The organism is Streptomyces sp. NPDC006476 (genome assembly GCF_040612015.1).
In the GTDB taxonomy this organism is placed as follows: Bacteria; Actinomycetota; Actinomycetes; order Streptomycetales; family Streptomycetaceae; genus Streptomyces; species Streptomyces griseorubiginosus_B.
Genome location: NZ_JBEXPK010000033.1, coordinates 56,035 through 106,702, shown reverse-complemented (window position 1 = coordinate 106,702; position 50,668 = coordinate 56,035). Strand labels below are relative to the sequence as shown.

The window sequence follows — 50,668 nt, the reverse complement described above, 5'->3', positions numbered from 1 at the left end:
GAACCGGCCGGGAACGGGGTATCAACATATCTGGCGTTGATTTTTGGCACGCTGTTGAGTTCTCAAGGAACGGACGCTTCCTTCGTACTCACCCTCTCGGGCTTTCCTCCGGGCGCTTCCCTTCGGTGTTTCAAACTCTATCAGTGTTTTTCCGTCCCCCTGACCACTCTCCTGCGGGCATGCAGAAGGCGACCCCGGGATAGGATCTGACGAGTTTGGTTCCTGCTGATCAAGCGCGCTCGCTCGCGTCGCTCGGCCTCAAGCAGGAGTACGACTGTACACGGGGCCTCGAAGGGCGTGCAAATCGATAGGGTTGGTGGTCTAGACCTCTACCCGGTACCTTCATGCGGAACCGTCACTTCGTCTGACATACGCTGCTGCACAGCGTGCCGTCAGGGACGGACAGTGACGGCCCCTGTATGCAACTCCACTCCGGGAGGCTTCCCATGACCACCGTGACGTCCCCGCTGGCCGGACGCGCCATCGGACTGGCGGCAGTGCCTGATCCGGTCTTCTCCGGGGCCATGGTCGGCCCGGGCACCGCCATCGACCCTGTCCGTGAGCCCTCCGAGGCCGTCGCCCCCGTGGACGGGGTCATCGTCTCCCTCCACCCGCATGCCTTCGTCGTGGTCGACGAGCAGGGGCACGGCATCCTCACCCACCTCGGCATCGACACCGTGCAGCTCAACGGCGAGGGTTTCGAGCTGCTCGTGAACAAGGGAGACACCGTGACCCGCGGTCAGGGTGTCGTGCGCTGGAACCCGGCCGCCGTCGAGGCCGCCGGCAAGTCAGCGGTGTGCCCGGTCGTGGCGCTGGAAGCCACCGAGGAAGCTCTCTCCGATCTTCGTGACAGCGGCGAAGTGAAGGCCGGCGACAGTCTCTTCCTCTGGAAGTGACGTCAGTGCCGTCGTATGACGGCGAGTAGGACAACCACCGCGGCGGCGGGACCCGCCGCACTATCGGAGACGGGTGAGATGGAGACAACGCTGCGAGGCGTCGGCGTGAGCCACGGTGTGGCGATCGGCGAGGTTCGGCACATGGGAACGGCGGTGCTGGAGCCGCCTGCCAAGCAGATCCCGGCGGAGGACGCGGAGCGGGAGCAGGGGCGGGCCCGCCAGGCGGTGGAGGCTGTGGCGGCCGATCTGATCGCGCGCGGCAATCTGGCAGGCGGCGAGGCCCAGGCGGTGCTCGAGGCCCAGGCCATGATGGCGCAGGACCCCGAGCTGATGGCGGACGTCGAGCGGCGCATCGCCGTCGGCAGCACGGCGGAGCGGGCGGTGTACGACGCGTTCGCCGCCTACCGTGCCCTGCTGGCCGGTGCCGGTGAGTACCTTGCCGGTCGCGTGGCCGACCTGGATGACGTGCGGAATCGTATCGTCGCCCGGCTGCTGGGAGTGCCGATGCCCGGCGTCCCGGACAGCGACGAGCCGTACGTCCTGATCGCGCGTGATCTCGCGCCCGCGGACACCGCGCTGCTGGATCCCGCCCTGGTCCTCGGTTTCGTCACCGAGGAGGGCGGGCCGACCAGTCACAGCGCGATCCTCGCGCGGGCGCTCGGTGTGCCGGCCGTGGTGGCGCTGCCAGGGGCTGGTGAGCTCGCCGAGGGGACGTTGGTCGCCGTCGACGGCAGCACCGGTGAGATCTTCGTGAACCCGAGCGAGGAGAAGAAGGCGCAGTTGGAGGCCGCGGCCGCCGAGCGGAAGGCCGCGCTGGCCGCCGCCACCGGGCCGGGTGCCACCTCCGACGGTCACAAGGTGCCACTGCTGGCCAACGTCGGTGGTCCGGCGGACGTGCCGGCCGCCGTCGAGGCGGGCGCCGAGGGTGTCGGTCTGTTCCGTACGGAGTTCCTCTTCCTGGACGACAGCAAGAACGCCCCGTCGGAGGAGAAGCAGGTCGAGGCCTACCGGCAGGTTCTCCAGGCGTTCCCCGAGGGCCGTGTCGTCGTACGTGTCCTGGACGCGGGGGCGGACAAGCCGCTGGACTTCCTCACACCGGCCGATGAGCCGAACCCCGCGCTGGGCGTACGGGGTCTGCGGACGCTGCTCGACCACCCGGAGGTGCTGCGTACGCAGCTGACCGCGCTGGCGAAGGCCTCCGAGGGTCTGCCGGTCTACCTCGAGGTCATGGCTCCGATGGTGGCGGACCGTGCCGATGCCAAGGCTTTCGCGGACGCGTGCCGTGAGGCGGGGCTGCGGGCGAAGTTCGGGGCGATGGTCGAGATCCCGTCGGCCGCGCTGCGGGCCCGGTCGATCCTGCAGGAGGTGGAGTTCCTGTCGCTGGGGACCAATGACCTCGCTCAGTACACGTTCGCCGCGGACCGTCAGGTGGGTGCGGTGTCCCGGCTGCAGGACCCGTGGCAGCCCGCGCTGCTCGACCTTGTGGCACTGTCGGCGGAGGCGGCCAAGGCCGAGGGCAAGAGCTGCGGAGTGTGTGGTGAGGCCGCGTCCGATCCACTGCTCGCGTGTGTGCTGACCGGTCTGGGTGTCACCTCTCTTTCCATGGGTGCGGCGTCGATTCCGTATGTGCGGGCGGCGCTGGCGAAGTACACGCTGGCCCAGTGCGAGCGTGCCGCCGCGGCCGCCCGGGCCACGGAGAGCGCCGAGGAGGCGCGCAACGCGGCTCAGGCGGTGCTGTCCGGCGAGTAGCCGGGCCGGGTCGGTCGCCGACTGTCGTCGAGGGGCGCTTCACCTGTGGGTGGGGCGCCCCTCGCGTGTCAGTGGCGGTGGCCCGGTGTCTGTCCTTCCTCTCCGAGGTCGGGCGGTACGCAGTAGTCGACGTCGGATTCCGGGGAGATGATGTCGCCGGAATCCATGTCGGTGCAGTAGGCGTCGAACACCTCGCCGGCGGTGAGGGGGCGCAGACCGTCTCCGCGCAGGCGCCAGCCGTAGACGCGGTCGGTGGTGCCGGGGCCGCTGGTGCGGATGACGAGTCCGCCGGGGCTCTGGGTGGCGAGGCCGAGGGCGAGGACGGTGGTGAACTCGAGCGCTTCGGCCTCGTCGAGTTGGAGGGCGCCGTGCTCGTCCTCGTCCGCGTGGAGAACGGAGACGAGTGTTTCGGCCGTTGCCGAGACGCTGCACACGAGGTGTCGGTTGCGTCCTCCGGCGGTGTCGAGGATGCGAACGAGCAGGCGCGACGCTCGTGTGAACGCGGCTCGGCCGATGTCCTCGCCGCAGGAGGCGCAGGCTCCCAGTCGGGCGAGGAGCGTCGAGGCGTACTCCCAGGTGGCCTGGCGTACGGCTTCGTCGACGAGGGCGGGGACGAGGTCGGACAGGGGTTGACCCTCGTAGGGAAGGACGGGGCCGGTGCTCGCCAGTTCGGCGGTGAACCGGGCGCGGCTGGACGGGATGTCGGGGTCGAGGTCCGCCTCCGCGCAGAACTCGGCGTATTCCTGCGGGTCGAACAGGGCCACCGTGGTGTGGCTGCCTTGGGCGGCGCGGACCTTGAGGAGCGCCTCGACCTGCTGGAGATAGGTCTGGTGGTCGTCGAAGGTGAAGCTGCGGTACCGCCGCATGGTGCGGAAGTCGTGCTCGTCGGTCAGCAGGCCGATGGTGCCCGCGATTTCGCGGCGCAGAACGCGTCGCATGGTCTGGTGGTCGGTGTGCGCCATCTTTCCCCCTGTGCACGGTCGATCAATGCTCACTCACAGTAACGGGCGGCACTGACAACGGGGTCCGGGCAAGGCGATCGCGGACCAGGCGATGCTGGATGACGCAGGTCAGCGCGATGAGAGCGCCGAAGGCGGTCCAGCCGACCGGGCCGGTGGCGATGGCCGCGGTGACTGCGAGTGGCCCGACGCTGCGCTGGGCGGACTGGGCCAGGCCGTGGACACCGAGGAAGGCGCCCTGGGCGGCGCCGGGGGCGAGGGCGACGGACAGTTCCCAGGAGACGGTGGCGTGCAGCATCTCAGCGAGAGTGAAGGCGGCTGCGGCGGCGATCAGCAGGAGGGTGGCGGCGACGGCTCCCCCGCCGGCGGAGAGGGCCATGGCGATGCCGCCCGTGGCGAACGCTGCGGACAGCGGGAGCAGCAGCCTGCGGGCGGCTGGGGTCGTGGTGCCGAACCGGGCCAGGGGAACTTGCAGGACCACCACCATCACGTTGTTGAGGACCAGCAGCAGGGGCGCGAGGCCGTGCGGTGCGTCGGTCGCGTGGGCGATCCACAGGGGGAGCCCGACCTTGAAGACCGCGTCGTCGAGGAAGAGGACGGTTTCGGTGGCGACGTAGGCAAGGTAGGTGCGGTCGCGCCAGGGGGTGGCCGGCCTGGTCGAGGGTGCGGCGTGCTGCGAGGTGGTGACGACGCGGGAGGCGGACGGGGGTTCGCCGCAGCGCAGGGTGAGGAGCGCGGAGGCGAGGAAGGACAGCGCGTCTCCGGTCAGGAGCCACTGGTAGGCGGTGGTGGTGGCGAGGGCGGCCGCCGCGGCGAGGCCGCCCAGGGCCCAGCCGGCGTTGGCGACGGTGCGGTGGATGGCCTGGTAGCGGACGCGGTCGCGTCCTGCGACGCGGGTGGCGTAGAGCCTGGTGAGGACGCTCGCCGCACGGTCTCCGAGGCTGCCGACGGCCGAGAGGGCGAGGAGGAGGGCGTAGTCGCCGGTCGCGAGCAGTCCCAAAGAGGCGACGGCTCGTAGGAGTTGGACGGCGAGCAGGACGCGGGTGAGGGGAAATCGGTCGGCGATGCGTCCGGCCAGGGGCGCTCCGGCGATGCCGATGGCTCCGGCGGTCGCGACGAGTGTGCCGACCTGGGCGATGGAGAGGTGGGAGACGTAGGTGAAGTACAGGACCGAGACGGAAGCCCACAGGCCGCTGCCGACGCGGTCGACGAGGGCGATGGCGAGCAGTCTGCGGCCGTCCGGCCCTCCGGGTATCCGGTCCGTCCAAGCGGCTGCACGACGCATCGGATGCACTGCTCCCCCTTGCCTTCAGTTATGTACTGATACATAATTTCCAACGTGGCAACACAATATGGGATCACTGGCACGACAGCCAAGGGAATTGCGGCCTCCGTCGAACGGGCCGTCGCGGAGGGTGCGTTGGGCCCCGAGGCGGCCCTGCCTCCGGTGCGTCGGCTGGCGGAGGACCTCGGCGTGAGCCCGGGTACGGTCGCGACCGCCTACAAGGAGCTGCGCGGCCGCGGGATCGTCGTCACACGAGGTCGTGGCGGGACGGTCGTGGCGCCGGCTCCCTCGGTGGCGTCTCGGCGACCGCCCAGGGTCCCGGAGGGGCTGCGTGATCTGTCCGGCGGCCACCCGGATCCCGCGTTGCTGCCCGCTCTCGTACCGCCGTCGCGTCTCTCCCCCGGCGTCCGCGCCCACCGCTCGACGCCGAGGCTGCCGCGACTGGAGAAGGCCGTACGGGACTGGATCGGACCCGACGGGGTGCCCGTGGAGCACGTGACCTTCGCGCACGGAGCGCTGGATCTGATCGGCCGGTTGCTGTCCGTGGAGCTGCGGCCGGGGGACGCCGTGGCCATGGAGGACCCCGGATACCATCATCTGCTGGACCTGGTCACGGCTCTGGGACTGCGCATCGTGCCGGTGGCCGTGGACCAGGAGGGGATACGCCCCGAGGCGCTGCGCGGGGCGCTGCGTGCTGGGGTGCGGGCCCTGGTGTGCAGTCCGCGGGCACAGAATCCGTACGGCGGCTGCTTCTCCGAGGCGCGCCGGGACGCGCTCGTGGAAGTGCTCCGGGAGGAGCGGGACGTGCTGGTCGTCGAGAACGACCACGCGTCCGCCGTCGCGGGTGTCCCGCTGCACACGCTGACCGCCGGCGGCCTGACCCGCTGGGTGCACGTCCGCACGGTGAGCAAGTTCCTCGGGACGGACCTGCGGTGGGCCGCGGCGGCGTGTGACGCGACCACCCTGGCCCGCCATGACGGCCGGCTGCTGCTGACGTCGGGCTGGGTCAGTCATCTCCTTCAGGAGATCGTCCACGGCCTGCTGACCGACGACGGCACGCGCGCGTTGGCGGCACGGGCGCAGGAGACGTACGCGCTGCGCCGCGGCTCGCTCCTCGGTGAGCTCGCGGACCGCGGGATCGGCGCACGGGGTGCGAGCGGGATGAATCTGTGGGTTCCGGTGCGGGACGAGTCGGCCGTCGTGAACGGTCTGCGGTCGTACGGCTGGTGGGTGGCGGCGGGGGCCAGGTTCCGGCTGTCGTCGGCACCGGGCGTGCGGATCTCCGTGGCCGAGTTGGAGCCCGCCGACGCGGCGCGGCTGGCCTCGGACTTCACCGCGGTACTGGGTGAGTCCGAGGCCACCTACGGGGGCTGACCGTCAGGCGCGCTTGCGGGCGAGTTCCTCGTAGAAGTGCAGCAGGTCGAGGTTGTCGATGGAGCCCGGGTTGACTGCCTTCTCCATCGGGGTCCCCTGCAGGAGGCGCTTGACCGGGACCTCGATGCGCTTGCCGGTGAGGGTGTGCGGCACGCCGGGCACCTCGATGATCTCGTCCGGTACGTGGCGGGGGGAGAGCTGTTCGCGGATGGTCTGCTTGATACGGCTCAGAAGGTCCTCGTCCAGGGTCGCGCCGGGCACCAGGTGCACGAACAGCGGCATCCAGTAGCCGCCGTCGGGCTGCTCGATGCCGATCACCAGGGACTCCCTGATCTCCGGGAGGCGCTCGACGGCTTCGTAGATGTCCGCGGAGCCCATGCGCACACCCTGGCGGTTGAGCGTGGAGTCGGAGCGGCCGTGGATGACGACGGAGCCCCGGGAGGTGACGGTGATCCAGTCGCCGTGCCGCCACACACCGGGATACGTGTCGAAGTAGCTGTCGTGATAGCGGCTGCCGTCGGGGTCGTTCCAGAAATAGATAGGCATGGACGGCATGGGGTTGGTGACGACGAGCTCGCCGACCTCGTCGATCAGGGCCTTGCCGCTCGGGTCCCAGGACTGCAGGTCGGTGCCGAGGCCGGGTGCCTGCAGTTCGCCGATGTGGACCGGGAGGGTGGGAACGGCCCCCGCGAAGCAGGAGCACACGTCCGTGCCGCCGCTGACGGATGCGATCCACAGGTCGTCGCGGACCTCGTCGTGCAGCCAGCGGAAGCCGTCCGGCGGCAGCGGTGATCCGGTGGTGGCGACGCACTCGACCTTGGAGAGGTCGAAGTCCCGCGCGGGGTGCACGCCGGCTTTCCTGCAGGCCATGACGTACGCGGCCGAGGTGCCGTAGAGGGTGGCGCCGGTGCGTTCGGCGATCCGCCACTGGGCCGCCGTGTCGGGGAATCCGGGGCTGCCGTCGTAGAGCACGATCGTGGTGCCGGTGAGAAGGCCGGAGACGAGGAAGTTCCACATCATCCAGCCGGTCGAGGTGTACCAGAAGAAACGATCCTCGGGGCCGAGGTCGCAGTGCAGGCCGAGCTGCTTGAGGTGCTCGACGAGGATGCCGCCCTGGGACTGGACGATGGCCTTCGGCAGGCCGGTGGTGCCCGAGGAGTAGAGCACCCACAGCGGGTGGTCGAAGGGGACCTGCTCGAAGACGGGTTCGGCGTCCGCACCGGTCAGGGCCGACCACTCCAGGGCGCCCTCGGGCACGTCGGTGCCGAGGAGCGGGATGTGGACGACGGCACGCAGTGTGGGCAGTTCGCGGCGCAGCTCGGCGACGATCTCCCGGCGGTCGTGCTCCTTACCGCCGTAGCGGTAGCCGTCGACAGTGAACAGGACGACCGGTTCGACCTGCTGGAAACGGTCCAGGACGCTGCGGGCCCCGAAGTCGGGGGCGCAGGACGTCCAGACACCGCCCACGGCCGCCGTGGCGAGCAGGGCGACGACGGCCTCCGGGATGTTCGGCAGATAGCCGCTGACGCGGTCTCCCGGGCGTACACCGAGGGCGCGCAGCTCGGCGGCCAGGGAGCCGACCTCGCGGCGGAGCTGCGACCAGGTGACGGGCCGTGCTTCGTGGGTCTCGTCGACATACAGGAGGGCCGGTTCGTCCGCGCGGGTCGCGGACGCGCGCAGGGCGTGCTCGGCGTAGTTGAGGCTCGCCTCGGGGAACCACTGGGCGCCCGGCATCGAGCGGTCGCCGAGCACGCGCGCGTAGGGCGTCGAGAAGCGGACGTCGAACCACTCCGTGACGGCCTGCCAGAAGGTCTCCAGTTCGGCCACGGACCAGCGGTGCAGTGCCGCGTAACCGCCCTCGGCCGGAGCGCCGTGGCGTTCGGCCGCCCAGGCCTGGAACCTGGTGACCTGTGCCTGCTCGATACGTTCCGGATCCGGCTGCCAGAGCGGCTGGGGGTTCACGGTCGACATGGGGCGGCTCCCGGACTGTGCGCGTCGTGTGCGTCGCTCGCGCACGGGCTGGGGTGTGCGCGTGACGCGGCTGACAGGGACGATGCCATGTGATCGACTTCTACACCAGGGTGCCCCCCACATAGTCCGTGTCGTAAAGATGTGCTCCCAGCACGGGTGAACGGCAGTTGAACGGCACGCGCGCGTGGGGCGGTCAGTGGCAGGGTGAGCAGCATGGACGGTCGTGACCTGGTGCGTTCGATAAGGGTGGTCGGTTCGGTGGGGGCGTCCCAGGGGTTGCGGGCCGTGAAGGCGGCATGGCGCAGGAGGCGCGCGGACGCCACCGCGCTGCCCCCGCGGGGTGCCGAGCGCGCGCGGGTGCCCGGCCGCGTGCGGGAGGTGGAACCGGCCGCGGGTGGCGGTGTCGTGCGGTTCGGGCGCTCGGAGCTGCGGATCATGGTGACCGTCAACGGGGCGGTGTTCTGGGGCTGGGACGGGGCCGGTCCGGAGCCGTCGTACGCGCTGGCGGGCCGCTGTCCGGAGCCCGATCCCCGGGCGGTCCTGGAACCCGACAAGGACGGTGGCTGGCGGGTCGTGGCCGAGCGGGTGACGGTCGTCGTCTCACGGCACGGCGCGGTCGAGGTGCGTACGCCCGGCGGGGTGACCCTGCGGCGGGATCTGCCGCCCCGGTGGTGGGAGCCGGTCGGTGGCGGGCCCGCGCGCTGGATGCAGCGCTCGGAGGTGCCGGCGGACGCGCGGTTCTTCGGGCTGGGGGGCCGCTCGTCGGGACCGCGGCTGCGGGAGGGGACGTACCGGCTGTGGAACACGGACCCGGGCGGCAGCTTCGCTCCCGGGGACGATCCGCTGTACATCACCATGCCGGTACAGATGGTGGTGTCCGACGCGGCCACGCATCTGGTCTTCCACGACTCCTCCTGGGACGGCACGGTGTCGCTGCGGGAGGGCGAGGAGGGCGCCGGTTCCGGGCACGACCGGCCGGGCATGAGCGAGCTGCGGATGGACGGCGGTCCGTTGCGCTGCTGGGTGATGGTCGGCACCCCCGCGCGCGTGCTGCTCGCCTGGGCGTCGTTGACCGGGGCGCCGGCGCTGCCGCCCGCGTGGGCGCTGGGACATCACCACGCGCGCTGGGGCTTCGGCAGCGAGCAGGAGGTCCGGCGGATCGTCGCGGGCTACCAGGAGCGCGGGCTGCCGCTGGACGCCGTCCACCTGGACATCGACCACTACGACGAGCACCGGGTGTTCTCCGTCGACCACGAGCACTTCCCCAAGCTGCCGGTGCTGGCGGAGGAGCTGCGCCGGGAGGGGATCCGGTTGGTGTCGATCGTCGACCCTGCGGTCAAGGCGGAAGAGGGCAACGCCGTGTACGACGGCGGCACGGCCGAGGACGCGTTCGTCCGGGACGCCTCGGGACGGGTCGTGCACGGAGTCGCGTGGCCCGGGGAGGCCGTTTTCCCGGACTTCACGCACGCGCGCGTACGTCAGTGGTGGGGCGGACTCTACGCAGAGCGGCTGGCTCAGGGGTTCTCGGGTTTCTGGCACGACATGAACGAGCCCACGTCGTTCACCGCGTTCGGGGAGAAGACGCTGCCGCGCTCGGCCAGGCACTCCCTGGAGGGGCGTGGCGGCGATCACCAGGAGGCGCACAACGTCTACGGCCTGTGCATGGCCAGGGCGGGCTACGAGGGTCTTCTGGAGCTGGCTCCCCATGAGCGGCCGTTCCTCTTCTCGCGCTCCGGCTGGGCCGGCCTGCAGCGCTACGGGGGCACCTGGTCGGGCGACGTGGCCACGGGCTGGCCCGGACTGCGGGCCTCGCTGTCGCTGGTCCTGGGACTCGGGCTGTGCGGGGTGCCCTACTCGGGACCGGACATCGGCGGCTTCGACGGAAGTCCGTCTCCCGAGCTGTACCTGCGGTGGTTCCAGCTGGGCGCGTATCTGCCGCTGTTCCGTACGCACGCCGGTCTGCGCGCGGGGCGGCGGGAGCCCTGGGAGTTCGGCCCGGAGGTGCTGGAGCACGCGCGCGTGGCGCTCGAGGAACGCCGAAGGCTGCTGCCGTACCTCATGACGCTGGCGCATCTGGCGCGGCGCACCGGAGCACCCTACGTACGGCCTCTGTGGTGGAACGCGCCCGAGGACCGCGCGCTGCGTGACTGCGAGGACGCCTTCCTTTTGGGCGACTGCCTACTGGTAGCACCGGTGCTCGACCCGGGCACGGACCGGCGTGCGGTTCAGCTGCCGCGGGGCCGCTGGTACGACGCGGTCACCGAGCAGGTGTACGAGGGGCCGGCGCAGGTGCTCGTCGACGCCCCCCTGTCACGGATCCCGGTGCTGGTACGCGCGGGTGCCGTCCTCCCGGTGCGCGGCAGCGACGGCGGGCTGGAGCTGGAGGTGTGGGCGCCGGCCCAGGGCCGCACGGGGGGCGGGCTGGTGGTGCCGGACGCGGGTGACGGGTGGGACGAACCGGAACTGGAGCGCTACGTCACCCGTTGGCAAGGACGCGGGCCGGTGGTCGAGCTGGAGGGTGAGGGCGGCCCGTCCGAGCCGCCCTATCCGGTGCGTGTACGTGGCCTCGGGGAGGCCGGAGCTCAGACGTAGCGGCCCTCGAACCAGGCGCGCACCGCCAGCGTGTGCAGCGGGAAGGCGAGTTCTTCCGGCCGGCGCAGGAGGTGCCAGCCCTCCGTCTCGTCCGTGGCGGCCGACTGCGGCAGCCCCTCTGCGGGCCGTTCGGGGAGCAGACCGAACAGCAGCAGATGGCCGTCGGGGGAGCTCATGGCGTCGACGAGGCGGACGTCGCGGCCGGCCGCGTCGATGCCGGTCTCCTCCTTGAGCTCGCGCACGACGGCCTGCCGCCAGTCCTCGCGGTCGTCGATGAACCCGCCGGGCAGGGCGATGCCCCCGCGCGCGGGAGCGACGGTTCGGGTGATGACGACCAGGGCGGTGCCTTTGGTGTCGTACACGGGCTGGAGTGCGACCGCGACCGGCAGCGGGTTGCGGTAGGCCACGGTGTGGCAGGCCGGGCATGTGCGCGGCCAGCCGGAGACGCCCTCTCCATAGGGCGCTCCGCAGCTCGAACAGTGTGAGTCGGGCGCGGAGTTGGGGGTGGAGGCTTGAGTTTCGGACACGAAGCGGAATGTATCCGATCGGGGGAAGGGCATCTCGGGGAGGTTGCTCAACGGCGGCCGAGGAGCGACTTCCAGGACACGGGGAAGTTGAAATAGGTGTCCGGATAGGGCTCGGGCCGGTACGTGTAGTGCCACCACTCCTCGGCGAGGTTGACGAAACCGAAGCCCTCCATGGTGCTCTTCAGCAGCAGGCGGTTGGCGCGCTGCCGGCCCTGGATGCGCGGGTCGAGGGTGTGCGCGAGGGTGTCGAAGCAGTCGAAGCCGGTGCCCATGTCGACGGAGTTGTCGGGGAAGCGTTCGTCCTTGGGTGCGAAGCAGGGCACGAGCGGCTCTCCGGGGTGGTAGGGCCGGGTGGGCCTCGCCGGGAGCTTCACGATGGTGAGGTCCATGGTCGAGCCGCGGCTGTGGCCGGATTTTTCCGCGATGTAGCCGTCCGCGAACAGCCGAGTCTTGTCGACGTTGGGATAGAACTCGCCCTTCATTGCCTGGTCGTCGAGGTCCTCGGCCCAGCGCACGAAGTGGTTCACGGCGCGCTGCGGCCGGTAGCAGTCGTACACCTTGAGCGTGTAGCCCCCGCGCAGGAGCCTTTGCTGGACCTTGTGGAGGGCTTCGGCGGCGGGGCGGGTGAGGATGCACACCGGTTGCTCGTAGCCGTCGATGCGTTCGCCGACGAAGTTGTGCGGGGTGAAGTAGCGCATCTCCTGGATGATCGTCGGGTCCACGGTTCTCAGGGCCACGAAGTCCTTCGGCGCCTTGGGGTCCGTCTCGGCCCGGGCGGGTGCGGAGGCGGCGGTCACGGCCAGCAGGGCGGCGAGGGCGGTGACGAGACCGCGTACTGCGCTGGTGAGTCGTGTCATGTCTCATGCACTGCCCAATTCCGGAAGCCCGTGACACACTTCTGACGTACCGTCAGATTTGGCGTTGGGGAGGGATTGTGACTCGAGCGCGAACACCTGTGGTCGACGGATGGTTCACCGGGGACGGTGACGACTTCAGACTCCTCGGCACCCGCTGCGCCGCCTGCGCCTCGGTGTTCTTCCCCCGTGAGGACGGCCACTGCCGCAATCCCGGGTGTCCCGGCGGAGACCTAGAGGAGGTTCCCCTCTCGCCGCGCGGGCGGATCTGGTCCTACACGGACAGCCGATACCGGCCTCCGTCACCCTATGTGACGAACCCGGAACTTCCCTGGGAGCCGCACGCGTTGATCGCTGTGGAGCTGGCGGCCGAGCGGATCGTGGTGCTGGGCCAGGCGGTTCCCGGGATCACCGTCGCCGATCTGACGGTGGGCATGGAGGTGGAGGTCGTCCCCGGTGTGCTTCACGAGGACGCGGAGACGGCCTGGACGACGTGGCACTGGCGGCCGACGGGGGGTGGGGCATGACGGGCGAGGTGGCGGTGCTCGGCGCGGGGATGCATCCGTGGGGCAAGTGGGGTCGCAGCTTCGTCGAGTACGGGGTGGCCGCCGCGCGGGCGGCGCTCGCCGACGCGGGGATCGCGTGGCGTGACGTCGGCTCCGTGGTCGGCGCGGACACCGTGCGCGGCGGCTACCCGGGCTACGTGGCCGGGGCGACCTTCGCGAAGGCACTGGGCTGGCAGGGAGCGCGAGTGACGAGCGTGTACGCGGCGTGCGCGTCGGGAGCGCAGGCCGTCAACACCGCGCGGGCGCAGATCCTTTCAGGTCTGGCGGACGTGGTCCTCGTGGTGGGCGCGGACGCGGCGCCCAAGGGGTTCTTCCGGCCGGCGGGCGGCGACCGGCCCGACGACCCCGACTGGCTGCGCTTCCGGGTCCTGGGCGCGACGAATCCGACGTACTTCGGGCTGTACGCGCGCCGGCGCATGGCCGTGCACGGGGACACACCCGAGGACTTCGCGCAGGTCAAGGTGAAGAACGCGGCTTCGGGGGCGCTCAATCCGAACGCCCGCTACCGCAGGCGGGTCACCGCCGAGGAGGTCGCCGCCTCGGCGGTGGTGGCCGATCCGCTACGGCTGCTCGACATCTGCGCGACGTCGGACGGCGGTGCCGCCCTGGTGCTGTCCAGCATGGAGTTCGCACGGCGGCACGGGGTGGCGGAGCCGGTGCGGATCAGGGCGGTGTCGACGGTGACTCCGCGCTACCCGAGCACCGTGCTCGATCTGCCGGACATCGCGACGGACTCCGCGGTGGCCGTCGAACCGGCCGCCGAGACCTTCCGGGCCTCGATCGCGCTCGCCGCCTACGAGGAGGCGGGCATCGGGCCGGAGGACGTCTCCCTGGCCGAGGTGTACGACCTGTCCACCGCGCTGGAGTTGCAGTGGTACGAGGACCTGGGGCTGTGCGGAGAGGGCGAGGGCGCGAAGCTGCTGCGGGAGGGCGCGACCGCCCCGGGGGGTCGTATACCGGTGAATGCGAGCGGCGGTCTGGCCTCCTTCGGGGAAGCGGTGCCGGCTCAGGCGATCGCCCAAGTGTGCGAGCTGACCTGGCAGTTGAGGGAGCGGGCCGGTGACCGGCAGGTCGCGGGGGCCCGCGTCGGGATCACGGCCAACCAGGGGCTGTTCGGGCACGGGTCGGCGGTGATCGCTGTGCGCTGAGGGGCGAGCCGTGAGCGCCCACGGTGAGGCCGGACGCAAGCCCTGTCTCGCACACTGCGTGATCACCCCGGAATCCTGCGTGAACGTCTCATGAACTGGCCTTGGGTGTGCGCCGCTGGAGTCATCATGCTGCCGTGCGCTCCTGGACGGACACTCTCCGCTTCGCCTTCCAACCAGTGGTCAACCTGGCGACCGGAGGAGTCGCGGGGTTGGAGATACTCGCCCGCCCGGAGGCGGGGGACATCCTGGCCGAGGCCCGTCGCGATCCCGAACTCGACGGGAGTCTCGCGGTGTTGGCGATCCGCGCGGCGGCGAGCAAGGAAACGCTGCTGCCGCTGCACGTCAACGTCTTCGCGGGCACCCTCGCCGACCTCGGCGGGCTGCCCCCGCTGCACGACACCGTGCGCCAGGCGGGACGGCTGCCCTGGGAGGTGACCATCGATGTCGGACCGCCCTACACGCACGTGCCCCAGCCGGCCCTGCTGGAGGCGGTGGGCGCGGTTCGGGCCCAGGGCTTCCGGATCAGCGCCGACGGCATCGGGGACGGGGACGTACCCCTGCGGCTGCTCACCGACCTCGCGCCCGACCTGGTGAAACTCGACGCCTCGCTGCTGGCCCGGCCGGCGGCAGTGCGGGCGATGCGGACACTGTGCGAGGAGCTGGGGGCTCTCCTGTCCGTCGAGGGCGTGGAGACGGAGCTGCAGTTCGCCGCCGCGGTGACGGCCGGTGCCCAGCTGGCCCAGGGCGACCTGTTCGCGCCACCGACGAGGCTGCCCGCGGCGGACGTATACGTTCCGCCCCGCTCCCCCGGCGCCGTGGCGGTGCCGAGGTCCGGCCCGTCGGTGCGCGAGTTCGTGCGGCCTGCCGCCCTGCTGCCCGCGACCGCGTCCGCGGGCCAGGTACGGGCGCTGCTGACCGGGGCTCCCGAGGTGTCCGGGGTACTGCTCGTGGACCCGCACGGCGTCCCGGTCCGCTCGGTGCACCGCTCGCGCTTCCTGCTGTCGATGTCGGGCCGCTACGGACACGCCCTCTACGCCGACCGTCCCGCCGCCAAGCTCGGCGATCCCCCACGGACGGTGGGCGTCGACGCCACCGCCTGGGAGGTGCTGGACGTGGTCGCCGTCGGCGCCCCTGACCGCACGTCGGACGACGTGGCGGTGGTCGACCGGTACGGGCGGTGCGTGGGCGTCGTACGCCTCGCCGACCTGGTGCGGGCACTGGCCGAGAGCCGGGTCGAGGAGGCGGCCCGGCTCAATCCGCTGACCCGGCTGCCCGGCTCGGACGTGATCACCTCGGAGGTGGACCGGCGCATCGCGGACGGCCGGGCGTTCGCGCTCAGCTGGCTCGACGTGGACCACTTCAAGCAGGTCAACGACGGGGCCGGGTTCGCGGCGGGCGACGAGCTGATCCGGTCGGTGGGACAGGCACTGCAGCAGGCGGCGACCGGCAGCACGCGCGTGGGCCACATCGGCGGCGACGACTTCCTGGTGCTCGCCGATCCCGAGCGGCTGGATCCGCTGGCCGCCACCGTGCTGGACGTGCCGTGGTCGGCGGGCGGGCGACCCGTCACGCTGTCCCTGGCCACGGTCCTGTGCCCGCCGGGCAGCGTGGCGGACCACCGGCAGGCCGCGGCCGCCCTGGCGCCGCTGAAGAAGGCCGCGAAGGCGCTGCACGGGGCCAGCTGGGTGCTGGGGCAGGCGGGCCTGCCCGGTCATGAGATCGTGCGCGGCACGGGGGCGCCCGCCCCGGCGGGCTGCGCGGTGGCGGAACCCGGCCTACGCTGATCTGGTGTCGCCTCGCCGAAGCGTCTCCCGTACGGACGTTCAGGCGGCTGTCACCGTTGGTGTCCGCGACCTTGACGCTCTCCGGGCGCCGGTGAACACTTCCGGTGTCGGCCGACATCGCCGTACATAGACGGTGTAACCAGGCACACGCCGCGCGGGCCCAGCCTGCAGAACAGGCCCATTCCCCCACGGGCGATTCGGCTGCGACGGCACGCTCGTCACCGCACCCTGCGCGCAGGGCCGGGGCCTAGGAGCCGACATGAGCAACGGAAACACGGTCGTAGTGAGCCGATGGGTCGTCATGGCGTTCGACCGGGGCTTCGGGGCGCCGACCCGTGCACTGGCTCATCCTCCGCGCAGCCTTCTCATCGAGCAGCCTTCTGAAGGAACGACGAAGGGGACGTCATGACGGACAAGTTCGTCGCCGCTATCGACCAGGGCACCACCTCGAGCCGTTGCATCGTCTTCAACCAGGACGGCGCGATCGTCGCCGTCGACCAGCGCGAACACCGCCAGATCTTTCCCAAGCCCGGCTGGGTCGAGCACGACGCGACCGAGATCTGGTCGAAGGTGCAGGCGGTGGTCGCCGGGGCGATCGCCAAGGCCGGACTGCGCGCCGACCAGCTCAGCGCGCTCGGCATCACCAACCAGCGCGAGACCACGCTCCTGTGGGACCGCGCGACCGGCAAGCCCGTGCACAACGCGATCGTCTGGCAGGACACCCGCACCGACGCGCTGACCAGGCAGCTCGGCGGATCGGACGGGCAGGACCGGTTCCGCGAGCAGACCGGACTGCCGCTCGCGACCTACTTCTCCGGGCCCAAGGCGGCCTGGCTGCTCGACAACGTGCCCGGCCTGCGGGCGCGCGCCGAGAACGGCGAGATCGCCTTCGGCACCATGGACTCCTGGCTCATCTGGAACCTGACGGGCGGCACCGACGGCGGGCAGCACGTCACCGACGTCACCAACGCCGGCCGGACGATGCTGATGAATCTGGAGACCCTGCAGTGGGACCAGTCCATCCTCTCCGCGATGAACATCCCCGAGGCCGTCCTGCCCGAGATCAAGTCCTCCGCCGAGGTGTACGGCACCGCCGTGGGCCAGCTCGCCGGGGTGCCCGTGGCCTCTGCCCTCGGCGACCAGCAGGCGGCCGTGTTCGGACAGGCCTGCTACGACGTGGGCACGGCGAAGAACACCTACGGCACGGGCTCCTTCCTGCTGCTCAACACGGGCAACCGACCTGTGGCGTCGAAGAGCGGCCTGCTGACGACGATGGGGTACAAGATCGGCACTGAGGCGCCGATCTACTGCCTGGAGGGCTCCATCGCGATCACCGGCGCGCTCGTCCAGTGGTTCCGCGACCAGCTCGGGATCATCCGCACCGCGGACGAGATCGAGCCGCTGGCGGCGAGCGTCGAGGACAACGGCGGCGCCTACATCGTCCCCGCCTTCTCCGGCCTGTTCGCGCCCTACTGGCGCTCCGACGCCCGCGGTGTCGTCACCGGCCTGACCCGGTACGTCACCAAGGCGCACCTCGCCCGGGCCGTGCTGGAGGCGACGAGCTGGCAGACGCGCGAGGTCGTGGACGCCATGTACCAGGACTCCGGGGTGCACATCACCACCCTGAAGGTGGACGGCGGCATGACCAAGAACAACCTGCTCATGCAGCACCAGGCCGACGTGCTCGACGTGCCGGTGGTCCGTCCGAAGGTCTCCGAGACCACCTGCCTCGGCGCCGCCTACGCCGCCGGACTCGCCACGGGTGTGTGGAACGACCTCGACGAGCTGAAGGCCCACTGGCAGAAGGACGTCGAGTGGACACCCTCCATGGACGCCTCCGTCCGCGACCGGGAGTACCACAACTGGCGCAAGGCCGTGGAGAAGAGCTTCGGCTGGCTGGAGGACGACGCGAGCTGAGCACTCACGCGCGCGTGCGCCCATGACCACGGCCCGTACCCCGGTCGGCGGGGGTACGGGCCGTACCCGTGTCCGTCTCAGGTGGTGACGGTCTGCCGTCGCTCGGTGGCGTGGTCCATCGCGTGCCGGACGACGCCGATGAGGATCTCCTTGACCGACTCGCGGTCCCGGGCGTCGCACAGCAGGAGCGGCACGTCGTCGTCCAGGTCGAGCGCCCGGCGGATGTCCTCGGCCGGATAGCGGGCGGCTCCCTCGAAGCAGTTGACTCCGACCAGGAACGGTATGGAGCGCCGCTCGAAGTAGTCGACGGCGGCGAAGCAGTCCTCCAGGCGCCGTGTGTCGGCCAGCACGACGGCTCCGAGGGCGCCCTCGGACAGTTCGTCCCACATGAACCAGAACCGTTCCTGCCCGGGCGTGCCGAACAGGTACAGCACCAGGTCCTCACGCAGGGTGATACGACCGAAGTCCATGGCCACCGTGGTGGTGTTCTTGCCCTCCACGCCGCTCGTGTCGTCGACCGGGCGTCCGGCCTCGGTGAGCAGTTCCTCGGTGCGCAGCGGCCTGATCTCACTGACCGCCCCGACCAGGGTGGTCTTGCCCACGCCGAAGCCGCCGGCCACCAGGATCTTGAGCGTGACGGGCTCGACCGGGGGCTTGCCGCGCTCAGAACGCCCGAAGATCATCGATCTGTTCTCCTGCTTGATGGGGGTGGGGCGCCGGTGGGCCGTAGCCTCCGCCGCCAGGGGTTTCGACGACGAGCACGTCGCCGGGAGAGACGTCCGCCGAGTCGCTGCCGGCGAGGACGGTGACCGTGCCGTCCGCGCGCTCCACGCGGTTGGCGCCCAGCGCGCCGGGTTCGCCGCCCGCCATGCCGTAGGGAGGAACTCTGCGGTGCTGGGAGAGGGTGGAGACCGTCATGGGCTCGTGGAAGCGGATCCGGCGTACGGCGCCGTCCCCGCCGCGCCACCGCCCGGCGCCTCCGCTGCCCCGGCGGACGGCGAACTCGTCGAGTTCCACGGGCAGCCGCCACTCCAGGACCTCGGGGTCGGTGAGCCGCGAGTTGGTCATGTGGGTCTGTACGACGGGGGCGCCGGGGAAGCCGTTCCCCGCGCCGGATCCGGAGGCGACGGTCTCGTAGTACTGGTGTCGGTCGTTGCCGAAGGTGACGTTGTTCATGGTCCCGGAGCCCTCGGCCTGGACCCCGAGCGCCGCGTACAGGGCGCCGGTGATGGCCTGCGAGGTCTCGACGTTGCCCGCGACGACGGCGGCCGGTGGCTCCGGCGCGAGCAGGGAGCCGCGCGGCACGACGATGTCCAGGGGGCGCAGACAGCCGTCGTTGAGCGGGATGTCGTCGGCCACGAGGGTGCGGAAGACGTACAGGACGGCCGCGTTGACCACGGCGAAGGGGGCGTTGAAATTGCCGGCCAACTGGGGTGACGTACCGGTGAAGTCGACGGTGGCGGAGCGGTTCTCGCGGTCCACGCTCACGCGTACCCGGATGACGGCGCCGGAGTCGGTCTCGTAGGCGTACTCGCCGTCGTCGAGGGCGTCGATGACCCGGCGCACCGCTTCCTCGGCGTTGTCCTGGACGTGTTTCATGTACGCCTGGACGACGTCGAGTCCGAAGTTGTCGATCATCCGGGCGACCTCGTCGACGCCCTTCTGGTTGGCGGCGATCTGGGCGCGCAGGTCGGCGAGGTTGGTCGCGGGGTTGCGGGAGGGATAGGGCGCCTCGGTGAGCAGGCGCCGGGTCTCCTCCTCGCGGAAGCGGCCGTCCTCGGCGAGGAGCCAGTTGTCGAAGAGGACGCCCTCCTCGTCGATGGTGCGGCTGTTCGCCGGCATCGAGCCGGGGGCGATGCCGCCGATCTCCGCATGGTGGCCGCGGGAGGCGACGTAGAAGAGGATCCGGTCACCCTCCGTGTCGAAGACGGGGGTGATGACGGTGACGTCGGGCAGATGGGTGCCGCCGTGGTACGGGTCGTTGACGGCGTAGGTGTCTCCGGGCCGCATCGACGGGCCGCGCCGCCGGATGACCTCCTTGACGCTGGTGCCCATGGAGCCCAGGTGGACGGGGATGTGCGGGGCGTTGGCCACCAGGTTTCCGTCCGGGTCGAAGAGGGCGCAGGAGAAGTCCAGGCGCTCCTTGATGTTGACGGACTGCGCGGTGGACTCCAGCCGTGCGCCCATCTGTTCGGCGATCGACATGAAGAGGTTGTTGAAGACCTCGAGCAGAACAGGGTCGGCTTCTGTGTCGAGATCGGAACTCTGCGTAATCGCCGCACGTTCCATGACCAGATGCCCGTCGTCGCGCGCCACGGCCCGCCAGCCGTCGTCGACGACGGTGGTCGCGCTGGCCTCGGTGATGATCGCCGGGCCGGTGACGGTCTCGCCGGGAGGGAGGTCCTCTCGGCGGTGGAGGGGTACGTCGCGCCAGGCGCCGCCCGTGTGGAGACGGACGGTGTCGGCGGCGGGTCGGCCTTCGTACGGGGCGAGGGCGGAGAGATCGGGGGGTTCGGTGATGCCGGTGGCTTCCACGGAGAGGGCTTCGACGACGATCGGGCGGTCGAGCGTGAAGGAGTACGTGGCGCGATGACGGTCTTCGAAGGCGTGACGCATGGTGCTGGGCTCGGTCAGCTCGACGGTGAGGGTGGTGTCGGTGCCGTCGTAGCGGAGCTGGGCGCGGCGGGTGACGCGGATGCGGGCGTCGGGGACGTCCTCTGCCAGGAGTTCGGCGCGGGCCGCTCCTTCGAGGTCGTCGGCCGTCTTGAGGACGGCGGGCATGGAGGCGGGCTCCAGGGGCGCCTCGACGGACTGTTCGCGCATGGCGGTGGTGTCGGCGAGGCCGATGCCCAGGGCGGACAGGACGCCGGCCATGGGCGGGACGAGGACGGTGCGGATGCCGAGCGAGTCGGCGACCATGCACGCGTGCTGGCCGCCCGCACCACCGAAGGTGGTGAGGGCGTAGCGGGTGACGTCGTGGCCCTTCTGGACGGAGATCCGTTTGACGGCGTTGGCGATGTTGGCGACGGCGATCTGCAGGTAGCCCTCGGCGACCTGCTCGGGTGTGCGCTCGTCGCCGGTCCGCTCGTGGATCTCGCGGGCGAGAGCGCGGAAGCGGTCCCGGACGAGTTCCTCGTCCAGGGGCTGGTCGCCTTCGGGGCCGAACACCCGGGGGAAGTGGCCGGGTTGGATGCGGCCGAGCATGACGTTGGCGTCGGTGACGGCGAGCGGGCCACCGCCGCGGTAGCAGGCGGGTCCGGGGTCCGCACCCGCGGAGTCCGGCCCCACGCGGTAGCGGGAGCCGTCGAAGTGGAGGACCGAGCCGCCTCCGGCCGCGACGGTGTGGATGTCCAGCATGGGCGCGCGCAGCCTGACACCGGCGATCAGGGTGGTGAAGACGCGCTCGTACTCGCCGGCGAAGTGCGAGACGTCGGTGGAGGTGCCGCCCATGTCGAAGCCGATGACCCGGTCGAAGCCGGCCAGCTGCGACATGCGGGCCATCCCGACGATGCCTCCGGCGGGCCCGGACAGGACGGCGTCCTTGCCGCGGAACTGCCCGGCCTCGGCGAGACCGCCGTTGGACTGCATGAACATCAGCCGCACGTCCTCGAGTTCGCCGGCGACGTGCCGCACGTAGCGGCGCAGCACGGGCGACAGGTAGGCGTCGACGACGGCGGTGTCCCCGCGCGGCACGAGCTTCATCAGCGGGCTGACCTCGCTGGAGAGCGAGATCTGCGGAAACCCGATGCGGGCGGCCAGTTCGCCGACGGCGTGCTCGTGGGCGGGGTGCAGATGACTGTGCATGCAGACGACGGCGACGGCGCGGATCCCGTCGTCGTACGCCTCCTGCAGGGGCCCCGCGAGGGCTCCCAGGTCGGGGGCGCGCAGGACGGTGCCGTCCGCGGCGATGCGCTCGTCGACCTCCACGACCCGCTCGTGGAGCAGTTCGGGGAGCTCGATACGGCGGGCGAAGATGTGCGGCCGGTTCTGGTAGGCGATGCGCAGGGCGTCGCGGAAGCCGCGCGTGACGACCAGGAGGGTGCGTTCGCCCTTGCGTTCCAGGAGGGCGTTGGTGGCGACCGTCGTGCCCATCCGGACGGCGTCGATCGGTTCCCGGGAGCCGTCCAGCAGGGCGCGTACGCCCGCCACGGCCGCGTCGGAGTACCGCGCGGGGTTCTCCGACAGCAGCTTGTGGGTGAGGAGGCGGCCGTCCGGGCGTCGCGCGACGATGTCGGTGAACGTACCGCCCCGGTCGACCCAGAACTGCCAGCCAGTCACGTCAGTACCCCGCTTCCGCGCCGCTCACAGCGCCCGGAGGCCGTTGATCACGTCGCGCAGAATACTCTCGTCCACCAGCTCGGCAGGGGGTACGGGCCGGTTCACATGGACGAATTCCGCCGCGACGAGGTCGCCGACGAGGACCCGTACCACCCCGATGGGCAGATCGAGCCCGGCGGCGAGCTCGGCGACCGACTGGGGGGCGTCACGGCACAGGTCGACGATGTCGACGTGCTCGGGGGACAGCGTCGCGTCGGCGTCCGGGTCGTCTGCCTGGGGTTCGGCGACGACCACCGCGATCAGGTCGAGGCGGTGCTGGCCGGGACTGGAGGTACGGCCGCGCGTCATCGCGTACGGACGGACGACCGGTCCGGCCTCGTCGTCGAACCAGTGGCTTCTTCCCTGACCGTCTGCGCTCATGACATCCCACTACCCGCCTGCGGGCAGATCGGTGCGCGGGGCCGTGCCCAGATGCACGCCGACCCGCTTCACTAGCAGCGTCATCTCGTACGCGACCTGGCCGACGTCGGAGTCGGCGTCCGAGAGGACGGCGAGGCAGCTGCCGTCGCCGGCGGCCGTCACGAACAGGAAGGCGTCGTCGAGCTCGACGACGGTCTGCCGGACGTTGCCCGCCTCGAAGTGCCGGCCGACACCCTTGGCGAGGCTGTGGAAGCCGGAGGCGACGGCGGCGAGGTGCTCGCTGTCCTCCCGGCTGAGGTCCTTGGACACACCGGTCGGCAGGCCGTCGCCGGAGAGCACGAGGGCTTTGCGGATGCTCGCGACGCGTTCCACCAGTTCGTCCAGGAGCCAGTTGAGCTCGCCGGAGTTGGTCGCGGTGTGGCCGGTCGCCTTCGGTGCGGTCATCGACCGTCCCCCTTTGTCGTTCCGTGTGGTGCTGTGCCGCTGTGGGCGTCGTCGCCCGCGGCGTTCTCCTCGCGGCCGCGCTGCCAGCCGCGCTGGAGCGAGGCCATGCGGCTGCGTACCTCGTCGGCGTCCCGCTCCGCGAAGTCCGTGCTGTTCTGCGGAGGCCGGCCGGCGCTCTGCTTGAGCTGCGGTGCCAGGTTGGCCTGGCGCACCCGCCGGGGCAGCGGGCCGATGCCGCCGCCCGAACCGCCCGGCGGTTGTGCCCCGGGACGCCTGCCGCTGGTGTCCGCCCCGCCCGGTGCGATGGCCGCGGGACGGACATGTGCCGGGAGGACGGGGGCCTGCGGTGCCTCGCCGATGCCGTGGTCGTCGGGTGTCTGGGCCGGGCCGGTCTCGCCGAATCCCTCAGAGCCGCCCACGCCCGGGCGCAGCGGTGAGGCACCGCGTCGACGGGTCGGCAGCGGCGGCGCGCCGTCCTGGCCCGGCCGGACGTGGCCGTCGGCCGCGAGGGGGTCGTCCCCCCGACGACGGGTCGCCGGGGACGCCGAGCCCTGGGGCTCGGATCGTCGAGCCGCTGCCGGCGACTCGTCCGGTGCGTCCTCGCGGCGGAACCGCTGCTCGGTGACCGGGCGTCCGTGCGAGCTGACCAGCTTGGGGGCCCCGCGCCGGGGCAGCGAGACCGCGGCGCCCAGCTGGTCGTCCGCGCCGTCCCGGGCATGGCTGACGTCGTCGCCGTGGAGGTGCTCGCCATGACGGCCGGTGGCCTCGTCCTCCACGCGGGCGATGGAACGCCGGGGGCGGAACAGGCCGCCTTCCTCGCCGTCCTCCTCCAGCGCCGCCGGGAAGTCGTCGACGGCGTCGAGGTCGACGGGCGCCTCCAGCTCCACCGGGCCGTCCAGGAGCGAGGCGGGCAGGCCGGGCAGCTGCTCGGGCACGCGCGGAAGCGCGGTCCGGCGGCCTTCCTCCAGCTCGGCCTCCTTGGACGGGTGGGGCCGGTCGAGGCGGAAGCCGATGCCGTTGGTGTCGGGCACGTCGTCCGTGAGCAGGGCGTCGGGGATGAAGACGACGGCGGTGGTGCCGCCGTAGGGGGAAGGCTGCAGGGAGACCCGGACGTTCTGCCGCTGGGCGAGCCGGCTGACCACGAACAGGCCGAGCCGGTCGGTGTCGGACAGCTCGAACTCGGGAGTCTCGGCGAGCCGGAGGTTGGCGTCCAGCAGTGCGTCGGCCGCCATGCCGAGGCCGCGGTCGTGGATCTCCAGGGTGAAGCCGTTGGCGACCCGTTCGCCCACGACCTGGACGGCGGTGTGCGGCGGGGAGAACACCGTGGCGTTCTCCAGGAGTTCGGCCACGAGGTGGGTGAGGTCGGCGACGGCCGGGCCGGTGACGGCGACCCGGGGCAGCCGGCGAACCTCGATGCGCTCGTAGTCCTCGACCTCGGCCACGGCGGCCCGTACGACGTCCATGAGCTGGACGGGCTTGCGCCACTGCCGGGACGGGGCGGCCCCGGAGAGGATCACCAGGCCCTCGGCGTGCCGGCGCATACGGGTGGTCAGGTGGTCGAGCCGGAAGAGGTCGGCGAGTTCGTCGGTGTCCTCGGTACGCCGCTCCATGCTGTCCAGCAGGGTGAGCTGCTTGTGCAGCAGGACCTGGCTGCGGCGGGCCAGGTTGACGAACACCTCGGAGACTCCGGCCCGCAGTTCGGCCTGTTTGACGGCCGCCTCGACGGCGGCCCGCTGCAGGGTGTTGAGGGCCTGGCCGACCTCGCCGATCTCGTTCTTGTCGTACTCGAGGCGGGGGACCTCGGTCTCCACGTCGACCTGTTCGCCCGCGGACAGGCGGCGCATCACGCTGGGCAGCCGGACGCCGGACGCCTCGTGCGCCTCGAGACGCAGTTGCCGCAGGTCGCGGATGAGGGTGCGGCCGACGCGCACGGACAGGAACAGCGAGAGCAGCAGGGCGACCAGACCGAGGACGCCGGCGATGGCCGCCTTGGCGATGACACCGACGGCGACCGGGCGGACGCGGTCCTGATAACGGTCGCTCGCCTGGTCGTTGAGGGTGCCGAGCTTGGCGAGCACGCTTCCGGCGGCGGTGTCCCAGCTCTGCGCGGTGACCTCGCCGGGCCTGCCCGTGGTGGAGGAGATCGCCGCCTGCTCGTCCGCACGCAGCGGGGCGGTGGTGGCGTTCTTCCAGAAGCGCTGGTAGCGGTCGCGTTCGGACGAGGGCAGCAGCGGAAGGTTGACGTCGTACATCAGGCCCCGCTGGGCCACGAGGTCGGTGATGTCACGGACTTCGTCACGGGTGAGCTTGCCGACGATCAGGGAGGAGCCGAGCAGGGCGTCCTCGCGGGAGAGCAACTCCCGGGCGCGCGCGAGGTTGACCAGAGCGCGGTACTGCTTGTCCATCTCGACGTTGTCGACGACGTGCAGATTGGCGAGCAGGACGTAGCACGGGTCGACCAGGCTGTTGTAGAGGTCGAGGGCGTGTGCGCGGTCGACGGTGCCGTCCTCGACGCTGCGGCGAAGCGAGGCGAGACCGTCGAAGGTGTCCAGCACGGTGCTCAGGCGATCGCTCGTCGCTTGGCCCATGGCATCGCGGACGTCGGGGTTCTTGGAGTTCCGCCGGATCTCGGCGATGGCCTCGTCCGTGGCGGCCCGGCTGCGCCTGAGGTCCGACAGACCGTCGGAGGCCCGCGGGTCGGCGAGGTAGACCAGGGACTGACGGCGTTCCTGCTGCACGACGCGGACGGTGTCCTCGATCGGGTACGCGACCTTCTCGACCACGTCCGAGACGTTGAACAGGTCCTCGGCCTGACGGCCCGTGAGTACCGTGGCGAAGCCCCAGATGGCCGTCAGGGACACCAGCGGCACGAGAAGCAGCGCCACGATCTTCCGGCGGATGGACTTCCCGCGAAAGCGCATGGCCTCCCCCAGCTCGACCCCCGCCGGCCGGGGGTACACATGTACGTCAACAAACGGCGCGAGCCTACTACCGACACACAGGTAACTCGAAGAGCCGTCCGGAAGGTGAACTTCCGCGCGGGCGACGAGACATGGCGAGTTGTCCGGCCATTGGGGGAGATTGCGTCCCCGTTTGCCTGTTCGGTGACGGGAACTCATCCACCGGGTGCACTTGGTCTGTTGGCCGAAATTTTTCGCTTCTCGGGAATCTTCGGGGCACGTCGTTCGTCCTTCTTGATGGGAAACGGGGACGGAATCGGCCACATGAGCCGCATCCCGCACCCGGGCGGCGTAAAGCAGCGCAAGCCGGGCAACCACAGGGGAGCCGTGCCGTCGGGCACGGACGAGCGGTCTGCTGGCGGTGGGGAGTGACACGTTGATGGGCACGGCGGAGCGGCGCGAGGCGCCCGGGGACGGCATGGCGGCGAGCCTGGTCGAGGACCGGGTTCCCGAAGCACCGGATCCCGACATTCCGGCAGCCAGGAACAGGGTCGAGCGAGACGAGGAGCGGGAGCAGGGGTATCGGCCCCTGTGGGTCGAGGAGCCGGCCAAGCGCCGTCGGCTGCCTGATCCGGTCCGTACGGCGGCGGTGCGGGCGGGTCTGATCATCGCCGTGACGCTGCTGCTGGCGATGGTGGCCTTCCTGTGCACCATGGCCGGGTCCTGGCCGGCCTTCCCCATGGTGATCAGCGCTGTGGTGAGCACGGTGGTGGCCACCTGGAGCGCTCTCGACGTCTGGGTGACCCGCCAGGTGTGGAACCAGCGCAACGGCGTGGTGTCGACGCCGAGCAGCACGGCCCGGGCCCTGCGGCGCGAGAAGCGCCGCACCCGGCGACAGGCGAAAGCCACCGAGCGGGCGCAGGCGCGAATACGCCGACGCGGCGGCACCGGACAGCTCTCGCACCCCTGACGACCGCCGGTTCGATACGGCGTCGTCGGCGCCGGGGCGGCCGGGACGCGGATCGGCTAAGGCGCCGGTCGGCTAAGGCGCGGTCGGTGCCGGGCGCTTGAACATCCGCGTCGCGGTGATCTCGCTGTGTCCGGCCTCCCCCGCGGGAGCCTCGCTCGGCAGTCCCGGCCGCAGGTGCTCCTCCACGCTGATGTACTTCAGCCCGGCCCGTAGGTCGGCGTCGTTGCGCAGCCGGATGACCAGGGGGAACTCGGCCAGCGCGGTGGTGTCGAACAGGCCTGTGGTGTACAGGAGCTGAACGCCCAGCGCGTCGGACACCGCGCGCTGGAGCTCCAGCAGATACGTGGCGTTGGCGCGGCCGATGGGGTTGTCGAGGAACAGCGTGCCGGCGTGCCGGTGCTTGTCGCGGCCCCGGTCGTTGGAGCGCAGTGCCGCCATCGTGCAGTACAGGGCGATGGCGGCGGTGAGCAGCTGACCGCCCGAGAACACGTCGCCCATCTGTCCGACGGGCACCCGCTCGGCGCGCAGCACGGCGTCCGGCTTGAGGATCTCCACGGAAACACCCTTGGGCTGCAGGGCGGCGCCCACGCCTCGCAGCAGCAGGGACATGCCGTCGCGGCGCAGGTCGGAGTTCTTCTTCACGGCGGCCCTGGTCGCCTCGTCGATGACCTCGCCGAGGCGCTCGGTCAGGGTGGCCTGGTCGGGTTCCTCGAAGCGGATCCGCAGGAACTCCTGACCGGACCATTCGCCGAGCCCCTCGGGCAGCCGGGAGAGCCGCTGGGCAGAGCGCAGGGTCGCCAGCGCCGACTCGACCAGCCCGCGCAGCCGGTCCACGATCGAGTCGCGGTTGCGCTCCAATTGAGCCAACTCGTCGGTGAGGACCCGCAGTCGGGGTGCGAAGGCGTCCGCCCACTTCTGCGCGTGCTCCGGCAGTGCGGAGGCGGGCAGTTCACGGATCTGCTGGCGGGCGGGGGTGCGCACCTGTTCGTAGCGCGTCGAGTTGGCGTGCCGGACGAGGACGTCGCCGGCCTCGCGCACGGCGGCCTCGGCGGCGGACAGGTCGGCGGCACAGCCGCGCAGCGACCGCCGGGCCTCGGCGGCCGACTGCCGGGCCTCGTCCAGGGTGCCGGGGTAGGGCTCCGGTTCCTCCTGGTCGTCCTCCATGGCGTGCTCGCGCAGCAGGTCCCGCAGCATCGCGGCCGTCTCGTCGAAGCCGCCGGCCGCGTCCTCGGCCGCGCGGTGGGCGTCGAGCAGCTCGGCGTGGGCCTCCCGGGCCTGGATCAACGCCTCGGTGCGGGAGGCGAGTTCGGCAGTCGCTGTGCGCAGCAGGGCCTGGGCGTGCTCGGCGTCGCGCGGCTGGAGCTCCTCGGGCAGCTCGGTGTGGGCCTCGCCGTCCTCGGGGGCGTGCCGTTCGGCCTCGCCGCGCAGCCGGCCCAACTGCTCGCTCGCGCTGGACATCCGGGTCTCCAGGAGCTGCACCAGCTCCTCGGCGCGGGCGGCGGCGGCCTGCCGGGACGGCCCGTCGGAGCCGTCCGGTGACTGCAGCAACTGCTCCGCGCGGGTGCGGACCTTGTTGCTGAGCCGGTCCAGTTCGGCGCGGGCCGCGCTCTCGTCGCTCTCCGCGCGCGCCTGTTCGGCCCGCAGGTCGGCGCCGACGCCGACCTTCTCGTACACCTGGGAGGCGGCCCGGTAGGCCTCGCGCAGGGCAGGCAGGGACGCCTTGGGAGCGCCCGCGTCCGCTTCGGCGTCGGGTACGTCGTCGGGGGCGCCGGCGATCTCCGAGCGCTCGGCGCGCAGCGCGCGGGCGGTGCGGCGGGCGTCGTCGGCCGCGCGCTGGGCGGCGCGCCGGTCCTCGTCGGCGGCGCGGGCGCGTTCCAGGCACGCCTGCGCGCGGGCCTCGGACTCGGCGCCCTCGTCGGCCAGTTCGCGCAGCTTCACCTGCCAGCCGGCGCGCTCGCGTAGCCGGAAGGCGAGCCCGGCGAGGGCGTCGGCGGCGCGGCGGGCCTTCTGTGCGGCCTCCTGCCGTTCGTCTCGGACCTGCGCGGCCTCAGCGGCGGTCTCGTCGGCCTCGGCCCGTACCGTGCGTGCCTCGGCCAGCTCGGCCTCGGCCTCTTCCGCGAAGGTGCGCGCGTCGTGGGCGGCCTGTGCCAGTTCGACCAGCCGTCCGGCCGGGCAGCCGGTGCGCCAGGAGGCGAGGCGTGCCGCCAGCTCGCGGTCCTTGCCGAGGCGGGCCGCGAGCGCCCGGATCTCCTCGTCCCGCTCGGCCGCCCGGGCCCGCAGGGCCTGCCGTTCCTCGTCGGCGGCGTGTTCGTCGTGCATGGCCGGGTTCGGCGGGACGAGGAAGACGTCACCGCCCTGGGTGCCGGGGGCCGGGGTCGGTGCCAGCAGGGCGGCGGCCGTGCCGACGGCGACGGCGGACCGCGGGAGCAGGGCCGCGTCGGTGAGCGCGTCACGGGCACGCGCGTGCGTGGCCGGATCGGTGATGATGACGCCGTCGACCAGTTCCGGGCGGGCGGCCAGCACCCGCGCGTGGTCGGCCGGGTCGACGGCCTGGGCGAGGTAGCGCCAGCCGGGCAGGGCGGGGATGCCGCGCTCGCCGAGGAACTCGACGGTGGCCAGCACGTCCGGCCCGGGTGGCAGCAGCCCGCCGTCGCCGAGCGCGCCGAGGATCCGGGAGTCGTCGGCCGCCGCGGTCCGCAGTTCGAAGAGCTGGCGTTCGGCGGAGGACACGGAGTCCTCGAGCAGTTCGCGCAGTTCGTCGGCGAAACGGTCCAACTCCTCGGGCGTGAGCGCCGCTTCGTCGTCATCCGTCTCGTGACGGGGCTGCGGGACGGAGGAGCGCGTCCGGCCGCCGCCGGACAGGCTCAGCAGCTCCGCCAGCCGCTCCTCGGCGGCCAGCGACTCGGCGATGCGCAGTTCGGCCTCGTAGGAGCGCTGGGTGGCCGTGGCCGCGTCCGCCGCGCGGGCGGCCGTCAGCTCGGCGCGGGACTCCGCCGCGGCCGCCTCCCGGGCGTGCTCCGTGGCCTTGCGGGACGCCTCACGGGCCGTGTCCCAGGCAGCGACGGCGCTCTTCTCGGCGTCGCTGGCCGCGAGGGCGGCACGGGCTGGGTCGGCGTCGGGCGCGCTGTCGTCGAGCCAGCCGGCGCGCACCGCCTCCGCGGTCTCCTGTTCCACCTCGCTGAGGCGCTGGCGAAGGTGGCCGATCTCGCTGCGGGCCCGCTGCGCCTCCGTGGCGGCGGCGGTCGCGTCGCGGTGGGCCGACTCGCCGGTCTCCTGGAGTGCGGCGGAGCGCTCCTCCTCCTCGTTGGCGAGGGTCTCGGCGCTCTCGGCGGCCGCGTGCAGGGCCCGTACGAGGTCCACGGCGGCCCTGGCGCGGGCGGCGAGCGCGGGGGCCGCGTCCCGCTCGGCCTCCTGGATCGCGGCGGCCACGCGCGCGACCCGGTCGGCGGCGGCGCGGTGGCGCAGCACCGCCTCGGCGGCCTGCCAGGCGGAGTGCAGGGTGCGCGCGTCGGCCAGCTCGCGCTTCTGTCCGGCGGCGGACTTCTCGGCGGCGGCCAGCGCCAAGGAGGCGTTGCGGAAGGCGAGTTCGGCGGCGATCAGCGCACTGCGCTCGCGGGCCGCCTCGGAGTGCGTGACCGCGTACGCGGCGGCCGTGACGCGCTGGGCGAGGTTGGCGGCCCGAACGCGCTCCTGGCCGCTCCGCGCCGACAGACGGCGAGCCAGCGTACGGGTACGGCGTTCGGCGCCGGCGTGGATGTCACGCGCGCGTGCGCGGGCTTCGGCGGCCTCGACGATCCGCCCGAGCAGGTCCACCGACCCGGCGGTGAAGTCCCGTTCGGCGATCAGCTCGGCGCGGCGGCCCAGCTTGTTGCCGAAACCGCTGACCAGGTCGGCGAGTCCGTCGGTGTCCCGGGTGTCGGTGACGGCGCGCAGCAGCAGGTCGGTGAAGTCGGAGTCCTTCTTCACCGCGAAGAGACCCGCGGCCTCACCCTCGTCGGCGTTCATCTCCCGCTGGTAGCGGAAGAGTTCGGGGTCGAGGCCGAGGTCGCCGAGGTGTTCGATCCACCGGTCGTGGATCTCCTCCCAGTGCACCTCCAGGTGCGGATACGCCTTGCCCGCCTCTGTGATGGCGTCCCGGAAGCCCTTCATGGTGCGCCGGCGCCCCTGCGCGCCCGACTGGCCCTCGACGGGCGCCCGTACCGAAGTGGCCTCGGCGACGGGCAGGTTGTCCAGGGACAGCCCGGGTCCGGGCCGGAAGGAGTACCAGGCCTCGGCGAACTTCCGCGGGTCGTTGGAGACCTGGCGCCCGCGCCACTCGCTGACCTTGCCGACGACGACGCACTCGCCGGTCAGCGTGTGCTGCCACTCCAGTGCGACGTGCCCGCAGTCGTCGGCGAGCAGGAACTTGCGCAGTACACCGGAGCTGGCGCCGCCCAGGGTGTTGCGGTGTCCCGGCAGCATCACCGAGAAGATCAGCTTCAGCAGCACCGACTTGCCGCCGCCGTTCTCCAGGAAGAGCACGCCCGCGGGCGCCGGTCGGCGCGGCGGGCCCACGGGCTCCTCCTCGAAGAACTCCGCCTGGGTGGGCGCGGGGTCGGGCACCGGCTCGCCGACACCCCGCAGGTCGAGCACGGTGTCGGCGTAGCGCGCACCGGCGGGACCGATGGAGTAGAGGCGGATCCGGGACAGCTCGTACATGGCGGACTCTCGTAGGTCTTCGGCAGGTCAGGGGGGTTCAGGAGGGCGTGGAGGAGTGGAACGGCAGCCCGGCGTCGGCCGCCAGGTCCAGGTCCTCACCGTCCTGGGGCGGCAGCAGGGTGGGGGTGCCGTCCGTCACCGGGACCACGCCCAGCTCCAGCAGTTCGGCCATCGCGGCGCTGCCCGCCATGTCCCGCACCTGGAGCTGGTAGCGGGCCGTCGTGCGGTACGTGCCGCCGTTGTCGTCGCCGGTGCGCTGCAGGAAGCCGGAGTCGGTGAGGAAGGCCACCGCCTTGCCGACGATGCCGGTCGTTGATCCGGCGAGTCTGCGGGCGTCCTTGGTGGCGCCGGCCGCGCTGCGTCTCACCCAGATCCGCCACGCGGCCTCCAGGCCGGGCGCGTCCGTGGCCGGGTCGGTGTTCTCGCCCTGTTCCTCGGCGCGTTCCTCCAGCCGCCGGCACGCCTGCCGTACGAAGGCGTCGACGCCGTTGACCGTCACGCGCCCGATGTACCCGTCGTCGGCCAGGTCCTCCGGGCGCGGGAACGCCATGGCGGCGACGGCGAGATGGGCCAGCCCGTGCAGGAACCGGTCCCCGCCGTCGGCGGACGTACGACGCGCGTAGTCGCCCATGCGAACCGCGAACACCGAGTCCTCGGCGGCCGTCACGGCCATCCCCGCGCGCGCGGAGACCTCCAGCACCACCAGCCCGAGGCCGGCGGCCACAGCGTCCGCGAGCCGCGCGAACGCCGGGTCCTCCCGGTAGCGCCGCAGCAGTTCGGCGTACTCCTGGTCGCGCGCCGGCTGCAGCTTGGGCTGCAGCCCGAAGGCGACGAGCCGGGCCGCGTCGGCGGCGTCGGCGGGCGTGACGGCACTCGGGGCCGACGGGGCCGGGGCCTCCGTGTCACTCCACTCGATGTGCTCGGTCACTGCTCGGGCTCCTTGTCGCGCTGTCGTCCACTCATGCTGCTTCCGTCCGGTCCGCCGCCATCCCGGCCGCGTCCAGCAGGGCCGTCCCCACGATCAGGTCGGCGCCGCCGAACTCGGGATCGTCCAGCTCCGTCCCGTCGTCGACGGCGAACAGCAGCTTCTCCTCGCCCTGCCGGTAGGCGGTTCCGACCGGCGGACTGGCCGCGTGCACCGCCAACAGGGCCACCAGGTACGGAAGTTCCGGGTCCAGCCGACGCGCCTCCGCGAGCAGCCCCGACAGCCGGCGGGGCGCGTCGGCCGGCAGGTCCAGCAGCTCCGTCGCCGCCGCCAGTTGCTCCTCGCTGAACCGGCTGTCGTCCGGCGTGGCGATCAGATCCGGCTCCGGCATCTCCGCGCCGAGGTGTTCCCGCTCCACCGGAGGCGTCAGCAGTATGTCGACGAGATCGCCCACTCGCACCGACACCGGCGTCCGCAGTCCTGTTCCGCGCGCGAAGAAGGCGTCCGTGACCCGGACCGCCTGCTCCAGCGGCAACGGCAGCACGGGGGCGACCAGATGGCCGTAGAGGTCGATCCCGGAGGACGTCATGGGCGTCGCGAAGGCCTGCCGGTCCTGCTCGGCGCGGAAGAGCGGGCCCGCCTCCAGCAGTCGCGACTGCAACTGCGTGTGCCGTCGGATGCAGTCCTTGACGATGTCGACGAGTTCGGCGGCCCGCCGCTTGTGCTCGGCCTCCTCCGTCTCGTCCCGCGCCTTGCGGATGTTGGTGAGGATCGCGTTCTCGTGGCGGTAGCGGTCGGCCACGTGGTCCAGCGCCTCGGCGATCATGTCGGGCACGGAGTTGAGCCAGTCCACCGCGCGGACGTTGCGCCGGGTCGCGTCCAGGGCGCGGCGCAGGGTCTCCGAGTACTGCACGGTCCGGTAGCGGGCCTGTTCGGCGGCGAGTTGGGCGTCCGCCAGGCGCCCCCGGTTGATCAGGACCTCGAGCTTGACCTCGGCGGCGATCTGGGCGCTGGTGACGTCGGTGTCGAGGGCGCCGACCAGGACGTTGACCGCCTCGTCCGTGGTGCGGAGATAGACCGTGCCGCCGGGCCCGGGCACCTCCTCGATCAGCTTGAAGTCGTAGTCACGGCGGACATAGCTGCCGTCCGTCGTGAAGGTGCCGTACACCGCCCGGAAGCCGCGGTCGACGCTGCCGACGTTGATCAGGTTCTCCAGGACCCAGCGGGCCACGCGCTCGTGCTCGGCGACCGGCCGCTGCGGGGCCTGGGCGGCGATGCGCGGGATGAGCCGGGCGACGATCTGGTCGTGGTCGGCGCCCGTGTCGAAGTCCATGTTCAGAGTGACCAGGTCGATGGCGGCGAGCGCGACCTCCGCCATGCCGTACACCGAGTACTCGCCCGCCAGGTTGGCCTTGCGCGCGTCCAGGTCGTGCAGCGGCGCGGTGCAGGCGAGCGCGCGCAGCCGCCGCGCCAGTCCCTCGTCGGCGGCCGGGCCCGGCGCGGGGCGCGGCCCCGCGCTGAACTGGGGCGGAACGCTGTCCGTCGATGCAGGCGAAGTCACGGTGCACAGACTAGGTGGTGGGTCTGACAACTCCCCAACCGACGAGTACGGCCACGCGGCTCCTCCCCTCGTCGTTACTGCTCCGCAGCACCGGAGGTGCCCTGGAGGGCGTCCTCCGCAGCCCTAGAGGGCGTCGTCCGCGCCGACTCTTCTCCGGTACACCTCGACCACTCGTTCGAGTGAGTCGGCGAGGTAGACGGCGAGCAGTTCTTCCGCCGTCGCCCTCTCGCCCGCCTGAAGCGCCCGCAGGATCTGTTCGTTGCGGGTGAGGTACGGCTCGTGGAGGGCCCTGGGGTCGTCCACGACGTGGAAGGCGAGGCGGAGTTCGGCGAAGACGCTGCGCATCAGCTCGTCGGTGCGGGCGCTGCCGGCCAGGGACACCAGTTCGCGGTGGAAGTGAATGTTGGCTGTACCCACCGCTTTCCAGTCACCTTCGCGCGCCGCCCGCCGCCCCTCGTCCACGGCCTGGGCGAGCGCGTCCAGGCCGTACGGCGGGTCACCGAGGCCGCGTACGACGGCGCACTCGACGAGCCCGCGGGTGCGGTAGATGTCCTCGACGTCCTCGACGGTGAGCACCCGGACGAAGACGCCCCGGTTGAGTTCGTGGACCAGCAGGCGTTCGTGGGTGAGCAGGCGAAACGCCTCACGCAGGGTGTTGCGGGAGACCCCGAGGGCGCCGCCGATGCTGTCCTCCGACAGCCGGGTGCCGGGTGGGAAGAACCCCTCGGCGATCCGGCTCCTGAGGATGTCCGCGACCCGTTCGGCGGTACTGGTGCGACCGAGGAGGGCGCGGTCGTCGGCCAGTCCGCTCAGCTGCTCTGCCATGCCCGGAATTCAATCGCACACAGGAGAACGAAACAACGCGGGTATTGAAGGATCGTTGAACGATCCTCTACCTTACTGCTCACTGCACCGCTCAGCTCCGCACCCTCTGTCCTCCCTCTGCGAGGTGCCCATGAGCACGACCCCTCCACCGGAGGCCCTGTCCACCGGCGCGTCGGGCGCCGAACTCACCGAGCACGACGGCGCGTTGGGCTGGCTGCGCGCCCTCGGTCCGCGCGGCCGGCGTGCGTTCGCCGGCGCGTTCGGCGGCTATGCCCTGGATTCGTACGACTACTTCACGCTGCCGCTGAGCATGGTGGCGCTGGCCGCGTACTTCGGTCTGGACAGCGGACAGACCGGCCTCTTCACGACGGTGACGCTGGTGGTCTCCGCGGTCGGCGGCGCCGTCGCCGGCGTGGTGGCGGACCGGTTCGGCCGGGTCAGGGCCCTGATGATCACGGTGATCACATACGCCGTCTTCACCGTGGCCTGCGGATTCGCGCCCACCTACGAGACGTTGCTGGTGTTCCGGGCGCTGCAGGGCCTCGGCTTCGGCGGCGAGTGGGCGGTCGGCGCGATCCTGGTCGCCGAGTACGCGAGCGCTAGGCACCGGGGCCGCACCCTGGGGGCGGTCCAGAGTTCGTGGGCCGTGGGCTGGGCGCTGGCCGCCGTCGTGTACACCCTGGTGTTCTCGTTCGCGGGGGACGACCTGGCCTGGCGGATCATGTTCTGGACCGGTGCGCTGCCGGCCCTGCTGGTGATCTGGATGCGGCGCCGGGTGCACGACGCCCCACAGGCGGTCGCGGTCCGGGAGAGGAGCGCGCAGAAGGGTTCGTTCGTCGCGATCTTCAAACCCGGTCTGCTGCGCACCACGGTCTTCGCCGGGCTGCTGTCCACGGGCGTGCAGGGTGGCTACTACACGCTGGCCACCTGGGTACCGACGTACCTGAAGACCGACCGGGGCCTGTCGGTGGTCGGAACCGGCGGCTACCTGACGTTCCTCATCTCAGGCGCCTTCCTCGGCTATCTCACCGGCGGCTATCTCACCGACCGGCTGGGCCGCCGGCGCAACATCTGGCTGTTCGCGCTGCTGTCGGCGGTCTGCATCCTGGCGTACGCGAACATCCCGCACGGCGCCAACACCCTGCTCCTGGTGCTCGGTTTCCCGCTGGGGTTCTGCATGTCGGCGATCTTCAGCGGCTTCGGCTCCTATCTGAGCGAGCTCTACCCGACGGCGGTGCGCGGCACCGGACAGGGCTTCACGTACAACACCGGTCGCGCGGTGGGCGCCGTCTTCCCCACCGCGGTCGGTTTCCTGGCCGACAGCTGGGGCGTGGGCGGTGCGCTGGTCTTCGGCGCGATCGGTTACGGCCTCGCGGCGCTGGCGCTCCTGGGCCTGCCGGAGACGCGCGGGAAGGAACTGGCGTGAACCGGACCGAGAACCTCACCTCGACCGTGACCGACGACCGCCCCCTGGTGCTCATCGACGAGCACGCACACGCGTGGAGCCCGCGAACCGCCCGTGCCCGCTTCCGGGAAGGGCTCTGCGGACCCACCGCCGGGGTCGCGGCCGGCTACACCCAGGTCAACCTGATCTCGCTGCCCGCCGACTGGGCGTACGAGATGCTGCTGTTCGGCCAGCGCAACCCCAAGCCCTGCCCGGTGCTCGAGGTCACGGACGCCGGGTCCTGGACCAGCACCCTCGCCGAGGGCGCGGACCTGCGCACCGACCTGCCGCGCTACCGGGTGTGGCGGGACGGCGAGTTGGTGGACGAGCCGACGGACGTGCGCGGGTACTGGCGCGAGGACCTGGTGTCGTTCCTGATCGGCTGCAGCTTCACCTTCGAGTGGGCGCTGGCCGAGGCGGGCGTCCCGATCCGCCATGTCGAGCAGGGCCGCAACGTCCCGATGTACGTGACGAACCGTCAGTGCCGCCCTGCGGGGCGGCTGCGCGGCCCGATGGTGGTGTCCATGCGGCCGGTGCCTCCCGAGCACCTGGCGGCGGCGATCCGGGAGAGCAGCCTGCTCCCGGCCGTGCATGGCGGCCCCGTCCACTGCGGTGATCCGTCGGCGCTCGGCATCGAGGACCTCGGCCGCCCCGACTTCGGCGACCCGGTGGACCTGGCACCGGACGACATCCCGGTGTTCTGGGCGTGCGGTGTGACCCCGCAGGCCGCGGTGACGGCCTCCCGCCCGCCGTTCGCCATCACCCACGCCCCGGGGCAGATGTTCCTGACCGACGCCCGCGACACGCGGTACCGCGTGCTCTGAGAACCGCCCGCTCCACGGGACGGAGCGTCCACTCGGCGAGAACTACGAGAACGAGAAGGATCCATGGCCTCGATCGATCTGAACGCCGACCTCGGCGAGGGCTTCGGCCGCTGGCGGCTGACCGACGACGAGCGGCTGCTGTCCGTCGTCACCAGCGCCAACGTGGCCTGCGGCTTCCACGCCGGGGACGCGGCGACCATGCGGCGCGTGTGCGAGCTGGCCGCCGAGCGCGGTGTGCGGATCGGCGCCCAGGTCTCCTACCGGGACCTCGCGGGCTTCGGGCGGCGCGCGATGGACGTGCCGCCCGCGGAGCTCACGGCCGAGGTCGCCTACCAGATCGGCGCCCTGGAGGTCTTCGCGCGCGCGGCGGGCACGCGCGTGTCCTACGTCAAACCGCACGGCGCGCTCTACAACCGCGTCGTGCACGACGAGGAACAGGCCGGCGCGGTGGTGGACGGCGTACGGCTCGCCGACCCGTCCCTGCCCGTGCTCGGCCTGCCGGGTTCGCGGCTGCTGGAGTACGCCGGCAAGGCGGGTCTGCCGGCCGTCACCGAGGCGTTCGCGGACCGCGCCTACACCGCGGAGGGCACACTCGTCCCGCGCGGCCGGGACGGTGCCGTGGTGACCGACCCGGAGGCCGTCGTGGAGCGCTCGGTGGGCCTGGCCCGCGACGGATCGGTGACCTCGCACTCCGGCACGCGCGTGGACGTACGCGCGCGTTCCCTGTGTGTGCACGGGGACACACCGGGCGCGGTGGAACTGGCCAGGCTGGTCCGGCAGCGCCTGCAGGAGTCCGGCGTCCGGGTGGAGGCCTTCGCATGAGGGCGCTGCCCGTGGGCGAGGACGCCCTGCTCGTCGAGGTCACCTCCGGCGAGGAGGCCCAGGCCCTGCACGCGGATCTGCTGCGCCGCCGCGCGGAGGGCGCGCTGTCGGTCCGGGAGATCGTGCCCGCTGCCCGCACGGTCCTCCTCGACGGCCTCACCGACCGCTCCCGCCTGGCCGCCGAACTGACCGCCACCGAGGCCCCGGCCGCTCCCCCACGCGCGCGTGAGGTCGTCGAGATCCCGGTGCGGTACGACGGCCCCGACCTCGCGGATGTCGCCGGGCACTGGGGCGTCACCGAACGGGAGGCGGCCCGCATCCACGCGGACACCGAGTTCAGCGTCGCCTTCTGCGGTTTCGCCCCCGGCTTCGGCTATCTGACCGGTCTTCCGCGGCGCTACGACGTCCCGCGCCGGGCCACCCCGCGCACGGCCGTCCCGGCTGGCTCGGTGGCTCTGGCGGGCCAGTACACGGGCGTGTACCCGCGGTCGTCACCGGGCGGCTGGCAGCTGATCGGCAGTACGGACACAATTCTGTGGGACCACGCGCGCGTACCGGCCGCGCTGCTCTCACCCGGCACGCGTGTCCGCTTCGTCGCGGTGTCCGGCTCATGACCGACCGCGCGCTCGTCGTCGTACGGGCCGGGGCCCTGACAACCGTCCAGGACGAGGGCCGTCCCGGACACGCCCACCTCGGCGTCCCCCGCTCCGGCGCGCTCGACGCCCCCACGGCGGCCCTGGCCAACCGCCTGGTCGGCAACCCGCCGACCGCGGCCGTCCTGGAGACCACGGTCAACGGCTGTGCCCTGCGCCCCCGTTCGACGGTCACCGTGGCGGTCGCCGGGGCCCCCTGCCCTGTCACCGTGGACGGCCGCCCGGCCGCGTGGGGCGCCGCGGTGCGCGTGCCCGCGGGCGCGCTGCTGGAGGTCGGAACCGTCGTCTCCGGAGTGCGCGGTTACGTGGCCGTCTCCGGAGGCATCGCCGTGGAGCCGGTGCTGGGCAGCCGGTCCACGGACCTGCTGTCGGGGCTGGGGCCGCCGCCGCTCACGGACGGCACGGTGCTGCCCCTGGGCACGCCCGGTGCCGTCCACGCGCGCGTGGACGTGGCTCCCCAACCGGCGCCTCCGGCGGAACTCGTGCTGCGGGTGTCCCTGGGTCCGCGCGACGACTGGTTCACGCGCGAGGCACTCGACACCTTCACGTCCCGCACCTACCGCGTCTCGCCCGCCAGCAACCGCATCGGCCTGCGCACGGAGGGCCCCACCCTGGAACGGGCCCGCCCGGGTGAACTCCCCAGCGAGGGCATGGTGCTGGGCGCGGTCCAGGTCCCTCCGGACGGCAGGCCGGTGGTGTTCCTGGCCGACCATCCGACGACCGGGGGCTACCCGGTGATCGCGGTGGTCAGCACACGCGACCTGCCGATCGCGGCCCAAGCGGCGCCGGGGACCCCGGTCCGTTTCGTGGCGGCGCGTCGGCGTTGACGTCATGAACAGGTGCGCTGGCCGGCCACGACGGTCCCGCAGCGCACCACCGGCCGGCACGGTTCAAGCGGCATCCGGCTCCGAGATCGACACCGCGGCCAACGCCGCCGACACCGCGGCGGCGGCGCGCACGTCCAGCCGCGCGCTCGTCCCCCGGGCCCGGTGCCGCATCTCGTCCGCGGCCAGCCGCAGCAGCTGCGGCAACAGGTCGGTGCACCGGCGGGCGACCCAGGCCGTACCCGCCGTGGCCAGCCACAGCAGGCTCGCCGACCTGGTCGGTACGGGGAACTCCGGTTCGGGCGAGGGGGCGATCCCCGTCGCCCTGTCCGTCTCCGCCAGCAGGGCGTGGAAGCGCAGGGCCAGTTGCCGGTGCCCCTGCTCCCCCGGATGCAGCCGGTCCGCGCTCCACATCGCGCGATCGGTGATCCACTCCTCCTCGGCCGCGTGCAGATGGACGGCGCCGTAGCGGTCGGAGAGGGCGTGCACCACCCGGTTCACCGCCCGCTGCCGCCGGGCCAGCGGACGGGCCAGGGAGCCCGGCAGGCCGAGCATCGAGCCGGGGTCGGGCAGACAGGCCGTCAGCAGTGTCGCCCCCTGCCCCGTGAAGGCCGCGTAGACCTTGTCCAGCCGCTCGGCGACGGCATGGATGTCGAAGGTGCAGCGCAGCGTGTCGTTGACGCCGATGACCACGGACACGACGTCCGGCTTCAGCTCGAGAGCGGCCGGAGTCTGCACCTCCAGCACCTCCCGGGTCTGCGCACCGCTGACCGCCAGGTTGGTGAACTCCACGGGCTCCTCGGCCAGCCCGCCGGCGAGCAGCGCGGCCCAGCCGCGCCACGCCTCGCCGACGGGATCGCCCACGCCCTCGGTCAGCGAGTCGCCGAGGGCGACGAAACGCACCGCTCTCATCCCACGCCCCCGGGCACGAAACGACGCACCGGCACCGTCGCGTCGTGCGCGGCGAGGAAGGCGTCCACCGCTGTGCTCCAGCCGAAGCACTCCGCACGCGCGCGTGCCGCCTCCCGCCGCTCCCGCTCGGGGAGTCCGAGCATCATGTCGACGGCGTCGGCGAAGGCTTCCCCGTGGTCGGCCGCGACGGCGCCCGCCGACCCGACGACCTCGGGCAGCGCGGACGACGTGCTCACGACGACGGGCGTGCCGCAGGCCATGGCCTCGAGCGCGGCCAGCCCGAACGTCTCTGCCGGCCCGGGAGCCAGGCACACGTCGGCCGAGGCCTGCAGCGCGCCCAGCGCGTCGCGGTCGGAGACGTGCCCGAGGAAGGTCACCGGCAGTCCGCGCTCGCGCGCCCTCAGTTCGAGCCGCGCCCGCAGCGGCCCGTCCCCGGCCACCACCAGTACGGCCTTCCTGCCGCGGCGCAGCAGCGCCTCGAGGGCGTCCAGCGCGGTGCCGGGCCGCTTCTCGACGGACAGCCGGGTGCAGGTGACCAGCAGCGTCTCGGCCCCGCGCGCATACCGGGCGCGCAGTTCCGCGTCGTACAGCGCGGGGTGCCGCTCCACCAGGTCGACGCCCAGCGGGGCGCGTACGACGTTGCGGGCGCCGATCCGTACGAACTCCCGCTCGGCGAACTCGGTGGTGCACACCACGCGCGCGTACGTGTGCGCCGTACGGACGTTGAGGGCGTCGGCGGCGCGCCGGGCCGCGTACTCGGGCAGTCCCCAGGTGCGCAGGACGCCGTCGGCGGTCTCGTGGGAGACCATGACGGCGGGGACCCGGGCCCGCCGGGCCCACTTGCCGGTCCAGCGCAGGGTCGTCCGGTCGGAGACCTCCAGGCGGTCCGGGGCCAAGTCCTCCAGCAGCCGGGTCACGCGCCGCTTGTCGGTCAGGACCCGGTAGCCGCCGGTGCCGGGCAGCAGCGGCCCGGGCAGGGTGATGACGCGGCCCTGCTCGGTGTCCCGGTCGTCGGCACGCTCGCCCGGCACGATGAGGACGGGTTCGTGTCCGGCGGCCTTGTAGCCCTTGCCCAGCTCGCGCAGGGCGGTGCGCAGACCGCCGGACGCGGGGGCCACGAAGTTGGCCAGTCGCACGATGCGCAGGGGGGTCATGCCGCCACCGCCGTCTTCCGGCGGGCACCGAGGACCGCCCCGTAGTGACCGATCAGCTGGTCGCCGACGGCGGCCCAGGTGCGCCCCTCGACCGTGGCGCGGGCGGTGGCGCCGAAGGCGATCCGGCGCTCCGTGTCCGCCGCCAGCAGGCGCACGGCCTCCCGGACGGCGTCGGCGTCGCGCGGCGGGACCAGCAGCCCGGTGCGGTCGTGGGCGACGAGGTCCAGGGGGCCGCCGACGGCCGGGGCGACCACCGGGACACCGCTGGCCATGGCTTCCTGGACCGTCTGGCAGAAGGTCTCGAAGGGCCCGGTGTGCGCGAAGACGTCCAGCGACGCGTAGATCCGGGCGAGGTCGTCGCCGGTGCGGCGGCCCAGGAAGACCGCGCCCGGCAGCACCTCCTCCAGGCTCGGCCGGCTCGGGCCGTCACCGACGATCACGACCTTCACGCCGTCCAGTCCGCAGACTCCGGCGAGCAGCTCGATGTGCTTCTCGGGGGCGAGCCGGCCGACGTAGCCGACGATCAGCTCCCCGTTCGGGGCGAGTTCGCGGCGCAGGGCGTTGTCGCGCAGGTCCGGGCGGAAGCGGACGGTGTCCACGCCGCGCGGCCAGAGCTTGACCCGGGGCACGCCGTGGGTCTCGAGGTCGTGCAGGGAGGCGCTGGAGGGAGCCAGGGTCAGGTCGGCGGCCGAGTGGACGGAGCGGATGCGCCGCCAGGCGGCGGCCTCTCCGGCGCCCATGTAGGTGCGGGCGTATCCGGCCAGGTCCGTCTGGTAGACGGCGACGGCCGGGACACCGAGCCGGGCGGCGGCGGCCATGCCGCGGACGCCGAGGACGAAGGGGCTCGCCAGGTGCACGATGTCGGCACGGTGCTCGACGATCGCCGCGGCGAGGCGCCGGCTGGGCAGCGCCACGCGGACCTGGGGATAGCCCGGGAGCGGGAGGGAGGGGACACGGATGACGGGGCACGGCGCCGAGGCGTCGGGCCGCTTGCCGGCGGTGGGAGGCGGGGCCGGCGCGACGACGAGCGGGGAATGACCGCGATCCACGAGGTGCCGGGCGGTCTGGAGCGCGCAGTGGGCCACGCCGTTCACATCGGGGGGAAAGGATTCGGTCACGATGACGACACGCATACCCGTGTTCTCGCCGGGCTGGACGTGGTCGCGTCAACGTGGATCTTTGCGAACGATGAACGTCCCGTGAGCGTTCCTTCGCACACCCAAGCAGGTCAGACCGTGTCCATGACCGTCTGACCCGCGGGTCACCCGTCGTTCACCTGACGGCCCCGAAAGGGCCCGGTGAACCTCTGTGCCTCCTCACACGGCGGGTCCGTCGGGGGCGATGCGGCTGCGTACGGCCGTCTGGACCTCGGCCTCCTCGGCCGGGTCGGCGGCCAGCCTGCGGAGCTGTTCCACGACCCTGGCGTCGCCGGTCTCGGCGTGCCGGGCGGCGATCTCACGGGTGGACTCCTCGCAGTCCCAGAGGCATTCCACGGCGAAGCCGGCGGGGAAGGAGGGGTCGGTGGCGGCGAGGGCGCGGGCGGCCCTGCCACGCAGATGGGAGGAGGCCGTCTCGCGGTAGATGTGGCGCAGGACGGGAGCGGCGCAGACGATGCCGAGCCGTCCGGTGCCGTCGACGAGGGTCCACAGGGTCGGGGCGTCGGGCCCCTCGCCCCGTACGGCCTCCCGCAGCGCCCCCAGGACGAGGTCCTTGTCCTCGGTGCCGCCCCGGCAGGCGAGCATGCGCCCGGCGGCGGCGCCCAGCGGGTCGGGCCGGTGGGCCCAGCCGCGCGCGCGGTCGACGGCGGCGATGCTGCGCATCCGTTCGAAGGCGTCGACGGCGGCCTCCACGACGACCGCCGAGCCGGTGGTCACGGCGCCCTCGATCAGGTCGAGGGCGCTTGGATCATTGCTGTCGGCGAGGTAGCGCAGCGCGGTGCAGCGGGCTCCGTCGCTGCCGTCGACGGCCGCCCGCAGGATCTCGGGCCGGTCCTCGGGGCCGGCGACGGCGACGAGACAGCGGGCGGCGGGGACGTGCAGCGCGGCACCGCGCTCGATGCCCTGCTGGGCCCACTCGAACACCGCTTGGACGCTCCACCCCGGACGGGGGCCGGTTGGTCGCATCTGGCGTTGCCATCGGTCGAAGCAGCCGGTCTCCTGGGCGGCACGCACGCGTGTGGCGATCGATTCGCGCGGGTCCTCCGCCCACAGCCGCCAGGGCCGTGGCTCAAAAGCGTCGCGTACGGCGACGGCCAGCTCGGCCTCGCCCTCGGCGTCGGTGGCGAAGCGGGCGAGCACGGGCGCGGCGAGGGCCCGTAGGCCGGCGTCGTCGTCGCGCAGCGCCAGCTCGTCCAGGGCCCAGGCCCAGTTGGAGCCGCTCGCGGCGTACCTGCGCAGCAACGCGAGCGCGTCCAGACGGCCGTAGGAGGCCAGGTGGCCGAGGACGGCCAGGGCGAGGCCCGTGCGGGACTCCTCGGTGTCGAAGGCGTCCTCGACGTCGAAGAGGTGGGCCTCGATCTCGTCCAGCTCGCCGTTGAGGTCGAGGTAGAGACGGGCGTAGTACAGGGAGCGGTTCTCCACCTGCCAGTCGTGGCGGGGATCGCGCAGCACGCAGTGGTTCAGGGCCGCGAGCGCCTCGGCGCGCGGGGCGGTGAGCGCGTGCAGCGTGCCGTCGCCGCGGCCCCGCTGGAGCAGGCCGAGCAGCGTACCGCTGGGCGCTATGACCGGTTCGAACATGGGAAACAGCCTCACATCAAGCGTCGACGCAACCGGGGGTCCTGCTTCACCTGGCCGCGTGACAACACGTCGGGGCGCCCGCCGTTTCCTGCTTGCTGTAGACCATCTTCCTCTGCCTCTCGTCAGTGGCCCGTGCGGACCGCATCACGGTCCGCGCGGTGCGGCAACCTCTGCCCGGCCATCGCGTCCGTGAATCACGACGTCATGATGACTCGGCACTTCGACCTGCCGCGACCGAAATTTCGGCGGCCCTGTACCGCCTCCCCCGTTTTCTGTGTTTTCGCTGGTCAGAACATGCGTATCAGTGTGCGCCGAACATTTCGAGCAGATCTGTCTTGCCGAACATTCGGGCCGTGTCGACGGCCGACGGAGTCCCCAGGGAGGGGTCGGCGCCCTCCTCCAGAAGGACCTTGATCACGTCCGTCTCACCCTTGAAGACGGCACCGGCGAGCGGGGTCTGACCCCGGTCGTTGACCTCGTCGGCGGGGGCGCCCCGGTCGAGCAGCGCGCGGACCGCCTCGGCGTGACCGTGGTAGGCGGCGAGCATCACGAGCGAGTCGCCCCGGTCGTTGGTGAGGCTGGCCGGAACACCCGCGTCGACGTACGCCACGAGCGCATCGGTGCGCCCCTGCCGGGCCAGATCGAAGATCTTGGTCGCCAGCTCCACGACCGCGGGGTCGGGGGCTTCAGTCATCGGCCGGACCGCCTCTCATACAACCGTTCAGGTGAATCGCAAGGGTACTGGTTGGCGCCGCACATGACCCGCTGCGCCGGAGGTAAAGATCACCGCAGACCCGGTCGGACGCAAGTGTCCTGCTCACCGGCCCGGAAGAGCTCGGCCGATCGGGTGAAATCCACCGAATTTCACCTAGTTGCACCTTTTATCGTATGGATACATCCTGTGATCCTGGAAGTACTCATGGTGACTGTCCCCAAGAACCAGGAGATCCAAATGATCCTGTCCATCTCAGGCGTGGTCCTGCTCGGCATCATCGTCTTCCTCTTCTTCCGCAAGGACGGCCTGAAGGCGTCGCACGCGCTGATCTCGGCCCTCTTCGGCTTCTACCTGGCGAGCACGGCGATCGCCCCGAGCATCAAGGCCGGCGGCGAGAGCCTGGCCAGCCTGCTCGGCGGCATCAGGTTCTGACGCCGCCCGTCCCGTCCGTACGCACCATCAGGAGACAGCCGTGGCCCGCCGCCCCCTCCCCCGCATCCTGAGCACAGGCAGCGCACAGATCGCCAAGAGCCGGGAGCTGGCCCGGACGGCGGCCGACAGCGCCACCGACGTGCTCCATCCGCTGATCACGATCACGCGCGGTCTGCGCCGGCTGGCGGGGGCCGGACGGCGCAGATGGGCCGAGACCCCCAAGGACAAGCGCGGACCGCTGCTGTTCCTGGTGGCGTCGGTGGTCCTGGTCGTGGCGCTCGTGCCGTACGGCCCGCTGCTCGCCGCCATCGTCGTGATGGCGGCGGCCGCCTGGCAGGGCCGCGACCGCAAACCGCCCGCCCCGGACGGCCCCGACGAGTCGCAGACGGAGCGCCTCAAGTCGCTCTACGAGGCCCTGGTCCCCTACTTCTCGACCCCCGAGGACCCCGCCCCTCTCTACGCCCACGGCGGCGAGTGGGAGAAGGCCTTCCCGACGTACGAGTTCGACGAGTCCGGTCGGGTCGCCGAGCTCGTGATCCGCTACCCCGCCTACTTCCCGGACGGCGAGTCCGAGGCCCGCGCGCGGATCGAGCAGCTGCTGCACGCCAAGTCGGGCCGCGGCCGGGAGTACCGCTTCGCCTGGGACGAGGAGGGCAACCAGCTCACGGTCACCGTCCTGTCCCCGCTGCCCACCGGCCTGAGCGCCCAGCGCTTCGTCACGGCACCGGGCGAGACGGTCCTCGGCTTCACCGACCCCTCCCAGGTCCAGCGCACGCTCCCCCTCACCTACGGTGAGGAACAGCGCGACGTCCCGCCGGTCGTCTGGCGCACCGGCGTCCGCTCCACCGAACCGCACCTGCTGGTGATGGGCCAGCCGGGCAGCGGCACCTCGACCCTGCTGCGCTCCATCGCCCTGCAGGCCCTGCAGCACGGTGACGTCGTGATCGTCGACGGGGGTGGCACCGGCGAGTACGCGTGCCTGACCGGCCGGGACGGAGTGCTCGCCGTCGAGTGCGGGCTGGCCGGAGCGCTGGCCAGCCTCGAATGGGCCGCCACCGAGACGGAGCGCCGGCTCATCGCGGCCAACCGCGCCCGTCAGGCCGGGCACCCGCCGCCGGAGGACACCAAGCGCCCGCTGTGGGTCCTGCTGGACCACCCCACGGCCTTCACCCACCTCGCCGCCGCGGACGGCCGCAAGGACCCGCAGGCCCTGCTCCAGGTCCCGCTGCGGCACGGCCGCGCCGCCAACGTCACGGTGGTGGTCGCCGACCAGTTCGACAACAAGGACACACTGACCGACGCGGTACGGCAGCACACACGCGCGCGTGTCGTGCTCGGACCGGCGACGGCGGGGCAGCTGGAGGCGGTGCTGGGGGCACCGCCGCACACGACGCCGGTCGCCGACGTCCCGCCCGGCCGCGGCTACGCGCGTCTGGGCGCCGGACCGGTGCACCGGCTCCAGGTCCCCGCCACTCCGGACCCCTACGACGACGCCACCAGCGACGCGGACCGGCAGGCGGTGCTGGCCCTCCTGCCCCCGCGGACCGCCCCGGCCGACGCGGAGGGGATGGCGGCCGACGGGATCGAGGCCGAGGCGGTCGAGACGGAACCGGTGGCCGCGAAGGCCGTGGCAGCCGAGACGTCCTAGGAACATGGCGAAGCCGGCGCGAGCGGATGTCGCTCGCCCGCGTCGGCGACCCGCCGCCTCAGCGCCCGGCCACCACGGCTACGCCACGAACGTCCTCGGCGTCTCCCCGCCCCCGGACGCCCCCGTCTCCACCAGCTTCGCGGCGGCGGCCAGCCTCACCGCCGCCTCGTCGGCCACCGCACCGCCCACGGTGAACGGCAGCCGCACATACCCCTCGAAGGCACCGTCTACCCCGAAACGCGGCCCGGAGGGGACCCGTACGCCGACCCGCTCCCCCGCCTCCGCCAACCGGGACCCGGACAGACCCCCCGTGCGGACCCACAGCGTCAGCCCGCCCCGGGGCACCTCGAACTCCCAGTCCGGCAGCTCCCGCCGCACCGCCGCGACCAGGGCGTCCCGGTTCTCCCGGGCCTGCTCCCGGCGGATGTCGACGGCCTCGGCCCAGCCGCCCGTGTTGAACAGCCAGTTCACCGCCAGCTGCTCCAGCACCGGCGTGCCCAGATCCGCGTACGCACGCGCGGCGACCAGGCTGCGGATCACGTCGGGTGCCGCGCGCACCCAGCCGATGCGCATGCCCGCCCAGAACGCCTTGCTGGCCGAGCCGACGGTGATGACGCTGGACCCGGCCGGGTCGAAGGCGCACACCGGCCGTGGCATCTCGACGTCCTCGTCGAGCCACAGCTCGCTCATCGTCTCGTCCGCGATCAGCACCGTTCCCGCCGACCGGGCCGCCTCCACGAGCTGCCGCCGCTGGTCCTCGCCCGCGAGCGCGCCGGTGGGGTTGTGGAAGTCGGCGACGATGTAGGCGAGCCGCGGTGCCGCGTCGCGCAGCACCTGACGCCAGCGGTCCAGATCCCAGCCCTCGAGTCCTTCGGCCATCGCGACCGGCACCAGCCGCGCCCCCGCCTCCCGCATCAGCTGCAGGATGTTGGCGTACGAGGGCGACTCGACGGCGATGCGCTCGCCGCGGCCCGCGAAGAGATGGCAGATGGCGTCGATGGCGCCCATCGCGCCCGTGGTGACCATGATCTGCTCGGGCATCGTCGGGATCCCGCGCGCGGTGTAGCGGTCGGCGATCATCGAGCGCAGGGCCGGGAGCCCTGCCGGATAGTCGCCGTGGGTGTGGGCGTAAGGCGGCAGTTCCTCCAGTGCGCCCTGCACGGCCCGGGTCAGCCAGGGTTCGGGAGCGGGCAGCGCCGCGCAGCCCAGGTCGATCATCGAGCCGAGGGCCTCGGGGGGCAGCGGTTCCAGCCCGCGCGCGGGGAGCGGATTTCCTGCCGGTACGGCCGTCCAGCTGCCCGCGCCGCGCCTCGACTCCAGGAAGCCCTCGGTGCGCAGCGCCTCGTAGGCCGCGGCGACCGTCGTACGGCTCACGGACAGGGCGAGGGCCAGTTCGCGCTCCGCGGGCAGACGGGCGGCCACCGGGACGCGGCCCTCCAGCACCAGCAGCCGGATGCCGTCGGCCAGCGCCCGGTAGGCGGGCGGGCGGCGGGTGCCGGGGCCGGCGGGGCGGTCCTGCTGGGAGTTGAGCATCCGAGCGAGCTGCGCGGCACCCATCGCCGACGTCCAATGGGCCATGGGAATCAGTCCACCTTCCTCGAATTGGCCATGGATGACACTTCCACCCACGCCCCAGGGTGACATGCATCAGGCCACCACGACCACCAGGGGGTACGACTTGAGATCCGCGAAGCCCGGTTCCAGCAGCCACCGTCTCGGGCGACGGCTGATCCAGCTCTACGCCGGACTCGTCCTGTACGGCGTGAGTTCCGCGCTGCTCGTCGAGGCGGGGCTGGGGCTGGAGCCCTGGGGCGTGCTGCACCAGGGCCTGGCCCGGCTCACCGGGCTGACGATCGGCGTCGTGTCGATCATCGTGGGCGCGGCGGTGCTGCTCCTGTGGATCCCGCTGCGTCAGCGTCCGGGCCTCGGCACGGTCTCCAACGTCTTCGTCGTCGGGCTCGCCATGGACGGCACCCTCGACCTCGTGCCCGACGTGCGCTCCCTGCTCCTGCGGATCCCGCTCCTCGTGGCCGCCGTCCTGCTCAACGGTGTCGCCACCGGGCTCTACATCTCCGCCCGCTTCGGGCCGGGCCCGCGGGATGGTCTGATGACGGGGCTGCACCGCCGTACCGGACGGTCGATCAGGCTGATGCGGACGGGGATCGAGGTGGCGGTCGTGGCCACCGGATTCGCGCTTGGCGGCACGGTCGGCGTCGGAACGGTCCTGTACGCGCTCTCCATCGGTCCGCTCGCCCAGCTCTTCCTGCGGGTGTTCGACGTCCCCGCGGCATCCGGCGGCAGCACGGTGGTTGTCGAAGGGCAACCGGAGGGGGCGATACTGCGACGGTGACCTCGCGGATACGCCACCCCTATCTCGATCATCCCGGCCCGATCGCCTTCGCCCACCGGGGCGGGGCCGCGGACGGTCTGGAGAACACCGTGCTGCAGTTCCGGCGGGCGGTGGAGACGGGGTACCGGTACATCGAGACCGATGTGCACACCACGGCGGACGGCAGGCTGGTCGCCTTCCACGACGCGACGCTCGACCGGGTGACGGACGGTGCCGGGCGCATAGCGGACCTGCCGTGGAAGGAAGTGAGCCACGCGCGCGTGGCGGGCAAGGAGCCGGTGCCGCTCTTCGAGGAGCTGCTGGAGACCTTCCCCGAGGTGCGCTGGAACGTCGACCTCAAGGCCGAGGCCTCGCTCCACCCCTTCCTGGAGCTCGTCGAGCGGGCGAACGCCTGGGACCGCATCTGTGTCGGCTCCTTCTCCGAGGCCCGGGTGATCCGCGCCCAGCGGCTGGCCGGGCCGCGTCTGGCGACCTCGTACGGCACCCGGGGCGTGCTCAATCTGCGGCTGCGCTCCTGGGGTGTGCCGGCCGCGCTGCGCCGCTCCGCCGTCGCCGCCCAGGTGCCCGAGGCACAGTCCGGCATCCAGGTCGTCGACCACCGCTTCGTCCGCGCCGCCCACGCACGCGGACTGCAGGTGCACGTGTGGACCATCAACGAGGCCGATCGGATGCACCGGCTCCTGGACCTGGGAGTCGATGGCATCATGACCGATCACATCGACACGTTGCGCAAGGTCATGGAGGACCGCGGCGTCTGGGTGCCCCACACCTGACACTCCCCGCACCACCGCCCCCCTTGGCACGGCACCTTCGGCGGGGAAGCGAGGGCACGGGTGAGCACCGACACCGTGCGGGCGGAAGCCAACGACCTGCGGCGCGAGCAGCGCGGCTGGTACTTCTACGACTGGGCCTGCTCCGTCTACTCGACGAGCGTGCTCACCGTGTTCCTGGGTCCCTATCTGACCTCGGTCGCCAAGGCGGCGGCCGACGCCGACGGATACGTCCATCCGCTCGGGGTCCCGGTGCGGGCCGGGTCGTTCTTCGCGTACTGCGTGTCCGCGTCCGTGATCGTGTCGATCCTGGTGATGCCACTGGTGGGCGCCGCCGCCGACCGCACGGGACGCAAGAAACCGCTGCTGGCCGCCTGCGCCTACGTGGGGGCGGCCGCCACGACCGGGCTGTTCTTCCTGTCCGGGGACCGCTATCTGCTGGGCGGACTGCTGCTGATCGTCGCCAACTCGTCCGTGGCCGTCTCGATGGTCGTCTACAACTCCTATCTGCCGCAGATCGCCCCGCCCGAGGACCGCGACCGGGTCTCCTCGCGCGGCTGGGCCTTCGGCTACGCGGCCGGTTCGTCGATGCTGATCGTCAACCTGGTGCTGTTCACGGCACACGACTCCTTCGGCCTGACCGAGTCGACGGCCGTCCGCATCTGCCTGGCCTCCGCGGGCCTGTGGTGGGGCGCCTTCACCCTCGTACCCCTCAGGCGGTTGCTCGACCGCCATACGACCG

General features: G+C 72.2%; 39 protein-coding genes (1 of these 39 cut by a window edge). 19 read left to right on the top strand and 20 right to left on the bottom strand.

Annotation, left to right across the window (positions count from 1 at the left end):
• Positions 1-446 precede the first annotated feature (446 nt).
• Positions 447-896 carry a PTS glucose transporter subunit IIA gene (locus ABZZ74_RS32130; RefSeq protein ID WP_356770914.1) on the top strand — a complete coding sequence of 150 codons (450 nt, stop codon included), beginning with the start codon at positions 447-449 and terminating at the stop codon, positions 894-896.
• A gap of 78 nt (positions 897-974) precedes the next feature.
• Positions 975-2,645, top strand: a complete 1,671-nt coding sequence (gene ptsP, locus ABZZ74_RS32125) for a phosphoenolpyruvate--protein phosphotransferase (protein ID WP_356770912.1) — start codon at positions 975-977, stop codon at positions 2,643-2,645.
• Positions 2,646-2,713: 68 nt separating this feature from the next.
• Here ptsP and ABZZ74_RS32120 read toward each other — a convergent pair whose 3' ends face one another.
• Both ABZZ74_RS32120 and ABZZ74_RS32115 read right to left on the bottom strand, forming a co-directional pair.
• Positions 2,714-3,607 (bottom strand): hypothetical protein, encoded by an 894-nt coding sequence (locus ABZZ74_RS32120; protein ID WP_356770910.1) that lies wholly within the window; start codon positions 3,605-3,607, stop codon positions 2,714-2,716.
• A gap of 22 nt (positions 3,608-3,629) precedes the next feature.
• The gene (locus ABZZ74_RS32115; RefSeq protein WP_356770908.1) at positions 3,630-4,889 is read right to left on the bottom strand and encodes an MFS transporter; all 1,260 of its coding nucleotides are present in this window, start codon (positions 4,887-4,889) and stop codon (positions 3,630-3,632) included.
• A 54-nt stretch (positions 4,890-4,943) separates the two neighbouring features.
• Here ABZZ74_RS32115 and ABZZ74_RS32110 point away from each other — a divergent pair, with 54 nt between their 5' ends.
• The gene (locus ABZZ74_RS32110) at positions 4,944-6,263 is read left to right on the top strand and encodes an aminotransferase class I/II-fold pyridoxal phosphate-dependent enzyme (RefSeq protein WP_356770906.1); all 1,320 of its coding nucleotides are present in this window, start codon (positions 4,944-4,946) and stop codon (positions 6,261-6,263) included.
• Positions 6,264-6,266: 3 nt separating this feature from the next.
• Here ABZZ74_RS32110 and ABZZ74_RS32105 read toward each other — a convergent pair whose 3' ends face one another.
• Complete coding sequence (locus tag ABZZ74_RS32105) at positions 6,267-8,234, bottom strand: acetoacetate--CoA ligase (protein WP_356770904.1); 1,968 nt, start codon at positions 8,232-8,234, stop codon at positions 6,267-6,269.
• A 213-nt stretch (positions 8,235-8,447) separates the two neighbouring features.
• On the opposite strand from ABZZ74_RS32105, the gene ABZZ74_RS32100 reads away from it, so the two are divergent.
• Positions 8,448-10,826 carry a TIM-barrel domain-containing protein gene (locus ABZZ74_RS32100; protein ID WP_356770902.1) on the top strand — a complete coding sequence of 793 codons (2,379 nt, stop codon included), beginning with the start codon at positions 8,448-8,450 and terminating at the stop codon, positions 10,824-10,826.
• On the opposite strand, the gene ABZZ74_RS32095 is transcribed toward ABZZ74_RS32100, so the two are convergent.
• Positions 10,817-11,353 carry an NUDIX domain-containing protein gene (locus tag ABZZ74_RS32095; protein ID WP_356770900.1) on the bottom strand — a complete coding sequence of 179 codons (537 nt, stop codon included), beginning with the start codon at positions 11,351-11,353 and terminating at the stop codon, positions 10,817-10,819. The genes ABZZ74_RS32100 and ABZZ74_RS32095 overlap by 10 nt on opposite strands.
• 47 nt (positions 11,354-11,400) lie before the next feature.
• Positions 11,401-12,210 carry a M15 family metallopeptidase gene (locus tag ABZZ74_RS32090; protein WP_356770898.1) on the bottom strand — a complete coding sequence of 270 codons (810 nt, stop codon included), beginning with the start codon at positions 12,208-12,210 and terminating at the stop codon, positions 11,401-11,403.
• 98 nt (positions 12,211-12,308) lie between these two features.
• Between ABZZ74_RS32090 and ABZZ74_RS32085 the strand changes: the two genes are divergently transcribed.
• From ABZZ74_RS32085 to glpK, 4 genes are all read left to right on the top strand, one after another.
• On the top strand, positions 12,309-12,734 hold the full coding sequence (locus ABZZ74_RS32085; RefSeq protein WP_356770896.1) for a zinc ribbon domain-containing protein: 426 nt from the start codon (positions 12,309-12,311) through the stop codon (positions 12,732-12,734).
• On the top strand, positions 12,731-13,921 hold the full coding sequence (locus ABZZ74_RS32080; protein WP_356770894.1) for a lipid-transfer protein: 1,191 nt from the start codon (positions 12,731-12,733) through the stop codon (positions 13,919-13,921). Before ABZZ74_RS32085 ends, ABZZ74_RS32080 begins: the two co-directional genes overlap by 4 nt.
• Positions 13,922-14,055: 134 nt before the next feature.
• Positions 14,056-15,705, top strand: coding sequence for a GGDEF domain-containing protein (locus ABZZ74_RS32075; RefSeq protein ID WP_356770892.1), 1,650 nt, complete (start codon positions 14,056-14,058; stop codon positions 15,703-15,705).
• 405 nt (positions 15,706-16,110) lie between these two features.
• The gene (gene glpK, locus ABZZ74_RS32070) at positions 16,111-17,622 is read left to right on the top strand and encodes a glycerol kinase GlpK (protein ID WP_356770890.1); all 1,512 of its coding nucleotides are present in this window, start codon (positions 16,111-16,113) and stop codon (positions 17,620-17,622) included.
• A gap of 77 nt (positions 17,623-17,699) precedes the next feature.
• On the opposite strand, the gene ABZZ74_RS32065 is transcribed toward glpK, so the two are convergent.
• The 5 genes from ABZZ74_RS32065 to ABZZ74_RS32045 are packed head-to-tail and all read right to left on the bottom strand — an operon-like array spanning position 17,700 to position 25,685.
• Positions 17,700-18,305, bottom strand: coding sequence for an ATP/GTP-binding protein (locus tag ABZZ74_RS32065; protein WP_356770888.1), 606 nt, complete (start codon positions 18,303-18,305; stop codon positions 17,700-17,702).
• A complete protein-coding gene (locus ABZZ74_RS32060) occupies positions 18,286-21,900 on the bottom strand; it encodes a hydantoinase B/oxoprolinase family protein (protein WP_356770886.1) in 3,615 nt (1,204 codons plus the stop codon). Before ABZZ74_RS32060 ends, ABZZ74_RS32065 begins: the two co-directional genes overlap by 20 nt.
• 24 nt (positions 21,901-21,924) lie before the next feature.
• Positions 21,925-22,320: a DUF742 domain-containing protein gene (locus tag ABZZ74_RS32055; RefSeq protein ID WP_133044779.1), complete on the bottom strand. Its 396-nt coding sequence runs from the start codon at positions 22,318-22,320 to the stop codon at positions 21,925-21,927.
• A gap of 9 nt (positions 22,321-22,329) precedes the next feature.
• On the bottom strand, positions 22,330-22,764 hold the full coding sequence (locus tag ABZZ74_RS32050; protein ID WP_208778750.1) for a roadblock/LC7 domain-containing protein: 435 nt from the start codon (positions 22,762-22,764) through the stop codon (positions 22,330-22,332).
• On the bottom strand, positions 22,761-25,685 hold the full coding sequence (locus ABZZ74_RS32045; protein WP_356770883.1) for a nitrate- and nitrite sensing domain-containing protein: 2,925 nt from the start codon (positions 25,683-25,685) through the stop codon (positions 22,761-22,763). The genes ABZZ74_RS32050 and ABZZ74_RS32045 overlap by 4 nt, the downstream gene beginning before the upstream one ends.
• A gap of 418 nt (positions 25,686-26,103) precedes the next feature.
• Here ABZZ74_RS32045 and ABZZ74_RS32040 point away from each other — a divergent pair, with 418 nt between their 5' ends.
• Entirely contained in the window at positions 26,104-26,634 is a 531-nt protein-coding gene (locus tag ABZZ74_RS32040; protein WP_356770881.1) for a hypothetical protein, read from the top strand.
• A 72-nt stretch (positions 26,635-26,706) separates the two neighbouring features.
• On the opposite strand, the gene ABZZ74_RS32035 is transcribed toward ABZZ74_RS32040, so the two are convergent.
• From ABZZ74_RS32035 to ABZZ74_RS32020, 4 genes are all read right to left on the bottom strand, one after another.
• Positions 26,707-31,332, bottom strand: coding sequence for a hypothetical protein (locus ABZZ74_RS32035; RefSeq protein ID WP_356770879.1), 4,626 nt, complete (start codon positions 31,330-31,332; stop codon positions 26,707-26,709).
• Positions 31,333-31,369: 37 nt separating this feature from the next.
• Entirely contained in the window at positions 31,370-32,260 is an 891-nt protein-coding gene (locus ABZZ74_RS32030; RefSeq protein ID WP_356770877.1) for a hypothetical protein, read from the bottom strand.
• Positions 32,261-32,291: 31 nt separating this feature from the next.
• Complete coding sequence (locus ABZZ74_RS32025) at positions 32,292-33,818, bottom strand: hypothetical protein (protein ID WP_356770875.1); 1,527 nt, start codon at positions 33,816-33,818, stop codon at positions 32,292-32,294.
• 123 nt (positions 33,819-33,941) lie between these two features.
• Positions 33,942-34,643, bottom strand: coding sequence for a GntR family transcriptional regulator (locus ABZZ74_RS32020; RefSeq protein ID WP_356770873.1), 702 nt, complete (start codon positions 34,641-34,643; stop codon positions 33,942-33,944).
• Positions 34,644-34,773: 130 nt separating this feature from the next.
• On the opposite strand from ABZZ74_RS32020, the gene ABZZ74_RS32015 reads away from it, so the two are divergent.
• The 5 genes from ABZZ74_RS32015 to ABZZ74_RS31995 all read left to right on the top strand — a co-directional run bounded on the left by ABZZ74_RS32015 (position 34,774) and on the right by ABZZ74_RS31995 (position 39,213).
• Positions 34,774-36,069, top strand: coding sequence for an MFS transporter (locus ABZZ74_RS32015; RefSeq protein ID WP_356770871.1), 1,296 nt, complete (start codon positions 34,774-34,776; stop codon positions 36,067-36,069).
• Complete coding sequence (locus ABZZ74_RS32010; RefSeq protein WP_356770869.1) at positions 36,066-36,911, top strand: putative hydro-lyase; 846 nt, start codon at positions 36,066-36,068, stop codon at positions 36,909-36,911. Before ABZZ74_RS32015 ends, ABZZ74_RS32010 begins: the two co-directional genes overlap by 4 nt.
• Positions 36,912-36,974: 63 nt before the next feature.
• On the top strand, positions 36,975-37,733 hold the full coding sequence (locus ABZZ74_RS32005) for a 5-oxoprolinase subunit PxpA (RefSeq protein WP_356770867.1): 759 nt from the start codon (positions 36,975-36,977) through the stop codon (positions 37,731-37,733).
• Positions 37,730-38,347 (top strand): 5-oxoprolinase subunit PxpB, encoded by a 618-nt coding sequence (gene pxpB, locus ABZZ74_RS32000; RefSeq protein ID WP_356770865.1) that lies wholly within the window; start codon positions 37,730-37,732, stop codon positions 38,345-38,347. The genes ABZZ74_RS32005 and pxpB overlap by 4 nt, the downstream gene beginning before the upstream one ends.
• Positions 38,344-39,213: a biotin-dependent carboxyltransferase family protein gene (locus ABZZ74_RS31995; protein ID WP_356770863.1), complete on the top strand. Its 870-nt coding sequence runs from the start codon at positions 38,344-38,346 to the stop codon at positions 39,211-39,213. Before pxpB ends, ABZZ74_RS31995 begins: the two co-directional genes overlap by 4 nt.
• A 63-nt stretch (positions 39,214-39,276) precedes the next feature.
• On the opposite strand, the gene ABZZ74_RS31990 is transcribed toward ABZZ74_RS31995, so the two are convergent.
• From ABZZ74_RS31990 to ABZZ74_RS31970, 5 genes are all read right to left on the bottom strand, one after another.
• The gene (locus ABZZ74_RS31990; RefSeq protein ID WP_356770861.1) at positions 39,277-40,122 is read right to left on the bottom strand and encodes an SGNH/GDSL hydrolase family protein; all 846 of its coding nucleotides are present in this window, start codon (positions 40,120-40,122) and stop codon (positions 39,277-39,279) included.
• Positions 40,119-41,276, bottom strand: coding sequence for a glycosyltransferase (locus tag ABZZ74_RS31985; protein WP_356770859.1), 1,158 nt, complete (start codon positions 41,274-41,276; stop codon positions 40,119-40,121). The genes ABZZ74_RS31990 and ABZZ74_RS31985 overlap by 4 nt, the downstream gene beginning before the upstream one ends.
• A complete protein-coding gene (locus ABZZ74_RS31980; RefSeq protein WP_356770857.1) occupies positions 41,273-42,409 on the bottom strand; it encodes a glycosyltransferase family 1 protein in 1,137 nt (378 codons plus the stop codon). Before ABZZ74_RS31980 ends, ABZZ74_RS31985 begins: the two co-directional genes overlap by 4 nt.
• A 183-nt stretch (positions 42,410-42,592) precedes the next feature.
• A complete protein-coding gene (locus tag ABZZ74_RS31975) occupies positions 42,593-44,011 on the bottom strand; it encodes a HEAT repeat domain-containing protein (protein WP_356770855.1) in 1,419 nt (472 codons plus the stop codon).
• A 301-nt stretch (positions 44,012-44,312) separates the two neighbouring features.
• Positions 44,313-44,705, bottom strand: a complete 393-nt coding sequence (locus ABZZ74_RS31970; RefSeq protein ID WP_356770853.1) for an ankyrin repeat domain-containing protein — start codon at positions 44,703-44,705, stop codon at positions 44,313-44,315.
• Positions 44,706-44,963: 258 nt separating this feature from the next.
• Between ABZZ74_RS31970 and ABZZ74_RS31965 the strand changes: the two genes are divergently transcribed.
• Together ABZZ74_RS31965 and ABZZ74_RS31960 are read left to right on the top strand one after the other, a co-directional pair.
• Positions 44,964-45,158, top strand: a complete 195-nt coding sequence (locus tag ABZZ74_RS31965; RefSeq protein WP_208778733.1) for a hypothetical protein — start codon at positions 44,964-44,966, stop codon at positions 45,156-45,158.
• Between the two features lie 40 nt (positions 45,159-45,198).
• Positions 45,199-46,806, top strand: a complete 1,608-nt coding sequence (locus tag ABZZ74_RS31960; protein WP_356770851.1) for an ATP-binding protein — start codon at positions 45,199-45,201, stop codon at positions 46,804-46,806.
• Between the two features lie 78 nt (positions 46,807-46,884).
• On the opposite strand, the gene ABZZ74_RS31955 is transcribed toward ABZZ74_RS31960, so the two are convergent.
• The gene (locus tag ABZZ74_RS31955; protein WP_356770849.1) at positions 46,885-48,384 is read right to left on the bottom strand and encodes a PLP-dependent aminotransferase family protein; all 1,500 of its coding nucleotides are present in this window, start codon (positions 48,382-48,384) and stop codon (positions 46,885-46,887) included.
• Positions 48,385-48,448: 64 nt separating this feature from the next.
• On the opposite strand from ABZZ74_RS31955, the gene ABZZ74_RS31950 reads away from it, so the two are divergent.
• The 3 genes in view from ABZZ74_RS31950 to ABZZ74_RS31940 are tightly spaced (at most 60 nt apart) and all read left to right on the top strand, a layout consistent with a single transcriptional unit that may run on beyond the window.
• Complete coding sequence (locus tag ABZZ74_RS31950; protein ID WP_356770847.1) at positions 48,449-49,156, top strand: hypothetical protein; 708 nt, start codon at positions 48,449-48,451, stop codon at positions 49,154-49,156.
• Complete coding sequence (locus ABZZ74_RS31945; RefSeq protein ID WP_356770845.1) at positions 49,153-49,929, top strand: glycerophosphodiester phosphodiesterase; 777 nt, start codon at positions 49,153-49,155, stop codon at positions 49,927-49,929. Before ABZZ74_RS31950 ends, ABZZ74_RS31945 begins: the two co-directional genes overlap by 4 nt.
• 60 nt (positions 49,930-49,989) lie before the next feature.
• Positions 49,990-50,668: the 5' portion of an MFS transporter gene (locus tag ABZZ74_RS31940; protein WP_356770843.1), read on the top strand. It continues 656 nt past the right edge of the window; 679 of the gene's 1,335 nt are visible here — the first part of the coding sequence; it begins with the start codon at positions 49,990-49,992; the stop codon falls past the right edge of the window.

Bases quoted from the DNA above. Each gene is read 5' to 3' on its own strand.
- ABZZ74_RS32015 (WP_356770871.1), top strand. From the start codon at position 34,774: ATGAGCACGACCCCTCCACCGGAGGCCCTGTCCACCGGCGCGTCGGGC.
- ABZZ74_RS32130 (WP_356770914.1), top strand. From the start codon at position 447: ATGACCACCGTGACGTCCCCGCTGGCCGGACGCGCCATCGGACTGGCG.
- ABZZ74_RS31955 (WP_356770849.1), bottom strand. From the start codon at position 48,384: ATGGCCCATTGGACGTCGGCGATGGGTGCCGCGCAGCTCGCTCGGATG.
- ABZZ74_RS32115 (WP_356770908.1), bottom strand. From the start codon at position 4,889: ATGCGTCGTGCAGCCGCTTGGACGGACCGGATACCCGGAGGGCCGGAC.
- ABZZ74_RS32035 (WP_356770879.1), bottom strand. From the start codon at position 31,332: ATGTACGAGCTGTCCCGGATCCGCCTCTACTCCATCGGTCCCGCCGGT.
- ptsP (WP_356770912.1), top strand. From the start codon at position 975: ATGGAGACAACGCTGCGAGGCGTCGGCGTGAGCCACGGTGTGGCGATC.
- glpK (WP_356770890.1), top strand. From the start codon at position 16,111: ATGACGGACAAGTTCGTCGCCGCTATCGACCAGGGCACCACCTCGAGC.
- ABZZ74_RS32055 (WP_133044779.1), bottom strand. From the start codon at position 22,320: ATGAGCGCAGACGGTCAGGGAAGAAGCCACTGGTTCGACGACGAGGCC.
- ABZZ74_RS32100 (WP_356770902.1), top strand. From the start codon at position 8,448: ATGGACGGTCGTGACCTGGTGCGTTCGATAAGGGTGGTCGGTTCGGTG.
- ABZZ74_RS32105 (WP_356770904.1), bottom strand. From the start codon at position 8,234: ATGTCGACCGTGAACCCCCAGCCGCTCTGGCAGCCGGATCCGGAACGT.
- ABZZ74_RS31975 (WP_356770855.1), bottom strand. From the start codon at position 44,011: ATGTTCGAACCGGTCATAGCGCCCAGCGGTACGCTGCTCGGCCTGCTC.
- ABZZ74_RS32080 (WP_356770894.1), top strand. From the start codon at position 12,731: ATGACGGGCGAGGTGGCGGTGCTCGGCGCGGGGATGCATCCGTGGGGC.
- ABZZ74_RS32020 (WP_356770873.1), bottom strand. From the start codon at position 34,643: ATGGCAGAGCAGCTGAGCGGACTGGCCGACGACCGCGCCCTCCTCGGT.
- ABZZ74_RS31970 (WP_356770853.1), bottom strand. From the start codon at position 44,705: ATGACTGAAGCCCCCGACCCCGCGGTCGTGGAGCTGGCGACCAAGATC.
- ABZZ74_RS32045 (WP_356770883.1), bottom strand. From the start codon at position 25,685: ATGCGCTTTCGCGGGAAGTCCATCCGCCGGAAGATCGTGGCGCTGCTT.
- ABZZ74_RS32040 (WP_356770881.1), top strand. From the start codon at position 26,104: ATGGGCACGGCGGAGCGGCGCGAGGCGCCCGGGGACGGCATGGCGGCG.
- ABZZ74_RS31980 (WP_356770857.1), bottom strand. From the start codon at position 42,409: ATGCGTGTCGTCATCGTGACCGAATCCTTTCCCCCCGATGTGAACGGC.
- ABZZ74_RS31985 (WP_356770859.1), bottom strand. From the start codon at position 41,276: ATGACCCCCCTGCGCATCGTGCGACTGGCCAACTTCGTGGCCCCCGCG.
- ABZZ74_RS31950 (WP_356770847.1), top strand. From the start codon at position 48,449: ATGCATCAGGCCACCACGACCACCAGGGGGTACGACTTGAGATCCGCG.
- ABZZ74_RS32005 (WP_356770867.1), top strand. From the start codon at position 36,975: ATGGCCTCGATCGATCTGAACGCCGACCTCGGCGAGGGCTTCGGCCGC.
- ABZZ74_RS32090 (WP_356770898.1), bottom strand. From the start codon at position 12,210: ATGACACGACTCACCAGCGCAGTACGCGGTCTCGTCACCGCCCTCGCC.
- ABZZ74_RS32065 (WP_356770888.1), bottom strand. From the start codon at position 18,305: ATGATCTTCGGGCGTTCTGAGCGCGGCAAGCCCCCGGTCGAGCCCGTC.
- ABZZ74_RS31965 (WP_208778733.1), top strand. From the start codon at position 44,964: ATGATCCTGTCCATCTCAGGCGTGGTCCTGCTCGGCATCATCGTCTTC.
- pxpB (WP_356770865.1), top strand. From the start codon at position 37,730: ATGAGGGCGCTGCCCGTGGGCGAGGACGCCCTGCTCGTCGAGGTCACC.
- ABZZ74_RS31990 (WP_356770861.1), bottom strand. From the start codon at position 40,122: ATGAGAGCGGTGCGTTTCGTCGCCCTCGGCGACTCGCTGACCGAGGGC.
- ABZZ74_RS32050 (WP_208778750.1), bottom strand. From the start codon at position 22,764: ATGACCGCACCGAAGGCGACCGGCCACACCGCGACCAACTCCGGCGAG.
- ABZZ74_RS32120 (WP_356770910.1), bottom strand. From the start codon at position 3,607: ATGGCGCACACCGACCACCAGACCATGCGACGCGTTCTGCGCCGCGAA.
- ABZZ74_RS31995 (WP_356770863.1), top strand. From the start codon at position 38,344: ATGACCGACCGCGCGCTCGTCGTCGTACGGGCCGGGGCCCTGACAACC.